Annotated in this window: 55 protein-coding genes (1 of these 55 running past the window's edge); 2 read left to right on the top strand and 53 right to left on the bottom strand. The window is 47.8% G+C overall.

Going from position 1 to position 57671, the window contains the following annotated elements:
- The 10 genes from ACO5Z0_RS00715 to ACO5Z0_RS00670 form a co-directional block, all read right to left on the bottom strand.
- Positions 1-324 carry the 5' portion of a transporter substrate-binding domain-containing diguanylate cyclase gene (locus ACO5Z0_RS00715; protein ID WP_485648794.1) on the bottom strand. The gene continues 1896 nt to the left of window position 1, outside the view, so 324 of the gene's 2220 nt are visible here — the first part of the coding sequence; the start codon lies at positions 322-324; its stop codon lies off the left edge, out of view.
- Positions 325-697: 373 nt separating this feature from the next.
- Entirely contained in the window at positions 698-1342 is a 645-nt protein-coding gene (locus tag ACO5Z0_RS00710; protein ID WP_485648793.1) for a PepSY domain-containing protein, read from the bottom strand.
- Between the two features lie 201 nt (positions 1343-1543).
- Entirely contained in the window at positions 1544-2506 is a 963-nt protein-coding gene (locus ACO5Z0_RS00705; RefSeq protein WP_485648791.1) for a hypothetical protein, read from the bottom strand.
- 179 nt (positions 2507-2685) lie between these two features.
- Positions 2686-4641, bottom strand: a complete 1956-nt coding sequence (locus ACO5Z0_RS00700; RefSeq protein WP_485648790.1) for a TonB-dependent receptor plug domain-containing protein — start codon at positions 4639-4641, stop codon at positions 2686-2688.
- A gap of 225 nt (positions 4642-4866) precedes the next feature.
- The gene (locus tag ACO5Z0_RS00695; RefSeq protein WP_485648789.1) at positions 4867-5814 is read right to left on the bottom strand and encodes an ABC transporter substrate-binding protein; all 948 of its coding nucleotides are present in this window, start codon (positions 5812-5814) and stop codon (positions 4867-4869) included.
- 319 nt (positions 5815-6133) lie between these two features.
- The gene (locus ACO5Z0_RS00690) at positions 6134-6880 is read right to left on the bottom strand and encodes an ABC transporter permease (RefSeq protein WP_442673804.1); all 747 of its coding nucleotides are present in this window, start codon (positions 6878-6880) and stop codon (positions 6134-6136) included.
- On the bottom strand, positions 6877-7623 hold the full coding sequence (locus tag ACO5Z0_RS00685; protein ID WP_485648788.1) for an ABC transporter ATP-binding protein: 747 nt from the start codon (positions 7621-7623) through the stop codon (positions 6877-6879). Before ACO5Z0_RS00685 ends, ACO5Z0_RS00690 begins: the two co-directional genes overlap by 4 nt.
- Entirely contained in the window at positions 7620-8429 is an 810-nt protein-coding gene (locus ACO5Z0_RS00680) for an ABC transporter ATP-binding protein (RefSeq protein WP_485648787.1), read from the bottom strand. Before ACO5Z0_RS00680 ends, ACO5Z0_RS00685 begins: the two co-directional genes overlap by 4 nt.
- 5 nt (positions 8430-8434) lie before the next feature.
- Complete coding sequence (locus tag ACO5Z0_RS00675; RefSeq protein WP_485648786.1) at positions 8435-9460, bottom strand: FecCD family ABC transporter permease; 1026 nt, start codon at positions 9458-9460, stop codon at positions 8435-8437.
- Between the two features lie 427 nt (positions 9461-9887).
- A complete protein-coding gene (locus tag ACO5Z0_RS00670; protein WP_485648785.1) occupies positions 9888-11900 on the bottom strand; it encodes a penicillin-binding protein in 2013 nt (670 codons plus the stop codon).
- 98 nt (positions 11901-11998) lie between these two features.
- Between ACO5Z0_RS00670 and ACO5Z0_RS00665 the strand changes: the two genes are divergently transcribed.
- Both ACO5Z0_RS00665 and ACO5Z0_RS00660 read left to right on the top strand, forming a co-directional pair.
- Positions 11999-12316, top strand: coding sequence for a type II toxin-antitoxin system RelE/ParE family toxin (locus ACO5Z0_RS00665; protein WP_485648784.1), 318 nt, complete (start codon positions 11999-12001; stop codon positions 12314-12316).
- Between the two features lie 14 nt (positions 12317-12330).
- A complete protein-coding gene (locus tag ACO5Z0_RS00660) occupies positions 12331-12621 on the top strand; it encodes a HigA family addiction module antitoxin (RefSeq protein WP_485648783.1) in 291 nt (96 codons plus the stop codon).
- A gap of 71 nt (positions 12622-12692) precedes the next feature.
- Here ACO5Z0_RS00660 and rlmH read toward each other — a convergent pair whose 3' ends face one another.
- The 43 genes from rlmH to ACO5Z0_RS00445 all read right to left on the bottom strand — a co-directional run.
- Complete coding sequence (gene rlmH / locus ACO5Z0_RS00655) at positions 12693-13172, bottom strand: 23S rRNA (pseudouridine(1915)-N(3))-methyltransferase RlmH (RefSeq protein WP_442676463.1); 480 nt, start codon at positions 13170-13172, stop codon at positions 12693-12695.
- Positions 13169-14284: a S1C family serine protease gene (locus tag ACO5Z0_RS00650; RefSeq protein ID WP_442676464.1), complete on the bottom strand. Its 1116-nt coding sequence runs from the start codon at positions 14282-14284 to the stop codon at positions 13169-13171. Before ACO5Z0_RS00650 ends, rlmH begins: the two co-directional genes overlap by 4 nt.
- A 190-nt stretch (positions 14285-14474) precedes the next feature.
- Complete coding sequence (locus ACO5Z0_RS00645; protein ID WP_485648782.1) at positions 14475-16442, bottom strand: methyl-accepting chemotaxis protein; 1968 nt, start codon at positions 16440-16442, stop codon at positions 14475-14477.
- 251 nt (positions 16443-16693) lie between these two features.
- Entirely contained in the window at positions 16694-18661 is a 1968-nt protein-coding gene (locus ACO5Z0_RS00640; protein ID WP_485648781.1) for a methyl-accepting chemotaxis protein, read from the bottom strand.
- A gap of 362 nt (positions 18662-19023) precedes the next feature.
- A complete protein-coding gene (locus tag ACO5Z0_RS00635) occupies positions 19024-19434 on the bottom strand; it encodes a hypothetical protein (protein WP_485648780.1) in 411 nt (136 codons plus the stop codon).
- 115 nt (positions 19435-19549) lie between these two features.
- Positions 19550-20308 carry a sulfite exporter TauE/SafE family protein gene (locus ACO5Z0_RS00630; RefSeq protein ID WP_485648779.1) on the bottom strand — a complete coding sequence of 253 codons (759 nt, stop codon included), beginning with the start codon at positions 20306-20308 and terminating at the stop codon, positions 19550-19552.
- Entirely contained in the window at positions 20305-22134 is a 1830-nt protein-coding gene (locus ACO5Z0_RS00625; RefSeq protein ID WP_485648778.1) for a phosphoethanolamine transferase, read from the bottom strand. The genes ACO5Z0_RS00630 and ACO5Z0_RS00625 overlap by 4 nt, the downstream gene beginning before the upstream one ends.
- Before the next feature lie 256 nt (positions 22135-22390).
- Positions 22391-23323, bottom strand: coding sequence for a hypothetical protein (locus ACO5Z0_RS00620; RefSeq protein WP_485648777.1), 933 nt, complete (start codon positions 23321-23323; stop codon positions 22391-22393).
- Between the two features lie 119 nt (positions 23324-23442).
- Positions 23443-24174: an IS110 family transposase gene (locus ACO5Z0_RS00615; protein WP_485648979.1), complete on the bottom strand. Its 732-nt coding sequence runs from the start codon at positions 24172-24174 to the stop codon at positions 23443-23445.
- Positions 24175-24251: 77 nt separating this feature from the next.
- Positions 24252-24383 carry a hypothetical protein gene (locus ACO5Z0_RS00610; protein ID WP_485648776.1) on the bottom strand — a complete coding sequence of 44 codons (132 nt, stop codon included), beginning with the start codon at positions 24381-24383 and terminating at the stop codon, positions 24252-24254.
- 110 nt (positions 24384-24493) lie between these two features.
- Entirely contained in the window at positions 24494-24976 is a 483-nt protein-coding gene (locus tag ACO5Z0_RS00605) for an RloB family protein (RefSeq protein ID WP_485648775.1), read from the bottom strand.
- Positions 24970-26247 (bottom strand): AAA family ATPase, encoded by a 1278-nt coding sequence (locus ACO5Z0_RS00600; protein WP_485648774.1) that lies wholly within the window; start codon positions 26245-26247, stop codon positions 24970-24972. Before ACO5Z0_RS00600 ends, ACO5Z0_RS00605 begins: the two co-directional genes overlap by 7 nt.
- Positions 26248-26655: 408 nt before the next feature.
- Positions 26656-26910, bottom strand: a complete 255-nt coding sequence (locus ACO5Z0_RS00595) for a hypothetical protein (protein WP_485648773.1) — start codon at positions 26908-26910, stop codon at positions 26656-26658.
- A gap of 53 nt (positions 26911-26963) precedes the next feature.
- Positions 26964-27473 carry a hypothetical protein gene (locus ACO5Z0_RS00590; RefSeq protein ID WP_485648772.1) on the bottom strand — a complete coding sequence of 170 codons (510 nt, stop codon included), beginning with the start codon at positions 27471-27473 and terminating at the stop codon, positions 26964-26966.
- A complete protein-coding gene (locus ACO5Z0_RS00585; RefSeq protein ID WP_485648771.1) occupies positions 27474-28499 on the bottom strand; it encodes an AAA family ATPase in 1026 nt (341 codons plus the stop codon).
- 191 nt (positions 28500-28690) lie between these two features.
- Positions 28691-29521, bottom strand: a complete 831-nt coding sequence (locus tag ACO5Z0_RS00580) for a hypothetical protein (protein ID WP_485648770.1) — start codon at positions 29519-29521, stop codon at positions 28691-28693.
- The gene (locus ACO5Z0_RS00575; RefSeq protein WP_485648769.1) at positions 29511-30785 is read right to left on the bottom strand and encodes an AAA family ATPase; all 1275 of its coding nucleotides are present in this window, start codon (positions 30783-30785) and stop codon (positions 29511-29513) included. Before ACO5Z0_RS00575 ends, ACO5Z0_RS00580 begins: the two co-directional genes overlap by 11 nt.
- Positions 30786-31217: 432 nt before the next feature.
- A complete protein-coding gene (locus ACO5Z0_RS00570) occupies positions 31218-32534 on the bottom strand; it encodes a sugar phosphate nucleotidyltransferase (protein WP_485648768.1) in 1317 nt (438 codons plus the stop codon).
- A gap of 21 nt (positions 32535-32555) precedes the next feature.
- Complete coding sequence (locus tag ACO5Z0_RS00565) at positions 32556-33767, bottom strand: AbiH family protein (RefSeq protein WP_485648767.1); 1212 nt, start codon at positions 33765-33767, stop codon at positions 32556-32558.
- Between the two features lie 74 nt (positions 33768-33841).
- Positions 33842-34822 (bottom strand): DegT/DnrJ/EryC1/StrS family aminotransferase, encoded by a 981-nt coding sequence (locus ACO5Z0_RS00560; protein WP_485648766.1) that lies wholly within the window; start codon positions 34820-34822, stop codon positions 33842-33844.
- Positions 34744-34941 carry a DegT/DnrJ/EryC1/StrS family aminotransferase gene (locus ACO5Z0_RS00555; protein WP_485648765.1) on the bottom strand — a complete coding sequence of 66 codons (198 nt, stop codon included), beginning with the start codon at positions 34939-34941 and terminating at the stop codon, positions 34744-34746. The genes ACO5Z0_RS00560 and ACO5Z0_RS00555 overlap by 79 nt, the downstream gene beginning before the upstream one ends.
- Before the next feature lie 122 nt (positions 34942-35063).
- Positions 35064-35567: a hypothetical protein gene (locus ACO5Z0_RS00550; RefSeq protein ID WP_485648764.1), complete on the bottom strand. Its 504-nt coding sequence runs from the start codon at positions 35565-35567 to the stop codon at positions 35064-35066.
- A gap of 23 nt (positions 35568-35590) precedes the next feature.
- Positions 35591-36856, bottom strand: a complete 1266-nt coding sequence (locus ACO5Z0_RS00545) for an HD domain-containing protein (RefSeq protein WP_485648763.1) — start codon at positions 36854-36856, stop codon at positions 35591-35593.
- A 27-nt stretch (positions 36857-36883) separates the two neighbouring features.
- On the bottom strand, positions 36884-37822 hold the full coding sequence (locus tag ACO5Z0_RS00540) for a GDP-L-fucose synthase family protein (RefSeq protein WP_485648978.1): 939 nt from the start codon (positions 37820-37822) through the stop codon (positions 36884-36886).
- Positions 37823-37868: 46 nt separating this feature from the next.
- Entirely contained in the window at positions 37869-38807 is a 939-nt protein-coding gene (locus tag ACO5Z0_RS00535; RefSeq protein WP_485648762.1) for a transketolase family protein, read from the bottom strand.
- 1 nt (position 38808) lies between these two features.
- Positions 38809-39633: a transketolase gene (locus ACO5Z0_RS00530; protein WP_485648761.1), complete on the bottom strand. Its 825-nt coding sequence runs from the start codon at positions 39631-39633 to the stop codon at positions 38809-38811.
- A gap of 32 nt (positions 39634-39665) precedes the next feature.
- Positions 39666-40547 carry an aldo/keto reductase gene (locus ACO5Z0_RS00525; protein ID WP_485648760.1) on the bottom strand — a complete coding sequence of 294 codons (882 nt, stop codon included), beginning with the start codon at positions 40545-40547 and terminating at the stop codon, positions 39666-39668.
- Positions 40535-41419, bottom strand: a complete 885-nt coding sequence (locus ACO5Z0_RS00520; protein ID WP_485648759.1) for a transketolase family protein — start codon at positions 41417-41419, stop codon at positions 40535-40537. The genes ACO5Z0_RS00525 and ACO5Z0_RS00520 overlap by 13 nt, the downstream gene beginning before the upstream one ends.
- On the bottom strand, positions 41412-42215 hold the full coding sequence (locus ACO5Z0_RS00515) for a thiamine pyrophosphate-dependent enzyme (protein ID WP_485648758.1): 804 nt from the start codon (positions 42213-42215) through the stop codon (positions 41412-41414). The genes ACO5Z0_RS00520 and ACO5Z0_RS00515 overlap by 8 nt, the downstream gene beginning before the upstream one ends.
- Positions 42216-42219: 4 nt before the next feature.
- A complete protein-coding gene (locus tag ACO5Z0_RS00510; RefSeq protein WP_485648757.1) occupies positions 42220-43227 on the bottom strand; it encodes an aldolase catalytic domain-containing protein in 1008 nt (335 codons plus the stop codon).
- Between the two features lie 36 nt (positions 43228-43263).
- Positions 43264-44292 (bottom strand): GDP-mannose 4,6-dehydratase, encoded by a 1029-nt coding sequence (gene gmd, locus ACO5Z0_RS00505; protein ID WP_485648756.1) that lies wholly within the window; start codon positions 44290-44292, stop codon positions 43264-43266.
- 35 nt (positions 44293-44327) lie between these two features.
- Positions 44328-45023: a nucleotidyltransferase family protein gene (locus tag ACO5Z0_RS00500; protein WP_485648755.1), complete on the bottom strand. Its 696-nt coding sequence runs from the start codon at positions 45021-45023 to the stop codon at positions 44328-44330.
- A 28-nt stretch (positions 45024-45051) separates the two neighbouring features.
- Positions 45052-45651: an acyltransferase gene (locus ACO5Z0_RS00495; protein ID WP_485648754.1), complete on the bottom strand. Its 600-nt coding sequence runs from the start codon at positions 45649-45651 to the stop codon at positions 45052-45054.
- Between the two features lie 19 nt (positions 45652-45670).
- Positions 45671-46891, bottom strand: a complete 1221-nt coding sequence (locus ACO5Z0_RS00490; protein ID WP_485648753.1) for a glycosyltransferase — start codon at positions 46889-46891, stop codon at positions 45671-45673.
- Positions 46892-46913: 22 nt separating this feature from the next.
- A complete protein-coding gene (locus ACO5Z0_RS00485) occupies positions 46914-48347 on the bottom strand; it encodes a hypothetical protein (RefSeq protein ID WP_485648752.1) in 1434 nt (477 codons plus the stop codon).
- A 12-nt stretch (positions 48348-48359) separates the two neighbouring features.
- Positions 48360-49523, bottom strand: coding sequence for a glycosyltransferase (locus ACO5Z0_RS00480; protein ID WP_485648751.1), 1164 nt, complete (start codon positions 49521-49523; stop codon positions 48360-48362).
- Between the two features lie 15 nt (positions 49524-49538).
- On the bottom strand, positions 49539-50549 hold the full coding sequence (locus ACO5Z0_RS00475; protein WP_485648750.1) for a GHMP family kinase ATP-binding protein: 1011 nt from the start codon (positions 50547-50549) through the stop codon (positions 49539-49541).
- A 26-nt stretch (positions 50550-50575) separates the two neighbouring features.
- Positions 50576-52078 carry a lipopolysaccharide biosynthesis protein gene (locus ACO5Z0_RS00470; RefSeq protein ID WP_485648749.1) on the bottom strand — a complete coding sequence of 501 codons (1503 nt, stop codon included), beginning with the start codon at positions 52076-52078 and terminating at the stop codon, positions 50576-50578.
- A gap of 25 nt (positions 52079-52103) precedes the next feature.
- Complete coding sequence (locus tag ACO5Z0_RS00465; RefSeq protein ID WP_485648748.1) at positions 52104-53198, bottom strand: O-fucosyltransferase family protein; 1095 nt, start codon at positions 53196-53198, stop codon at positions 52104-52106.
- Positions 53199-53218: 20 nt separating this feature from the next.
- Positions 53219-54307, bottom strand: coding sequence for a glycosyltransferase family 9 protein (locus ACO5Z0_RS00460; RefSeq protein ID WP_485648747.1), 1089 nt, complete (start codon positions 54305-54307; stop codon positions 53219-53221).
- A 51-nt stretch (positions 54308-54358) separates the two neighbouring features.
- Complete coding sequence (wbaP, locus tag ACO5Z0_RS00455) at positions 54359-55792, bottom strand: undecaprenyl-phosphate galactose phosphotransferase WbaP (RefSeq protein ID WP_485648746.1); 1434 nt, start codon at positions 55790-55792, stop codon at positions 54359-54361.
- Positions 55793-55852: 60 nt separating this feature from the next.
- The gene (locus tag ACO5Z0_RS00450; RefSeq protein ID WP_485648977.1) at positions 55853-57199 is read right to left on the bottom strand and encodes a GumC family protein; all 1347 of its coding nucleotides are present in this window, start codon (positions 57197-57199) and stop codon (positions 55853-55855) included.
- A 25-nt stretch (positions 57200-57224) separates the two neighbouring features.
- Positions 57225-57671: polysaccharide biosynthesis/export family protein (locus ACO5Z0_RS00445; RefSeq protein ID WP_485648745.1), on the bottom strand; the 447-nt coding region annotated here is incomplete at its 5' end.

Here is a 57671-nt window from a genome sequence, read left to right as displayed (position 1 = left end):
ATCCTGCTGATCGTCCTGCCTATACTCCGCCGGAAAGTACAAATCAATGCGCCCTGCCCGCAGCATCTCACGAGCGCTCACTTCATCCAGCGGCACATACTCATACTGCCAGCCCGTATTGCGTGAAATCTCATCGAGATAACGCTTCGTATAGCTGAAAAGCAGCTGCTCGGGCGAACCGTCCGGAAACGCCGACACATCGGGGCAGCCCACGCGCAGCACAGTCGTCGAGTCCGTGGCAGAAGTGCTCCTGCCCGAAACGAACATCAACAGTAAGACAAGAAAAAATACCGCACCGCAGTACATGCCTCGTTTCAATTCCAACACCTCTTTTGCGGCTCCTGGACAAACCGCCTATGACACAATTTCTTACTGACTATAGTATAGCAGATTCTTCTCGAACTTTCACTATATAGCATAAAAATATCATGAGAAGCCGCTGCCAACGCTTGAAAAGAATATCGTATGCACAAAATTTCACCGGAAATGCCTAGAAAAAGCGCCGATAAATCAAAATCCTCCGCCACAGACCATTCATCTGTCTGCAGCGGAGGATTTCCTATACTTCTGTAAGGCGTGCGGACATATATACAACGTGCTTCTTTGCGGATACCATCGCAGGAAGCAGGCGAAAAACATCTCATGCTGCTTCATGCGGCGGCTGAACATATATCCTAAAAACTTCCTATAAGCGGCTTCAGTCGAGATCGGTTTCCTTTTTGAGAATCACGCCATCGGCAGCGCGCAGCTCATATTCGTACTCCATCGTGCCGCTCTTGAACTCGATGGAATAGACAAGCTCGCTCCTCTTCGTATGCAGTTCAAGCTCATAGCGATCGAGGTCATCCATCGAAAGATCCGCGTCCTCAAGCGCGATCCCCATCGCCTCTACGTCTTCGATCACATCGTAGTCGCTGATGAGGAGCTTCGTGCGCGTGTGCTTCCACGACTTTTCCCGCACGTCGATGATCTCGCCCGTCTTGGCGTCGAAGTCGATGTCCATGCCGCCCGCATTCGTTTCAAGCTCCACACGGTAAGTCGGCATATAGCCGCGTCCATCGAATTTGATCTCATAATTCGTGAGATCGCCCTCGCGAAGTCCCGATTCGGCAATCGCCTGAACCTTGATCGTATCGTAGCTCACAAAGTCGGCTGCCGACGCCTCAGCGACGGAAAAGAGCAGCGCATCCTTTCCGTGCACAGAAGGAGCGCTGAAACCAGCCGCCTGCTGTGCGGGCGCATGAAGCGCCGTCTGCCCCTCGAAAGCGCCTACGCCGAGCGCGGCAAGTGCGCCAAAAGTCAAGACCCCCGCCACGGGAACCGCCATCTGCCATTTCTTCATTTTTATCTTCTCCTCTCATTGTGTCCGTCTGTATTCCGGCTTCAACATGCTCAGTGTACCATGCCGCGCTAAAAGGACGATAACAAACAGATAAACAAAAGCTAAACTTTCGGCGGCAAACATGCAAGGATCCGCCGCCGCGCAAATCTTCAAGACAAGCGCACAGCCAACGGGCAAAACATACCGCCGCCAAATGCAGCGTCAAATCCAATGCGGCTCCGCATACGAGGGCGCGGCAGGCGGCATGAGGAACTCCGGCAGACCACGCGCATCATCCCAGTCTCCCCAACCATCCCACTCGCTAAAATCCTCCAAAATATCTTGACCGCTCCCGCCCATACCGACGCCGTCAGATCTGTCGGCTTTCTGCTTGGCGGCACGCCACGACTTGTCCTGCCAGCCGCCCTTCAAGCGGAGCAAAAAAGGCTCCGCCTCGCTCTTGCTGTTTGAGACGATATAATCCGAGATGCCGTTCGCATCATAGACGTCCCGCTTGCCGCGCAGATACAGAACGCAGACGAGCTGCGCCTTCTTGAGATCCGTCTCGCCCGACGGCAGATAGCAAAAGGCGATATCGCGCCAAGTGCCCTGTTCGCCAAAGCGCGCCACGTCGTAGATCTGCGCGATTTCGAGGAACAGCTCCGCCGCATCCGCGAGCTGCTTCTCATCCGTCAGAAAAACGGTATCGACGTCACCCTGATAGCCGAGATTCGCCGCCTTCTCCTCGGGCGTGATGAAGCGCAGACCGCGCTTTGCCGCACGCTTCTGCACCTCATCGTTGAGCCGATCGAGGCAGCGCTCAGGATAGTCGGTATAGTAGGAGCGTCCACCCGGCAGGATAATGAAGGGGATCGACGCATTGATGGGCGCGACCTTCGCATGAGCAGTAAAGGTGAAGTCGCGCTCCTTATCGCGGAAGGCGTAGTCGACCCTTTTCCACGGCTTATCTTTCGTCGCCGTCTCACCGAGATATTCAAGCTCGATGGGGAAATCGTACGCATCTTCGATCCTCTCGCGTACCTCGTACGCCGAATAAGGCTCGCTGTTTTCATCGCAGCCGCCTGTAAAAAAGTAATATATCCCATAAATTCCCAAACCCACGAAGAGGAAAAACGCCGCAAAGCCGATCGCAATCGCCAGCTGCGCATCCTTTGGTACCTTCATATACTCCCTCCTTGCACTGTTTGCTGATGGTTTTTCTTCATTATATATTTTCTTACGGTACAGCGTCAATATATGGCTTGCACAGCGCTTGAAAATATACGATCCGTTGTCAAGAATCTGCTTTTCACAAGCACACAAAAAGCCGCCAAAGAATGCTTTGGCGACTTTTCGTATGCTTTTTAGAAGGTCATGTTTACACCGCCGCGCCAGATTCTGCCGTCGTGGGCGAATTCAACACTTTCTCTGTCAAGGATGTTGTCAATGCCAAGGTAGGCACTGAAATGATCGTTGATCTTCTTATTAACGACAAGGTTTAAAACGCTGTCGGCATAGTTCTCTTCAGACAAATAGTAGCCTGAAATCCAATCGTTCCAAAGCGTCGCATCCCAGCCGTTCTTCTCATCGTCATAACTCAACTGCAGGCTGACCTTGTGATAGGCGCCTCCATCGATTCGCTTGTCCTTTCCATCACGCGCATCAAGATACGTGTAGAGACCGCGCACAGCGAAACCGTCCCCTATCTCCTGCTTCGCTTCAAACTCAAGACCTTGCATTGTCGCTTCTTTTTTATTCACCTGAACCATTCTGTAGATTTTTTTCATCCGATCTACTTTGGGAATCGAGGTGATCAAATCATCGACCTTATTGTGGAAATATGTAATCTTGCCGAAGGTTTTTCCCTTCTCCCACTCAAAACCAAGATCGAAATTCAGCGCTGTTTCCGGCTTTAAGTCCGGATTTCCTTGCAGCCAAAATACCCATCCCGGAGGCAGCCAACCGCTTGCCGGCATACCGGCCCAATCGAGGTAAAGCTCACTCGCCGTAGGTGCACGATACGCCGTACCGATGTTTGCCTTGAAGCGCAGCTCTTTATTGATCTTATATGTCGTACCGAGTTTACCGGTCACCTTATTGCCGAAGGAGCTGCTGTGATCCCAGCGCAGCGACGGAATGAGCAGCCAGTCAGGATGCACGAGCCACTCGTCCTGCACATAAAGAGCTGCGTAGTTCACCGAGCTTTTTCCAAGCCGCTGCGTGATGCCCTCACGAGAGAGATATGATACGGATTTATTGCCCTTTATGCGCGTGCCTGCATAATCTTCCTTGCGATACTCTCCACCGAAGGTCAGCAGATGATCTTTCGTCAGCTGCATGGAGCGCTTGCCATCAAAGATGAGGGAGTCGAAGGTCATATCATCAAAGCTAAGAAGCTTCCTATTCCCTCGGTTCCTCCGATCTTGTTCCTTATGAAAGTGCGTGTAGTAGACTTGCGCCTCATAGTCGCCGCGCTTGTCGCGCCCCGCATACTTGATGCCTGTCGATACGCGCACATGGTCATAATCTGCGCTTTGCACGCGCGATTCCTTCGCATAGAGATCTTCACCCAAATAGTTTGCGAAAACATCAAGCCATTTGTCCTCTGCTACATCCATACGACCTTCGATATTAAAGAAATACTTCTTGCCGTAAATATTGCTCTTAGCATCCGTGCCGCGCTCGCGATAATCCGAGCGTTTGAAGCTCGTTGAAATATTCCATTTTCCCTGCTTGCCCGTGTCGAAACGAACGCCGGCATCGTTGCGTCGGCTCGTCCAATCCGCCGTAACGATTGTTTTTTGCTCATCCGCTTTCTTGCGAATGATATTGATGACACCGCCAAGGGCTTCCGAACCGTAGAGCGAGCTTACCGCACCACGCACGATCTCAATGCGCTCGACATCGTCCATATTGATACGATCCATCTCATAGAAATTCGTCGTAGATCCTGTATCTTCCGTGCGCACACGCCGCCCATCAATCAGAATCAACGTATGATTCGTTTTCATGCCGCGAATGGATACTTGATTGCCCACCATGCCGTTTTCCATCAAGTCCAGACCGATGGCGAGCTGCAGCGCTTGGCGCACAGACTCTGCGCCCATCTTGTCGATGTCCTCGCGCGTGATGACTTCGACGGAACTTGGCGTTTCTTTGACTTCCTGCTTCGTCCTCGATGCCGTGACGACGACGGCGCCCGTTTTGATCGCTTTTCCGTCCTCGGGCTTTTTCTCCGCCGCATAGGCGGGGACAGTCATGGCAGCGAGAACGGCTGCCGTCAACAGCAGGCTCTTCTTCTTCGTGATTCTCTTCAGCATTACTCCATCTCCTTATCCTTGTATTCCTATGAGATATATAGATGCAAAGGCTATAAGGGAGCGCAAGCTACACGCACAAACGTCCACTTTGTGGACATTGTGCGCCGCCCTTACAGAAGCCTTGCCAATCGGTCTGCGCCTTCGGCTTGACCTCTTGGGGCTTCATGGTACACCGACACGCTCCCTAAAAGCCCAGACAAACCTTGGTTCTTTCTTGCGTATATCTTACTTCTTCGGGTACATGATGTCGGCAAGTACATCGAGTGCGTCCGCTGCGCGGATGCCTGGGTTGATGGCGAACAACTCGTAGGGCAGAACGTAGACGCGCCCGTTCTTTACGGCGTCAACATCCGCCCATGCGGCATTGTCCTGCAGGTCGCGGCGCATCTTCGGCTCAAGCGTTTCCGTCGGGCCGTGTACGATCGCGAGGATGATGGAAGGGTTCTCACGCGCGACGAATTCCATAGAAAGCGGCAAATATGCGCCGTCGCCCGATGCGCGGTCAGCGATGTTGCCACCGCCGAGCAGCTCGATAAGTCCGCCCGTGAAGCATTTCGCCGTACCCATGTTGAAGCTCTCAGGCGAGCCGAATACGAGCAGCGTCTTGGGCGGCGCGCTTCCGGCAGCACGCTTTTCGACCTCGGCGAGCTTGTCCTTGATCGTCTGCACTTCTTTTTCGGCTCGTTCTTCGTCATCGGTGAGCTTGCCATAGAAGGAAAGCGCACTAAAGAGCGAGGGGACGTCGTCGAGGGCTTGGATGTAGATAGGCACGCCTGCATCACTGAGCGTATTTTCGAGGTCGATATGGAACGGTACATTCGTGCCGATGACGAGATCCGGCTGCAGCGAAAGAATCTTCTCCACATTCGGCTGATGAATGATGCCGACTTCCTCGGCGTTTGCCGTCTTTTCCACGACCGTCGGAGACAATGCCTGTGAACTGGGCTTTCCAACGACGGCTTGTGCGCCGCCCGCCGCAACGAAAAGGTCAAGATTCGAGGCGTTCAGGATGACGACACGCTTCGGATGCGCGGGCAGCGTGACTTCGCGCCCCATGCTGTCCGTCACCGTCAGTTCTTTCGGCTGAGACGCTTCCTGCGTGCGCGGCGTGAAGATCAGTACGATGACTGCCGCGAGGCAAAGAAACGCAACGCCTATACCAATTTTTCTCATAGAAACCTCCTGATCTGTAAGGAAACGCTGATAAAATGAAGTTGCCCAGATTTGCACAGATGCGCTGTGCCTATAGCGGTCAACGTCAGCCAATCATGCGGCGCGCTTCGCGCTTGCATTCTTGGGACGTTTTCGCATACGAGCCGTTGCCCAATCGCCTGCGTCCTTCGGACTTGCCTCTTGGACGGCTCAGTAAGGAGACAAACCGCAGGCGTAGCAGTGCTACGTCGAGGATTTGTCGACGACGAGAGGACAGTGCAGATGTGTGAAGATGGGCGGCTGAATTTATCAGTGGTTCCGCAAGCTCTTGATACCAAATCTAAAACTCCTGATACCGTTTCATGCGCCACACGCCCCAACTGAAGGCAATCGCTGTCAGAAGGGCAAGCAGCACGAACGATGAGAGTGCGCCGCCGTCCCAGCCGTCCGCCTGCAAAAGCGCGTTCGTGTGCGCGAGCGGCAGGAGTGCGACGAGCCGCCGCACGATCTCGGGCAGGTTCGCGATGGGGAAGAAGGAGCCGCAGAAGAACGTCATCGGGGTGATGAAGAAATTGATGATGATGGAGAACTGCTCCTGCCCACGAATGGAAAGCCCGACGGCGACGCCGAACGCCGCAAAGCAGAACGCCGTGAGGACAAGCCCGAGAAAGCCTGGCAAAGCGAGCAGCCGAATGCCGAAAAAGAGCCACGCGGCGAGAAATACCGCCGCTCCCGCGAGAATCGCACGCAGCGCACCGGCAAGCGCGATGCCGAATACGATAGACGCATCGCCGACGGGGCTCATGCGCAGCACGGAAAACGTACGGTAATAGAAGCGTGCTGCGCTGACGGAGATCGACGTTTGCTGGAAGCCGTTCATCATGACGGTGATGGCGAGCATCCCCTTCGCGAGATAGGCGATATATCCTCCCGTGACTTCAACGGCATTGCCAAGTCCCCAGCCGAATGCCAGAAGATAGATCATCGGAAAGAGCAGACCCGAAAAGAGATAGCCCAGACCGCCGATACGATGCACGAGCATCGCCATCTCACGCCGAAAGACCGGCCAGAAAGCGAATGGTATCACGGACAGCCCTCCTCATGCGAAAGGCGCAGGAACGCCTGCTCCAAATCCTTCGCATCGCCCGCCGCCGCGCGTATGCCCGCCGCCGTATCGACGGCGCGCAGCCTGCCCGCGCGTAAGAAGGCGATCTGATCGCAAAGGCTTTCGGCTTCTTCCATATAGTGCGTCGTGAGGAGCAGCGTCTTGCCCGCTTCGCGCAGCTCGCGAATCAGCGCCCAGATCTCCTGCCGAAGATCGGGATCCAGTCCCACGCTCGGCTCGTCGAGAAGCAATACGGCGGGATCGGTCATCGCAGCGCGTGCGATGACCGCGCGGCGCTTCATGCCGCCCGAGATTTCTTCGGGACGCTTATCGAGGAAGTCCGTGAGATGATACCGATTCGCCGTCTGTTGAACCGATGCTTTTGCATCTGTGATACCATACAGACGCGCATAGGCGAGCAGGCTCTCACCGACGGTCAGCTCGCTCTCCAAGGTATTCTCCTGCGGCACAAGTCCGATGAGCCGACGAAAGCGCACGCTGCGCTTCGCCGCATCCTCACCGCATACGCGAATCGTACCCGCATCGGGTCGCGCCAACCCTGCGACAAGCCGAATGAGCGTCGTCTTGCCTGCACCGTTTGGCCCCAATAGCCCCAAGACCGTGCCGGCGGCAACGTCGAGCGTCACATCTTCAAGGATCGTCTTACCCTTGCGGCTGCACGAAACGCCCAGTATCGTGATCGCCGCGCTGCTGTCCGCGCTCATACGGCAGCCGCCCTTTCTGCGACGCGCTCGGGCAGACAGAGCTTCGTTCGCCTGCCTGCGATCGTCACATCGCGCACGATGCTCTCGACGCCATACAGCTCGCGCACGAGCTCTTCGGTAAAGACTGCATCGGGGGCGCCGTCCGCGAGCACGCGCCCTTCATGAATGGCGATGATATGATGACTGTACCGCACGGCTTGATTGAGATCGTGCAGCACCATGACGACGGTCAGACCCAAAGACGCATGAAGATTTTCCACAAGCTCCATGAGCGCGAGCTGATGCCGAATGTCGAGATATGTCGTCGGCTCGTCGAGGAGCAGCACTTCCGGCTGCTGTGCAAGCGCCATAGCGAGCCGCGCACGCTGACGCTCACCGCCGGAGAGGGCAAGGATCGGACGCTGGGCGAACTTTTCCATCCCCGTGCGCGCCAGAGCCGCGCGACAGGCATCGCCATCCGCCTTGGAAAAGGAGTCCCAGAACTTTCGGTGCGGCAGCCGCCCCATGCGCACAAGCTCCATGACCGTGATGTCGCCCGGCGGCTCGGCGCTCTGCGGCAGGAACGCGACTTTTTGCGCGACGGCGCGTTCCGTCTTTTTCCACAAATCTTCTCCCAAGAACTCGACGCGCCCCGCGCTCGGCTTGAGAAGCCGCGCCAGCGCCTTCAACAGCGTCGATTTGCCCGAGCCGTTCGGCCCGATGATCGCCGTGATCTCTGCACGTCGAATGACCGCATCGACTGCATGGACGATCTCCGCTTTGCCGTAGCCGAGCGAAAGGCCGTATGCCTTTAGAACCTCCGTCATTCGCTTCACCTCCTTCGCAGTCCTTTTTTGAGCAGATAAAGGAAGAACGGCGCCCCCAAGAACGACATGAATACGCCGACCGGTATTTCAATCGGTGCAAAGGCAATGCGCGCTGCGGCATCTGCACCTGCGACAAGCACCGCACCCCAGATCGCGGCAGCGGGCAGCAGATAGTCGAAGTCCGAGCCGGTCAAGAGGCGCACCATGTGCGGCACGACAAGTCCGACGAAGCCGAGCATCCCCGCTGCGCTGACCGCCGACGCTGCCAAGAGCGCCGCCAGCAAAAGCAGCACGACACGCGCACGCGCCACATTGACGCCGAGGCTCCTCGCTGTCTCTTCGCCAAGCTGCAGGGCGTTGAGCCAGCGGCTGCCCAGGAGCGTGCCGGCGATGCCGACGAGGGTGTAGGGCAAGACCATTTCCACATGATGCCAACTGCGCCCTGCAAAGCCGCCCGCCATCCAATTCACCGTTCCCTGCACGCGGTCGGAGTAAAAGACCATCAGCGCTGTCATCGCACCGCCGAAGAACGCCGCGATAGCGACGCCTGCAAGAACCATGCGCATGGGATCGACACCGTTCTCCCACGACAGTGCAAAGACGAGCGCGACGGCGATCATCGCGCCGACAAACGCGCCGAGCGGCACAAACTTGACCTCTGCAGGGAAAAGAATCATGATGCACATGGCGGTCAGCCCTGCGCCCGCCGACACGCCGATGATGCCGGGATCGGCAAGCGGGTTCTTCAAGATCCCCTGCAGGATACAGCCCGCAAGTGCGAGATTGATGCCCGTCAGCGCACCCGTAATGATGCGTGGCAGACGAATGTGATAGAGAATACGATAGTCCTCGGGTGCACCGTTGCCCATGAGCGTCGGCACGATTGTCTCAGGCGCGATATGCACCGCCCCTGCCGAAGCGCTGACGATGAGCGCAAGGACGAGTGCGGCAAGTCCAAGGATGATCGCAAGCCGTCGCTTGTGCGCACGCGGATGTACCTCTGTTGGAAGAATTTCCTCTGATGCTTCCATTACGTCACTCCATTCATATATATTATTATTCTCATTTATTTCAGAAAAGAAAAGGAAGCCGTAAAACGAACTTCCTATTTAATATTTTCATATTTAATAATTATTATCATTTATCGTTAGTATTCTACTACATGAAAGTTTTCCTTGTCAATGCCTTTTTTTATGAGAAATTTCTTTGTTTTAGGAAAGCACCGGATGAGAAGCCAAAAGGGGCTATCGCACATAAATCATGCGCCCCAGCCCCTTTTCATACACAAAAAATGCCTCCGCCCCAGCAAAAGCGCATCGAAGGCGTTTATAACGGATATCGTACGCCATTCGAAGCGAGATATCCGACATAAGGTGATCGGACACTCGTGTTACCAAAACGCTTGGCCACAACATCCAATCTCTTCTGCGGTTTCACCGGAAACTTTGCCGAAGCATATCACGGCGAAAAAACGACCGTGACGGTCTCGCCCGGATCGATGACGCTGTAGGCAGGAGCGCTCTGGTAGCTCGCTCTGCCGGATCCTTCGGCTTCGAGCGTCACGCCGATCGCCGCGAGTTTTTCCGCCGCCTCGCGAATCGTCAGCCCGTCGAGATCGGGCATGACGACCTTGCCGCTCGGCACGACGTCGGGCAGTCGCGGCTTTTTCTTCGGCGGCGCCTGCGCTTCCTTCTGCGCACGCTTTTCATCCATCTCGATGAAAGGATCGCTCGACGGCTCGATGTGCATATAGCGGAACACCTGCGAGAAAATCGCCCCCGCAACGGGCGCTGCGATCTGTCCGCCGTAGAAATTGCCGCCCGTCGGATCGTCCAAGATGACGAGTACGACGAGCTTCGGATCGTCGATGGGCGCGAAGCCGCAGAACGATGCGATGTAGTGTCCATCCATATAGCCTGCGCCATTCGGACGAATCTTCTGCGCCGTGCCCGTCTTACCGCCGATGCGATAGCCTTTGACCTGCGCTTTTTGTCCGCCGCCCGCTGTGACTACCTGCTCCAAAAGCCCGACGAGCGTTTTCGTCGTCGCCGACTGCAGGACGCGGCGCACCTCATCGCGCTTCGTCTGAAGATAGAGCGAGCCGTCGGCGTTATGAATCTCCTTGACGATGTGCGGCTTCAAGAGAATGCCGTCGTTGGCGATCGCCGCCATCGCCGCCACGAGCTGCAGCGGCGTCACGGCGATGCTCTGTCCGATCGCCATCGTCGCCATATCTGAATCGCGCATGTTCTCCGGCTCAAAGAGGATGCCGCTCTCCTCTGCCGGCAGCTCGACGCCCGTCGGCTCGCCGAAGCCGAAGAGCTTCGCGTACTTCGTAAGTCTCTCGGCGCCGAGATCGAGACCGACGAGAGCGAATCCTGTATTGAGAGAGTTCTTGACAACATCGGTGAACGTCACCGTGCCGAAGCTCTCACCGTTCCAGTTCTGTATGCGCCGGCCCGAGACCATGACATGCCCGGGATCGACGAAGATCTGATTCGGCGTGACGATATTCTCTTCGAGCGCCGCACCTGCCACGATGGATTTGAACGTCGAGCCAGGCTCATATATCGAGGAAACGGCGAGATTTTTCCATGTCTCACTCGAATACTTGTCAAACTCGTTCGGGTTGTACGAGGGGCGCATGGCGAGCGCAAGGATATTGCCCGTCTTGGGATCCATGACGATCGCCGTCGCGTGCTGCGGCGCGTTCTCTGCCATCGCACGGTCAAGCTCCTGCTCCACAATGAACTGGATGTTGCTGTCGAGCGTCAGCGTCACCGTCTTGCAGCGGTCGCCTGTGTAAGTATCCTGCCGGAAGAGCGAGCTTAGAATCGGTCGGCTCTTCATATCCGTCAAGATGAAATTTTCCTCTTCCACACCTTTTATCATGCTGTCAAACTGCTGCTCGATACCGTCAAGCCCCTTATCGTCCGTACCGACGAAGCCAAGGACGTTCGCGGCGAGTACGTCGTTCGGATAGTAGCGCTTCGCCTCATCGCGAAAACCTAAGCAGTCGCTGTAAGACTTCTCCCGAATGAGAACCTTCACAGCGTCCGACATCTCCGGCTCCATGCGCCGCTTGACCCAGACGAAGCCGCCGCCCTGCGCAATATCTTCGAGGATGTCGCTCTCACTCAAGCCGATGATCGGCGCAAGGTCAGCGGCAAGCGCCGCTGCGTCCCCCACATGGCTCGGGTCGACGAAAAGCGACTTCGTCATCATCGAGACGGCAAGCTCTCTGCCGTTTGCATCGAGAATCCTGCCGCGCGGCGACTGCGCCACGCGCTCTTCGCCCGACTGTATGCGCACGCGCTCCGCCATCTCCGCGCCCTTGACGATCTGCACCCAGCCGTAGCGGCAAAGCGTCAGAAAGAACACGCCGAGCACGAGGAGCACCGTGATCTGCACGTTGTCACGCACACGCCGCCTGCGCTTTTCGACGCGCTCCGCCTTATTTTTCACGTTCAAGCTGAAAACCCCTTGTCGTTTTTTTCTATTATAGCATACGAGATAAGGTTTTAGGACATATACGGAGAAGAAAGACTCTTTTTATATACCTGTTTGACATGTATACGAAAAACAGCTATACTATTCGTATGATAAAAAATTTTGCCAGTAAGGAAACAGAAAAAATATATCATCAGCGCTTTTCTGCAAAGCTCCCGCAAAGCATTCAGAAAATTGCCCTTCGCAAATTGATCATGCTCGATAATGCCTCCTGTCTGGAAGATCTGCGTGTTCCTCCCGCCAATCGTTTGGAGCAGCTTGGCGGCGATCGACAGGGACAATACAGCATTCGTATCAATCAACAATATCGTATCTGCTTCCGCTTGGAAGGCAAAGACTCTATATCTGATGTCGAAATCGTAGATTACCATACCTGAACGGAGGAATAGAAATGCGTCTTATCGATACGCCAAAAATCAGTGAGATTCTCACCGAAGAGTTTATGGAGCCGTTGGGGATTTCCGCCTATCGCCTTGCCAAGGATATACACGTTCCCGTTTCACGGATTCAAGAAATTATCAAAGACAAGCGAGCGATCTCTGTGGATACATCATTGCGTCTCAGCAAATATTTCGGCGTTTCCGAACGCTACTTCCTTGACTTGCAAAACGACATCGCTGTACGGGAAACAAAAATCCGTCTGCAAAACGAACTTGAAACCATCCCTCGCCGACTCGCATGATGCCGCAAAAAGGGATGCACCTGCATCAGAATCGACGCAGGTGCATCCCTTTCTTTATGCGCTTCCCCAAATCACCAATGATACTTCTCGCCGCGGTTGATCTTGAAGGCGCGATAGACTTGCTCATAGAGCAGAAGCCGCACCATCTGATGCGTGAAGGTCATCGGCGAAAACGAGAGTCGAAGGTCGGCGCGCTTTCGCACCGCCGCGGAAATACCGAACGCGCCGCCGATGAGAAATGTGAGGTCGCTCTTCCCTTGAAGCGCGAGAGCGGCGATCTTTTCTGCAAGCGCTTCTGAGGAAAGAAGCTCCCCGCTCACATCGAGCACGATGAGAAAGCTCTTTTCCGGCACGAGGCGCAAGAGGTTCGCGCCTTCTTTTTTCAGCGCATCCTCTTTTTCTGCCTCGGACGGGCTTTCCGGCATACGCTCCTCGCGCGTTTCGATCAGCTCTACGGAAGCGAAGGGGGAAAGACGCTTCTCATACTCCGCGACGCCTTGGAGCAGATACTTTTCCTTGAGCTTGCCGACCGCCAGAATGCGTATCTTCATCGGTTCGACTGCGGCACCTCCTTGAGCGTCGCCGTCAGCGTTTGCTGCTTGCCGTTTCGCTCAATGACGAGTTTGACTTTATCGCCGACTTTATGCTCCGCGACAGCCGCCCGAAGTTCCGCGACCGTATTCGTCTCTGTATTGTCAACCTTCAAGATCAGATCGCCGCGCTCGACGCCCGCCTGATGCGCCGGTCCGCCGAGTTCAAGATGCTCGACGTAGACGCCCTTTTCCGCGTTCAGCGTGTAGCCGGCGCGCGACGCCGTCTCCTTGTCGAAGATGCCCACGCCGAGGTAGGGGCGCACGACGTAGCCGTTCGTCAGAAGCTGATCGATGATCTCCTGCACCGTGTTGATCGGGATGGAAAAACCGATGCCTTCGACGCCGTTCGCTGAGATCTTCGCACTGTTGATGCCGACGACTTCGCCGTCCGCGTTGACGAGTGCGCCGCCCGAGTTGCCGGGGCTGATCGCCGCATCCGTCTGGATGAGCTTCAGGCGGCGCTCACTGATGTCGAGCGTGCGGTTCAGCGCACTGATGACGCCCGCCGTCACCGTGCCTTGGAACTCAAGCCCCATCGGGTTGCCGATGGCGATGGCAGGCTCGCCGACGACGAGATCATCCGAATTGCCGAACTTCGCCGTCGGCAGCCCCGTCGCATCGACCTTCACGACGGCGATGTCCGTAAGCTCGTCGGCACCCACAAGTGTCCCCTTGAACGTGCGTCCGTCCGGAAGCGATACGGTGATCTCCTTCGCTCCTTGAATGACGTGATTGTTCGTGACGATGTAGCCGTCGCTCCTGAAAATGACGCCCGAACCGACGCCCTCCGTCTCAACCGGCATATTGAACCAATCGCGCACGATCGTCTTATTCGTAATGCCGACGACGGCGGGGCCTACCGAGCGAGCCGCACGCACCGCAGGCGTATTGCGCGCATCCGACAGCGGCTTCTGACTCGCCGCCTGCTCGATGGCGATATCGCCCGAGACGGAATTGTCCTTGCTCTTCGCCGTGCTGTCCGAGCAGCCGGCAAAGAGTACGGCGCCGACGACAAAGACGCCGATCATACCCGCGAGCGGCTTCTTCTTTCGATTCCAAAAACATGTCATGCAAATTCCTCCTCCATTCCCGAGGTTCTGCGGCGCATCTTTTCTTCGCGCCGCTGTAAAGCCATTATAGCACGGATTACACGTTTCGCAAGGGTATCGCGCGAGTTTCAGCAAACTGTAACATAGCCGCCGAAGCAAAGAGAAAACGCCCGCCAAAAGCGAGCGTTTTCCTTTTGCCTGCGATCGGATCTCAAAGCTTAAATTTCGCAACGCCTTCCTGAAGATCCTGCGCAAGATCGGCGAGCGTGTGGCTCGCGGCGGCGATTTCTTCGGCGGACGCCGCCTGCTCCTCGGAGACGGCGGATACGTCCGTCGCCTTCTGCTGCACCGCCTGCGAGAGCTCGCTGACCTGCTGCACCGTATCGACCGTGCTCTTGCAGTCCTTTTCGAGCATCCCTGTGATCGTCGTGACCTTGCCGACCTGCTCAATCAGCGCACGAATCGACTCCGCAATGCTTGCAAACTTCTCATCCGCAGCCTGCACATCGCCGACATTCGCCTTGACTTCGCTCGCCTGCGTTTTCGTCAGTGAGAACGCGCTCTCGATCTGCGCGGCGTTCTTGCCGATGACCGTGCTGATCTCCTGCGCCGCCTGCTCGCTCTGCTCGGCGAGCTTTCTGACTTCGTCGGCGACCACAGCGAAGCCCTTTCCCTGCTCGCCCGCACGCGCCGCTTCGATCGCCGCATTCAAGGCGAGCAGCTTCGTCTGACCGGAGATGTTCGTGATGACCTCATTGATCTCCGCGATATTCTTCGAACCGTCGTAAAGATTCTGCACGGCATCGCCGACCTTGACAGAGTTCGCTGCAAGATTTTCTACGCCGGCGACCGCCTTTTCAAGCGCCACCCGACCTTCCTGCGTCGCCTTTTCCGTCGTCTGTGCCACTCGCGTCGAGGCATCGACGACCTTGGCAATACTCTGCGTCTGTTCTCCCATATTGTGCGCGACTTCGTTCGCCATCTCCACGATGTCGTTTTGATGCGCCGCACGCTCGGCGATGTCGATGACGGCTTCCGCCGCCGCCTGTGACGCATTCGCCGTCTGCGTCGAGCTTGCCGTCAGCTCCTCCGACGAGGCAAGCACCTGCTCGGCAGCCTTCGATGTATCCTCGACCATCTTGCGAAGCGTCGCAAGCATCTCGCTTGAGCTGTTTTGCAGAACGCCGATCTCATCGACGCGGCCGCTCTTCACCAGCTTGTGCGTGAGATCTCCCTTGGCGATGAAGCTCATCGCTTCGGACAGGATCTCGATCGGAGAAATCATGCCGGAAAGGAAATAATAGGTGATGCCGCCCAAAAGCGCCAGGGCAGCCAGGCTGATGACAAAAATCGCATACGACATCCGCGTAACCGCCGCAAAAGCCTCGTCTTTCGGCACCTCAATGACGATGTGCCAATCCGTCGAAGGAATCGGCATCGCCTGATAGAACTTCGATACGCCGCCAAACTCCGCCTCGAACGCCTGCGGCTCCTTCGCGGTAAATTTCGCCGCCAGATCCTTATGCGCACCGCCGTCCATCTCATTGAGCGGCGGATCGTCAAACGTGAACTTCTTATGATAGATGAACTCGCTTGACGGACCCAGCACGAAGAGCGTCCCATGCTCGCCGACCTTTACATCCTGTAAGATGCTCGTCATATCATCGACGGAAACATCCATGCCGATGACGGCGACGACCGCGCCGTTCTTGCGGATCGCCTTGCTGACCGTCATGACCCGCGTCTTACCCAGATCCGACTGATAGACCTCGGAAAGCACCGCCTCATTGGAATCGACGGCTTGCTTATACCACGGACGTGTGCGCGGATCAAAGCCGTCCGAAGAAGCGTCCTTCGCTACGAAACTTCCGTCAGGAAATCCCACATAGAAATCAAACACGTCCTCGCGTGCCGAGAGGTCATAAACCACCTGCTGCAGCTGCTCTCCCTGCGGCATACCGTCCTCCCAGTCTTGCACGATGGTTTCTACCATAGCGCGCTTTTCCTGGACGCTGCCGCTAAGCTCCGCTGCATAGCGAGCCGCACGCTGTTCCATAGCGACCTCCAGCGACTCCTTCAAGCCGGAACTTGCCATAAAATAAATGATTGTACCCATGAGAACAAAAATGACGATGAGCGGTATGCCTATGCTCAAGAGCATCTTCGGTTTGAGCTTCATTTCTTCTTCCTCCCTGCTGCTTATGTCCGTGCATGTCTCCTGCACGCGGAAAGGAACCGCAACGGCGATTCCTCTCCCTCTTCTAGCCTATCGTCAAATCTCCTGCAAGGCCGTCAAATTCTCATCCATTTTTCATTTATCTTAGTACTATGTCCAAAAATCAGACATTTCTACATGGGCGTAAAAGTAACTCATGCCTCTCTGCGTGACGGCTGAACATATGTCCTGAAAGTTTACCTATCCGCTTTCCCTCAAAGCCGGAACTTCGCAACGCCCGCTTGCAGCTCCTGCGCAAGATCCGCAAGCGTATGACTTGCGGCGGCGATCTCCTCGGCGGACGCCGCCTGCTCTTCGGAGACGGCGGACACATCCGTCGCTTTTTGCTGCACCGCATGTGACAGTTCGCTGACCTTTTCCACCGTATCGACCGTACTTTTGCAGTCCTTTTCGAGCGCTCCCGTGATCGTCGTGACTTTGCTGACCTGCTCGATCAATGCGCGGATGGCTTCCGCGATACTCGCGAACTTCTCATCAGCGGCGCCGACTTCCTCCACACTCTCCCGGACTTCTTCATCCTGCGCTTTCGTCAGCGAGAACGCACTCTCGATCTGCGCAGAGTTCTTGGCGATGACCGCACTGATCTCCTGCGCCGCCTGCTCGCTCTGCTCGGCAAGCTTTCTGACTTCGTCGGCGACCACGGCGAAGCCCTTGCCCTGCTCGCCCGCACGCGCCGCTTCGATCGCCGCATTCAAGGCGAGCAGTTTCGTCTGACCTGCAATGCTCGTGATAAGCTCGTTGATCTCCGCGATGTTTTTCGAGCCGTCGTAGAGGTTCTGCACAGCGTCGCCGACCTCACGGGAGTTCGCCGCGAGACTGTCGACGCCGGCGACCGCCTTTTCGAGCACTTTGCGGCCTTCGCGCGTCGCCTCGGCTGTCGTCTCTGCGACCTTCGTCGAGTTGTCCACAGCCGCTGCAATCTCCTGCGTCTGTTTGCCCATATTGTGCGCGACCTCGTTCGCCATCTCCACGATGTCGTTCTGCTCTGCAGCGCGTTCGGCGATGTCGATGACAGCTTCTGCCGCCGCCTGCGAGGCGTTCGCCGTCTGCGTCGAGCTTGCCGTCAGCGCCTCCGACGATGCAAGCACCTGATCGGCGGCTTTCGAGGTATCCGCGACCATCTTCCGCAGCGTCGAAAGCATCTCGCCCGCACTTTCCTGCAAGACGCCGATCTCATCGGCACGGTCGCTTTTCGGCACCTTATGCGTAAGATCCCCCTTGGCGATGAAGCTCATCGTCTCAGACAACACCTCGATGGGAGAGATCATGCCCGTCAGGAAATAGTAGGTAATGCCGCACAAAAGGGCAAGCGCCAACAAACAAATAACAATCGTCGCATAGAGCATTTTCGTCGCCGAAGCAAACGCTTCCGACTGCGGCACCTCAATGACGACATGCCAGCCCGTCGAGGCGATCGGCACCGTCTGATAAAACTTCTGCACACCTTCGAACTCTGCCTCGATCATTTGCGGCTTATCCGACATGAACTTAGCCGCCAGCTCCTTATACTTGCCGCCGCCCATCTCCGCAAGCGGCGCGTCATCAAGCTGAAACTTCTTATGATAGATGAACTCACTCGCGGGACCTAAGACAGCGATCGAGCCATGTTCACCGACCTTGACGTCCTTGAGCATTCCCGTCAGAGATTCCACCGAAACATCCGTGCCGATGACGGCGATAAGCTCTCCGTTGTGACGCACTGCCTTGCTCAGTGTCACGATGATCGCGCCGTCCGCAGCATTCTTATAGACATCGGAAAACACCACACCGTCTGCTGCAGCAGCGCTCTTGTACCAATCGCGCGTACGCGGATCCCATGTAGGCGGATACTCTTGGCTCGTCACATGAGAGCCGTCGGGACGTCCGATAAGGAAGCCGTAGACGCCGTTGCAGCGACCCAGATCATCGACCGTCCCCTGCAATGCCGCATTGTCGGGCATACCGTCCGCCCAGCTCTTGCCAAGAGCCGTCAGAAAAGCCGCCTGTTCTCGAATATTGCCGTCAATCTCCTCGGCGTAGTGATCCGCACGCTGCTCCATGCTGACCTCGGTCGCCGCTTTGAGACCCGTGCTCGCCATCATATCAATGACAGCGCCCATGACGATAAAAACAATGAGCAGCGGGATACCGATACCCATCAGCATCTTAGGTTTAAGTTTCATCTTCATATCCTCCTTATCGAATAGCAAAAACCTCATATCAGCCACTTAATCGCCGGAAAAAGGGACATGCAGCTGTTTATCTCTTATATTTTTCTACTCTTTTATCGTATTTTTCACATTTTCCCCTAAGAAATTCCCTTTATTTTTACTATGAACCCCCAAGAAGTCAAGCCCGAAGGGCGCAGACTGATTGGCTAGGTTTCTGTAAGGCATGCGGACATATATCCCGAAAGGTTCCTCTGTGTTCTTCCTTTATTTTGGCAAAATGAAACGACCGCACACCAGCCCGCTCCGGCTTGTGTACGGTCGTTTCATGTGTCGCCATGCTGCATATCCGCCGCAATCAAAATTGCCGACAACACTCAATGAAGGACGTCTCTCCCGCCGCTCTCTTTCAAAAACAGGTGCTTCTGCGGTATCAGCTCGGCAGCCAGAGCCGCCATCTCAAGCGCCTCCAGTCGCGCGTCGATATACGCCGTACCTCGCCGCATCTCCTGCGTCATGCGACAGGCTTTCTGCGTCTCCTTCTCCAGCGCAGAGATCTGCCCGCGCATCTCTTCGTAGTGCGCATTGAACGCCGCAAAACGCGCATCGAGGTCAGCAAACCGACGGTCAAGCGCCGCAAAATGTGCATCAAACTCTGCAAGTTTCTCATCCATCGCAGCAAGCTTCTGTGCGCCGTTTGCAAGACGCACACTCACACAGCGAACATCCCCGTCAAGCTCCTCTATACCATCCTGTGTACATTCGTGCATTTTTTCTCTTGCTTTCATTCTTTTCCCTCCGACACCATTATACCACGACTTTTCTCCCTAGTCCATGATGTTTTCGGCGGAAATAAGAAAAAAACCACCATTTTCTCCAATAATGAGAACAAATAGCAGTTTTTCAATGGAAAATCAGCATAATCAAGCCGCCGACCGTCGGCATCGCCACGATGGCAGCCTTCAAAAGCGGACGCGGAGCGAGATGTGTGCATTTTGCTCCGACGAAAGCCCCTATCATTAGGCCCAAAAGCGTCTGCATGAAAATATTGAAGTCGAGCCTCCCGTTCAGCATATAGCCCAGCCCGCCCGCTGCCGAAATCGGCAGAATGACCATCATACAAGTGCCGATCGACTGCAGAAGCGGCACGCCAAACACACAGAGCAGCGTGAGCTGGATAAACGCCGCCGCACCGATGCCGAACGCCCCCGACAAGAAGCCGTTGATGAAGCCGAGCAAAACCCCATAGATGACGAGCTTCTTCCCCGCAAGCATCGACTCGCGCACATGGAAAAAGCGATCGAGGAAATCGGCGCGATAGACCTTCATATAGAGGGTGAACGCCGACAGAAGCAGCATCAGCGCCGTCATGAAGCCAAGCTCTTCGGACGGCATCACGTTCGACACCTCCGCGCCCAAAAGTGCGCCTAAGACGCCGCCCGCGCCAAGCGCCGCGCCCGTCTTTACAACGACCTCGCCCTCGCGGAAGTGGCTGACCGCGCCCGAAATCATCGTGAACACCATCGAAGCGAGCGCGACGCCGAGCGCCGTATGAATCGGCACGCCAAAGCCAACGGTCAAGAGCGTGATGACGACGCCCGCGCCGCCCGCGCCGACGAAGCCGATAAGCGCTCCCAAAAACAGCATCGAGAGGAAGATCATCGTCCTTCCTCCACATCCTCCGTCAACGGATGCTGCCCGAGCATCGTCGTCAAATTATCACGCGTGAAACGATATGCAGGCGACGAAAAGTCCTGCGTCGCATCGTAGTGGTTCGACTGCGCACACAAGATCCCGGCGACAGTATCGTAAATCATGTCGTTCGTGAAATACTGACTCTCATGGTTTCGAAGCGTCTCCAAGACCTGCGGCTCCGCCGCCTGATACGCAGGCGAGAGGTAGACGAACATCGGGATGCGCACCATGTGGAAGTTGAACACATCGGGATTATGCGAGATCTCAAGATCCTCGCCATGATCGGAGAAATAAACCATCGCCTGCAAATTCAGATGATCGCGCGCATACTCAAAGACGCGGCGCAAATTGTCGTCCGTATAGAGAATACTGTTCGCATACGACTCAGCATTCGTAGCCGCGCCGCCCGCCTCGTTGACCCAGCGGCTGAACGACGCCGGATAGCGGTTGTTGTAGTAGATGTGGCTGCCCATGATATGCAGTACGATGAAGTTGTTCCTCGTCGGATCGATTTGCGGCAGATACGCCAGAAGATTTTCATCATACTTCTCCGTGAAGAGGTACGAGTCGTCAACCCACTCCGCACGATCCGCCGTCTTTGCAACGAGCGTGATCGCGCTGTCGTACTGCCCGTAGCGGCCTTGGTTGCTGAACCAGTATGTATCGTAGCCCGCCTTCTTCGCCACGTCAATGAGCGACGTCGAGTTGTAAAACTCCTTGTCGTTGTACTGACTCTGTTCCGTCAGCGCACGCTGCAAGACAGGCACCGTCTGCGACCAGCAGGAATACACATGGCGAAACACGACGAAATCGGGATCTTTCATGCGTGCATCGAGCCACGGCGTATCATCGTAAGGAAAGCTCGGCGTGTACGCCTTCATAAACGTGCGCGACGCCGACTCGCCAATGACGACGATCACCGTGCCCGGAGCCTTGGCAGAAAGCACATTCTCGGGCGCATCGAGCCTGAGATCAGCAAACCGCTCATCATGGTGCGCACCATATTCCTGCGTCTCGGCGACATATGCAGAGACTTCCTTCCAACTCAAAACAATCGAAGTCTCCGGGAACACGAAAAACGGAATGTAGACAGCCAGAACGAGCGTGAGCAACGAAAGCGCCGCCCGCTTGCCCGCCGTCAGAGGCTGCGCCGCCAGATGACGCGCCTGACGCATATTGCCGCGATAACAGAGCCACAAAAACAGCAAAAAGGCGAACACAATGCCGACCATCGCCGGAATGCCAAGCATTGCCTCCATGAAATCGACACTCTCGTCGGGATTCGTCAAATAAAGCGCCATAAGAGAAGCCGGCGTCAAACAATGCTGGTAGATGGAAAAATAAACGACCTGCACAAAAGGAATTGCCAGACACAAAAAATCAAGCGCCGCAAAAAGCGCCGCGACAAAGCGCACCAGCTTTTTCCCGTCAAACGCCAAAGACTGCAAAGAAGAAAGCAAAAGAAAAATCCCCGTGCCGCAGAGAAAATCGAGCCGTATGAGAGAAACATACCACGGCGTATCATACGACCACGAATACAGCAGCGGAAACGTCACACACCACGCCACACCCGCAAAGAGATGCGGCGCATGGTTCAGCGAAAAAAGCCGCACACGCGCACCGTACTGAAAAAGCACGAGCGCACCGATCACCGGCAGAAACCACGGCAGATAATTCGCCGGCGTCATATCCTCGCCGATATTGATGTAGAACGAAATGAGCACAAAATAAAAAACGACAGCTCCTGCGACATATCGCACGCCCTCGTTCTTCTCCCCTATGGAAAACCGCATGAAGACCGCATCCTTTATCTATTGTGGTAAGTTTCAGAAAAGGAAAGCCCGCCGCACTTCGCAGAAGAAAAGCAGACTCCCCCTAGCTTCCCTTCAGTATAAAAAAATCCCCCGCTTTCGTCAAGTGGATTTTCCCTTGCGGCTTTGATGTTGCATAAAGGAAGCACTGCTAAAATGAAGATACATAGTTGAATATATCCGTGCTTCTTATACCATAGCTCATGCCTACAGGCAAGACACAGAGCCTAACGCCTCTTCACCTCCTGGCCACATTCCTCTTCATGCCGCGAAGCGCCGCCTTCGCCCAAAAGAAGAACGCATGCTCATCCTCGTAAGCGTAGGCATGATCCGTAAAGATCAGGAGCAGCTCCTCCATGGTGTTCGGTCGATACGCATAAGGCAGCGCCTGCGATATATACGATTCCATTTTGCTCGTACCATAGCCGGAAAAAAATTTCTTTGTGTCCTTATTATTATCGAGCAGCATCTGCAAATACTGACGCGCCTCCACCTCTTTGCCGATCTTATAAAAAAGAAGCGCCATAGCAAGAGGAAACCGCATTCCCCATTCCTCTCCGCACTTCTTGAAAAATTTCTGTGCCGCCTTTTCCTCTTCCAAACGCACATAAATATGAATGAGCGTATAGCGAATGCCAAGATTGTCGCTCGTGCAAAGGCGAAGCATCGACTCGCACTCCTTAGCGGCAAGGCGCATCTTGCGATTCACCAATAAAACCATGACATACGAATGGCAGACCCGCATATACGGGCGCGTCTCCACAAGCCCCCAGAAACCCCCGATATCATCCTTCGTGAAAAACCCCTGCTCCCGCAGCTGCTTTTCTGCTTTCTGCTGCAGCTCGAAAAGACGCTGCTCCTGCTCACATGGGTTCTTCGCCGTCATCTCGATCTCCGCCAACGCCGCATCCACATGCTCAGGCTCCATCTCACGCGCCTTCCGAATCCACTTCAATCGCTCCTTCCGACTGCCCGCCTCCTGCGCACGATCCAAACACACATCCGCCGACTCTTCCTCCGCCATCGTCTCGAGACTCACATCTCCCGCATTGAGCATCGTCACATACTGCTGCAGCAGAGCATCCATCTCCGCCTCATTCGATTCCTCATGCCCCGTCTCCGCTAGAAATCGCCGGAAACCCTCATAGAACTTCTCACTATCGCTCTTCACTATTCCCGCCCCACTTCACTTGTATCTTCACATCACAACGATACCTTTTACGACTATTTCGACATAACCAAGGCAATTTCCTTGCAACTGGTAGAAAATTCAAAATTTCTCCCGCATGACTATCTATCTTCGCGGTGCTGCTTGAGGAACTCATCCATCTGACCGATCCGCTTCGTTATGTCATCGATATGGTCTGCGACTTGCAAAATCAACTGCTTTTGCAAAGGCGTGAGAAATCCCTCCGTCGCCGGCAGGGCATCCTCTACTCTGTCGCGAAGCACCTTCGGGAAATAACGTTCCATTTCATCCACCGGTACGGGCATATCCCTGTCCAACATCTTCAGTAAGAGGTCATACGAACTTTTTCCATCGTTGCCGAACACGACACTGACCAACTTAATATTGCCGCCTTCCAGCATCTCTTGCAGATAATTAAGCTCACGCGCACGTTCGCCGAACAAGATTCTCCGATATCGAAAAACTCCTCCCCGATCACGCTGCTCACGCTTCTGAACATGCTTCACCTTCAACACGCCATACTGCAGCAAATCCGCCATCCACTCAGCATCCTTCAAGCCCGGATTTCTTCCGAGAACATACTTCATGTGCCGAGAATCGACGAGCATGATCGGCACATGCGAAAACTCACAAGCGTTGTAGAGCGGCTTCGCATAAGCACTCCTGCCCTCCACGGCAACCATCTGGCATTCTGCCTCCAAGAGCCATCTCACCAACGTACGAATCTCCTCGCTCGTCGTGCCACACGAGCGAACTTCATACGTATTGCCACATTTGAGACAAGCAACGGTAGTCCGTTTGTGCACATCGATCCCACAGCAACGCTCGTACATGATCTCCATGAAGATTCCCCTCCATCCATCTCATCGGCTCAAACTTCCCAATGTACCTTTTTAGAGGAAGACTCCTCTCATCCAGCGCCACATAGCAGCTTCACCAATCGATCCACATCGGTCATAGGATTCTGCTCAGATAGTTTTACTGTGTCATTATCTTCATGGTATCTACGCAACTGTTCGGCACGGGAAATAGCCTTTTCCATATTTCCTTGTAAACTACACGCACAAACGTCCACTTTGTGGACATTATGCGCCGCCCTTACAGAAACCTAGCCAATCGGTCTGCGCCCTTCGAGCTTGACCTCTTGGGGTTTCATGGTAAAACCTCGAACATATCCCTGCTCTTTTCATAATCAGGAACATATTGCTTTAATTTGTCGATGACTTTATCGCTAGAATCATACGGCGCTCTGCCGTCTTCAAAATGCAAGACAAACCAAACCTCAAAGCAGGGATTGGATAAAATCACCTTGATCTCCTGCTTCTCAGCATAATTGATTGCCTGTTGAATCTGCTTGCCTCGCGTTCCCCAAAGATCAGCATCAAAAACAGCAAAGGCTAAATCATCAGCCCTAAAGTCCAGACCGTCCTTGCTCCTTTTTATGTCCTCCACTATCCCCATAGAATCGGTCGAATTGCCCGAAGAAAAGCGGACACGAAAATTCTTCTGTATTCGGTTGAATTCGTTGAAATAACCTATCTCCGTCTTATTCTTTCCTTCTGTTCCAATCAATATAAAGCGTTTTGTCGAACGTTCATTTCTTCCACGTTGCTTTTGTGCACTTGGTTTCACCATATTGTTTCCCCCAGCGAAATAATAGGAATCGCTCCATATCGTCCTTGGAGATAACTGTCCCGAACATTGTCTTTTCTTACAGGTGACGGAGAAAAATCGTCTAGGGAATACAGAGTAGAAGTGCCTACAGAATTATCTTTCTCCACAAAATAGATCTGGTCTTTACGGAACAACTCCAAACTCAAGAAACTTATATCGTGCGTGCTAAAGATAAGTTGCGCATTCGTTTTATTGAGTTCCTTATCATAGAACATTTTTATAATCGCTTGCAACAGAAGCGGATGCAAGCCCGCAGAAAGTTCATCGATAATGATGGTTTTTTCCGATTCCATCGCCCGCTTAATCAATGCTGCACAAAAAAACATCTGCTCTGTTCCAGAAGATTCTTCTTGCAAAGGTAACTCAAAATGCCTGCTTCCAGCTTTTGTTTTTATCACGTGCCTTGCCGCAATCTTATATCTTTTCCCTTCCCCTTCCGTTGCCTGCCTCCGCAGCAATTCTGCAATCGCGTCAGGCATACCGCTCTGTTTAAGATCCTCTACCATTACAGGCATAACCTCAAAGGTATACCCCGTAATATTGAAATCAGAATCTTTTAGAGTCTTCAGAAGGAACTCTTTCAAGCCTTGATCCGCCTCTTCTATAATGCCGAGTCCTTCCGAGCGGATTTGCTCAAAATCATATACATCAATCGCCTCCGCAAACCACATATAGGGCTCTTTCGTTTCCGCACAATTCCATGATGTCGCCGTTGCAAGGAATAATTTGTTGGGCGTATTTTTTTCTGCATATTCATTAAATCTTTTCTCCTTACCTGCGGGAAAAGAATATTGATTCATATCCTGTCGCTCAAATATCTTAGTAGGTTTCGACGCTTCATATACATACAAATACTCCTCGATAATCATACGTCTATCGGCTGCGAAACCATATTGATATTTCTTCCCTTTATATACAAAAATAAAATCAAATCGAGTTGGCTGCGTATGCATTTCCTCGTCAAACAAAAACGGGGCAATCTCAGGCAAAGTATTATTGATCCCCCGTAAATCAGAGTAACGGATAAGTTTGATTGCCACTGCCATCGCATTCAATATATTGCTTTTCCCTGCTGCATTCGCTCCATATATCGCTGCTACCGAAAGCAAATTTTCACCGCCAGCCCTGCAGAGCCAGTCTTCATGCTCTTTTACCTCCGAATTCGCCACCATACTTAAGGTCACTTCATCCTTAATCGATCTAAAATTCGATGTACTAAATTGCAATAACATCCTATTCCCTCCCCTATGGGGTCTGATCTATCATCCACAAAGTGGTCGCTTGTACTGCAGGGTGTCTCTCTCAGGTAGATACAGTGCATTTGTAAAAACTTGCCAGTCACATTCCGTGTCCACTGGCCTTAATGAAAGTTACCCATCCTTTATTGCACCACGACAAAAGCTATTTCCGGTCTACCTATTTACAGGTAAAACAAAAGAAATGCCCGCTTCTGTCAACAAAAATCGGATGAAATTCTGATTGGATGTGCCGTAGCCGTGACAGATAGAATCCATCCAGTGTCTTATGCAAGAGAAAGGGTTCCCTTCTCAGGAAGCGGTTGTATGCAACCAGCAAGGTTCGCCTTCTTCGATGCAAAGGCGCAGGACGTCCATGCGATCCTTGACAGAAAACGCATGGGTTTACAGCAGATGCAGAAGTTTCTGACTCAGCACATGCTGTACGAGTCTTGCCTGTAATATGCTGCGCGGTTTCCTTTCCAGGAGCGGCAGATAATGCGCCAGTTCCGAAATCTCCTTCCCGTGCTCATAGGCGCGGACATGTTCGGCGACTGCCTCCCCGTCCACATAGATGCGGATGTTCTCCACTCCCGCCTTCAAGACAGTTTCCTGCCCCGCAGGTTGAGCGCAGCTGTAGACAAGGTAAGCACAGAACACACGAATATGGGGAACATTCGTTTTTAACCACCCATATCAACCAGCGCGGAGGCTTACGCTATGATAGAATGCGCCCTTGCCATTTCCTCCGAAAGTACAAGAACCTCTGCTTTCCAAATACGTAGGATGTCTTTTAATGCTACAGCAAGCGTATCTTTCATTTGCACACACCAAGCCGTTTCATACTCCTTTACCACAAGAACAAGACATATCCTTTGCGGCTCAGACAAAACGGCAGCTAACGCATTTCCAATCTTCTCCATAGAAGATTGCCGCTTATGAAGAATTGCATAACATAGCTGAATCGAGTGGAGATATTTACGACGCATGCTTTGCAAAAATCTTTCCAAATTTTCCCTATTGGGCCCATTAGGATTCGGTGTACTCGTCTTAGCCTCTAGAAATACAAGTATCTCCTCTTTCCCAACAGTCTTTGTAAATACACATTCGACAGATGAAATGCCATAGGGACTCAGCTCACGATAAGCCTCTGCCGTCTCAATACGAAAACACCTATTCGCAGGGAACGAAAACCGCATGGAGGATTCTATGAATTCTATCATTTATATCTCCCCCAGAGCCATATTTACTTCATCTTGATATAGATCGACAGACTCCTGTATAATGCTATTTTCAGGCATTCCATCCTGCATATTCATATATCGAGGGGAATCTTCTCCGTCAAAGGAAAGCACCGGAACGGACCCTCCCTCTCTTTTTGCAAGCAAATATATTTTTTTGATAACGAAATAAGAATGCGTTGCCATAAATATCTGCATCCCACCTTGAGCCAGTTTATAAAGAATCTCCATAAACTGCGAAATAGCCTTAGGGTGTAAGGACGCTTCCGGTTCATCAATGAATATGATAGATGAATTTCTCAAATAACGATTCGCAAGTAACCGATTGAAAATCGCCAGTTTTTTTATCCCCTCGGAAGTTATTGTAATCGCAAACTTCTTGTTTCCCTCCCAAAAGTACCACTGTCCCGTCTTTTCATCAAAATCAACAACCCCGCGAAGCAACTCACTTAAACGTGTTCTCCCTTCTGCAAACGCTTGGAAGTTTTTCCCCTTTTTAGAAGGAATCTCTAAAGCACGAACAAGATCCAGGTACGTATCGTCAAAGCCAAAAAGATTCTCCTGCTCCCGTGTCGTTAATATGATCTTTGATAACGTAAGTACCTCTTTCGCAGGAATAAAGATACAAGAGTTATCCCAAGACGATGTAAAATCTGAGGCATATTTTACAATTTTCGTCTGCGTTCCCTCTCCAAATTCAAACTCACATTTTTTTTGATCAAGTATCAAATTTACGGCAAGTGATGATTTTTCCCCTTTAGTGACGAGTTCCCCCAGCCGTTCTACCTGAAACGTCCAATAAAGTTTTAAAGCAAGTATGTCGTTGAAGGCTCTCGGCTCTCTCCCCTGCTTATAGGTCTCAAGGGATTTAAGAACGGCATAGAGCATCTTTAAGACAGACGTTTTACCGGTACCATTGGTACCGATCAAGAGATTCATAGAAGAAAGGTTCTCCCATAACACCAATTTATTCCTGCCCAAATTTCGAATCGAAAATTGATCAATCACGAAAACACCACTCCTCTCAAGCGTGCATTCACACAGCACGATCGAGTCTCAAAAATTCTTCTACCTTGCAACGTCTCCCTTTATTGTACCACGAAGGACGCCTTCGTTCATCGTGTTGCCCCTAGGCGTGATGGTTTACACAGACTATTATACGCTCCTCTACTCAACGGCTCCCTAACAGAGACACTTTCCTAAGACTCCCATAAATCAAGCGTATGATCAATGCAATATTGGTTAGTACGCCGATATAAATTTGTTGAGAAGAAGCAACTTTTATTAAATGATGTCCTTAAAGAAGATGATATTTCTTTATCGGCTGCATTACCACTGCTGTATTCTTTATCACAAAGTGCTTTAAAAAAGGAGATAAAATCATGACCATTAGTAATTTCAAGATAATCAGATTTCTTTCCTTTTTCAGATTTCACAAGCTCATTTAGAAAGCAAATATCTTTTTTAGGATTTAGCTGTTTAAGTTTTTTTATGAAAATATCTGCTTCAAGTTTATATTCCTTATTGATTATCGTATTATATCTCAACCCTCTAAAATTGATATCTAACCCCTTTTCCTCGTTATATTTCCTAACTCTACTTACTTTATGTAATTGTTCAAAAATCAACGCCTTTAATTGCGTCGGATTCAGCCTACCATTATAGAATTCAGAATATATACTTTGAAATGTCTCATCAAAGCTCAATATCATCATTTCCATACAACATTTATCATAGAAAAATATCCTCTCATTTCCTTCGCAACTACAATAATCTCTGTCTCTTATCCCAATGACTCTATAATCATCAATAACGCTTGAAGCAATTATTTCTTCAAGCCCTTTTTTACCTGAAAAAGATTCATAAATTATAATATCAGTTCCGCAAAATTTCCGTAACATCTTAATATCATCTTCACCTTCAACAACAAGACATACTCTTCTTTTTTCTATATCTGCCCCCAAAGCTAACTTAATTTCTGATATAATAGTGTCTTTATTTAAGTTTTTCCTTATAGAATTAATCCCCATACATTTCACCTAAATCTATTTGTATATCCCAATGATTATTTATTATCTGAGGAGAATGTGTCGCAACCGTAACTTTAAAATTCTTATATTTAGCTATTCTCAATAAGTCATCCATAAATTTCAATTGCCATTCAATATGCAAAGATATCTCTGGCTCATCTATTAATAAATGAATGTTTTTCTCGCTTTCAAAAATCAATTCATAAAACAATATTATCTCTTGCTTTTCACCTGAAGAAAGTTGTCCTAAACTCAATTTCTCATCGTGACCAGATGACTTGTACACAACTATACCATCATCTCTAGAAATTCTAACCTTTTTAAATTTCAACCTAGAATTAATAATCTCTGTGAATAAATCTAATTGTTTTATAAAATCCTCGAAAACATTGTATTTTTTTTCAAAATCCTCAAAGTATACTTTCAAGGCTTTTGAATGTTCCGGCAGAAATTCAACACGATTTCCCAGGCCTTTTATATCCGATATATTATATTCATTTAATTTCTCAAACTTTTCATTCATAGACTTTAGACTATCTAAATACTCCTCTTTCGTAATCCCGTTTTGTGTTTCAAAGAGTCTCTCAGGATATGAACTATCTAAATTATTCGCTTCAGCTGAATATCTACTCGATACTTGATTCATTTTATCTTTAAATTGACCAGGTAATCCCTCTATAACATTGATTGTCTTTTTTTCAAATCTCCCACCAATATGTTTTTCTTTTAATAATCTTTGTTCTTTGATGAATTTAGTTTCGCCAGAATATGCTTTTGCTTTTTCCTTGAACTTAGCAAATCTCTTATTGCCAAATTCAATCTCATCTTCTATATCATTATCCCTAATAAAATCTTGAATTAATTCATCTTTACTAATCACCTCATCGGTTCGTCTATCAATCCATCTATTTTCATCCAACCTATAATAGTAAGATCGTCTGCTTTTCTTAAAAATTTCATCTTGCAATCTTCCAACATTAATCTGGAACTCGCCTATAATAAGCTCATTACCTCTTTTTTCAATACAAATTGGAACCAAGAAATCATTTGAAAAAAATAATATTTTTTCAAAATCAAGTTTATTAAAAAAAATAATATCAAATGAATAAAACGCATCTATTGATTTTAAAATTGTCGACTTACCAAAACCATTCGGTCCCGTTAAAATTGTAACACCACCTTCCTTTAAGTCAATCTCATAATTAAATATTCCAAATAATTTTTTATATATTATCTTTTTTAACATAGCACTCAACCTTTCCATATTTTTTTACTAATCAACGGTACACTTAGTAACTGCGCACTTATCAAGAACCCTTAGACACGAAAATTTAAAAATTAATCATAAGGAATCAACAGATTCTCGCCATTTATTATGGGACATTCAAAAGGCCAGCTATTTGACGAATTCCAACTAGATGTGCACGAGCAAACGAGATTGAATTCTTTCAACAGCTTGTTCAAGAGAAAATATCCCTGCCCCATCGGTATTATCACATCTTTCTTATCTGGCATCGTATTCTATAATCCGTTATCTATATCCCTTTTCCCAGAATCTATCCAATCTTCCTTTCAGCGCATTTTAACATACTACCATACAACCACGAGAGTAAATCACATTCTCATCATAGCACTCTACAAAACATTTATCCAACATCTTCGATTCAAAGCTCATAAAATCATGCAAACAAAGCCTTCAATCATTCTCCCACACAATCTTATCCTCCACATCAATATCCTCCCCCGTCTGAATCTCCATCACCTTCAAAAGCGTCTCAGCGCGTATCGTATGAAAAGATCCTCTTGGAATACGCACCGTCTGTCCCTCAGCGACGGCAAACTCGTTGCCATCGAGTTTCACCCAGCCACGCCCCTCAATCACCGTCCACGTCTCATCGCGACGTTCGTGCATATGGTAGGTAAGTGAACGTCCGGCACTAAGCGTGATCTTGATGGTGAGACTCTCCGTTTCTGCGTCAATAATACGGAACTCCCCCCATGATTTTTCTGTATACATCACAGGCGTATGTAGTCGTTCTGCATAGGGTTTCATCGCACTTGAGCGCTGCTTGTCTGAAACGAGAATCCCTTCGGGACTCGCAGCAACGACAACATCTTTCAGCCCCATACAAAGTACAGGCATGGGGAGTGTATTCACCACATGAACATTATTGCACGTCTCATCCATGGTCACGCGACCAATCGAGTGCTCCGGCATCACTTCGGCAAGCGTGTTCCATGTACCAATGTCAAGCCATGTTCCACTGTAGCGCTGAACTGCTATGTTTTCCTCTTTCTCAACCACAGCATAATCAAAGCTGATTTTAGAAAGTTCCTCATAGCGACCAAAGAGTTCTTCATAGCCTGTGTAGTTGAGTAGCTCACGCGCCTTATCGAGTGCATATCCGAGTTTAAATGCAAAAACTCCACTGTTCCACAGCGCGCCCTGCGCAATGTACTTCTCAGCGGCTTGCTTATCCGGTTTTTCTTTGAACGATCGTACCATGCTTTGCGTTTCTTGAGACGCAGGAATAATATAACCATACTTTTCACTCGGATACGTCGGCTCAATTCCCATCAAAACAAGATTCGCAGAACCTTCCCGTTCCGCCTCCTCAAGCAGCCGAAGAACCGCACAAAAATAATCCTCATCGACATAGGGATCCGCAGGACAAATTGCAACAGCCTCATCACTGGGGACGCCACGCACCTCGTGCAGGTAGGCAGAGACCAGCGCAATCGCGGGGAACGTATCACGTCTACATGGCTCGATGGAGATATTCACACCCGCCCCAAGCTGCCGCCGAATGAGCGAAACCTGTTCCCGTCCCGTAGCAACTGTGATTGGTATGTTCGGCGCAGCACTCTGCACCTGACAACAGACACGCTGAATCATCGACTCATGTGTGCCATCCGCCCTCTTCAATAGACGAAGAAATTGCTTCGAATAAAGATCATTGGACAGGGGCCATAGTCGCTTGCCAGCGCCTCCTGAGAGTAATACAATTTGCATACTATATACTTTCCCTCTTCTTCATCCCACGATGCTCTGAACTTTATTCTTAAATTCACTTTGAGGAACAAACTCAATTTTGGGGTTTGCACCACAAACCAAATCGTTGAGAGCGTCCTGGCCTAAAATTTGAACTAAATTTACAACTTGTTGCTCCAATGTATGCTGACTATAATAACAAATATAAGACTTTTTTATATAACTTCTAGCACTTTGGACAGATTGAGTTACAAACTCAGAACAAGGAAGCAAATTGATAAGAATTTCCTTATCAGAAAATGACAAAGAATGTCCAAAAAACCATGTATTAACGGGGAAGTCTCTGCTATTTACTTGTTTTCTATAGGAAAAATCACAATGTTTAACAATACGCTGGTAATATTTTCTATAACTAATAAACTCTATATCTTTATTTTTTTGATTTTCCCCTAGGAACTCTTCAATTCCAAGAACGACGTTGCTTTTTTCTTTATCTCGTTTATATATGGCTTTCCCATGTATAAAATCTGTGGGAAGACAGGGATCATAAAGTTTATGATATGTTTGTGTATAATTAAAGTTTATAAGTCGATCAAATTTAATTCCATCAAAAATCTCGCCCTTACTCACTTTTGTGAAGTCAATGAAATAATCCAGATAGATTTCTAAGGATCGAATAGTGCGTACAAAATCTGAACGTAATATCGCCTGCAATTTTTTCCAATATTTTATTTGTTGCTGTTTCTTGACCGTTTGTCCACACTTACCTTCTAAAAGACGATTCATGACATGCGATAAAATATTTTCATCCATATTATCGTTTTTTAGTATTCCGATTTCGCTTTGATCAAAGGTTATTCCCGTGATTGGGTCACGCTCTTGTGTCATCATTTGTATTGCATATAAAATCTCTGATTCAATATCTACCCAATTACGCTCCCCTTCATATCGTGACGTTCGATCAGAAAAAAACTTCATCCATGTATTATTTTTTATCATTTGATAGAACTCTACAAAAACAGGATCTATCGTGTTTTTGATATCCCATAGTCCAAAAATATCCTCATATATATTGGATATTTGTTTTAACTTGCCTTCATAAAAATTTTTTCGCTCATTCTTATCAAGTTTTTCAATTGTTTGTCTATACTCATAAATGCTCTTAAAGATTCCAACAAAATCTAAAAAATTCTTATAGCTACTCGGTATACCATGTGCAATATCAAAACCATTCCCTATAACAAGGATATTCATCACTGTCTCTCCCACAATATACGTTATGGAATACGGGAAACCTCCATCACAGAAGCCTCCCGCATTCCATATTTTTACGCTTTATCTCGCAAGAACTCTTTAATTGTCGCCACAATCTTATCCAGCTGCTCCTTGCTCAGTCCATGATGACAGCCCACATAAAGTCCATAATGATCCAGCCACTCGGCAACGGGGTAATCGCTCTCGATCTCGCCAAACAACTCCCTATAGACAGGCTGATTCAGCAGCGGGAGCATGGGGCGGGTCTCGATATTATTCTTCTCCAAGAAGTGCGTAAACTCATCCCGCGTGAATGGGGCATCTTTCCTTATGACAATTGGATACATCATAAAGGAATGATCAACATAATCCGGATACTCAGGCAGCTGCAAATATTTCTCTGTTCCCTGCAGCCCCTCACTAAGATAATGCGCGTTCTCCTTACGCGTATTCATAATGAGGTCGCGATTTTCCAGCTGACCAAGTCCCAGAGCGCCTTCCAACTCTCCAATACGGTAACTATAGCCCATACGCACCATCATAAAGCGCTTATCCATCTCGGTCTGCATCCGCAGCTTGCACACCTGTCTCGGATCAGATGCCAAGCAAGTCTCGCAAGTGCAGGCACGTCCATGTGCGATGAGCGAACGGGAAATCTCCGTCAGAGTAAGATCATTCGTCGTGATAACGCCCCCGATGCCTGTGGTGATCGTATGCGCAACATAGGTGCTGAATGCAGCCATATCACCAAAGCTACCGATCTTCTTATCTTTATAGGTGGCAAAATGAGCTTCCGCACAGTCCTCCAAAATACGCAGACCATGCTTTTCTGCTACAGCCATGATTGCATCCATCTCACACGGCTGTCCAAATGTATGCACCGGAATTGCCGCAACGGTCTTATCCGTGATGCGCTCCTCCATTTTGGAGGCATCCATGTTATACGAGATTGGATCCACATCGACAAAAACAGGTTTCAGCCCTGCATGAATGCACGCATTCGAGGTTGCGATGAACGTAATCGCAGGAACAAGAACTTCACTGCCATCTTCCACCTGTACACTTCTTTCATTGCCTCTAGGCAAACATGCAGGGCAGACGTTCCACTATTACAGGCAACTCCATATTTCTGATCATGAAGCCGCGCAAACTCTTTCTCAAATTTATGAACCATCTTCCCTTACGAAAGATGTCCTGCATCCAATGCCTCATTGACATAGCATTTCTCAGCATCACTGACATATGCACACCCTACACCAATCTTTTCCATACTCGTGCTCTCCTCCTGAAATACAATTATGCAGGAAGATATTCTTGCTCAATCAGAACATCATACTCTTTCTCTAGCTCCTGAGAAGAAAATTTCTTTCCCTTTATTATCTTCACCTGTTTAATTACATCATCTCGCGTAGCTGTACCATCCAACAAAGTAGTGGCTACATAGTCGATTGTTGTCAACGCTTCAAGTTCCATAGGGGATTTGTCATAAAAAGCTTTACGCACCATATCGACGAGAGCCGCCTCCCCCGCCTCCAACGGCTCACTCATCGGTTCTTCCATAATAATTCGATGTGTCTGTCTGGATGTGTCAATTTCCAAACGGCCTTCATTTTCAAGGATATGGATTGCCTGATCAAGTCTTGAACTATATGGTCCAAAAAAATGAATAGAATATCTTAAATCCAGCTGAACCCCTTTTCGTTCAATTAAATACATGATCTTCTGGAGCTTTTTCTTTCCAGTCTTTTTGTCCGCACATATATCTCCAATAAGGAGTGCATACTTATCAAGTAAGTTCATTGTAACCCCTCCTGCCTTATATACTATCTATTATAATTCCGCACAAAATCCCGCGCCGACTCAGCAATATCAGGATGTGCGTACAAACGCCTTATTCCAATTTTATTAGCAAGAGCCTTAATAATATATGATTCATCGGAAATAGACACACGCTTGCCCATTCGTTTATTTAATAAGACAACAGCTTTTTCATGCTCAACATCACATTGTACAGGAATTTTATGTGGCAGCTTATCAGAAGTATCTGCTATAAAGCGTGTTTTTCCGAACTTTTCATAGAGCAGACTTTGCATAAGCTCATATAAATCCACAGAGTCTCTCGTCGCATGTGTAGAGGTTTCATAAACACATGGATACACTTTTCTTTCTATGATAGAGGAGCAATATTGACTTTGTTTCATCTTCTTGCGGCATTCTTGCAATACGCGTAGATCATCCCATCTCAAATAAGATTCAACATCTTGTGGATACATTCCTTTAGGCAAAATCTTCTCAAGCGCTTTTCCTAAAACAAAATCAAAATAGCGTCTTGTTCGATGGAAATAAACTTCCGTAAACATAAAGTACCGCGCAAGCACAAATTCTTCAAAGACCTTAAGTCCACCATAATCTATTGCAAGTCTTGGAACATCATCGTTGACATCAATCGTCAGAGAACACAAAAGTCTATCGATATCATACTTCCCATAATTAACACCACAGTAAAGAGAATCACGTAAAAGATAATCCATCTTATCACAGTCGAGTTCCCCATCCATAAAGCTTTTAAGGAAGGTAAACTCTGATTTCTCACCAGGATCTCTTCCTCGATAAATGTCACAAATCAAATCTGGTGTTATATCGTACTTTTCATCCTTCGTTTTAAATTCTTTTCCAATTGCATGGATGTACTCTGCAATCTCCGTTTCTTTGATAATTTTCTCAGTAAAATCCTCATGCTCAATATCATCAGGAAAAACAGATTCTGACGCATGGGAAAATGGCGCATGTCCAATATCGTGTGTCAGAGCAATTAGTCGAAGAATCTGTTCATACCACTCTATTTTCTTCCGCGAAAATTTATACTCATTACCAGCATTTTCAACAGCCATACGAAAGGCCTTCGTCACCAAGTGCATCACACCAAGGGAATGACCAAAACGCGTATGCTCCGCACCATGAAACACAAGGTGCGTCATAGCAAGCTGCTTGATGTGGCGGAGGCGCTGAAACGGAGCAGAATCGATAATCTTTTTCTCCAACGGCCGTACCTCAATAAAGCCATGAACAGGATCCCGATACCGCTCCATATACTGCACCACCTTCACAAAAAATGCTTACAGATCTATACAATTATTTAGGAAATAACGATACGAACGATCTATTCCCTCATGCAGTGTTACTTTGTATCTCCACCCCATGTTTTGCATTTTATTCGTATCTAAAAGCTTACGGGGAGTTCCGTCTGGTTTATCTGTATCAAAGACCAGATCACCTTCAAACCCAACAACAACCTTCACCATCTCCGCAAGTTCCTTAATAGACACTTCCTCACCACTGCCGATATTGATATGTCCCTCCTCATCATAATTCTCCATAAGGAAAACACAAGCATCTGCAAGGTCATCCACATAGAGGAATTCACGCAAAGGGCTTCCCGTCCCCCAGAGTGTGACAGAATCCGCGCCTTCTGCTTTTGCCGTATGGAACTTGCGAATCATTGCAGGGATAACATGTGACCCCTGTAAATCAAAGTTGTCATTCTCACCATAGATATTCGTCGGCATACAGCTGATAAATGGATCATTGTATTGACGGTGGAAGAATTTCACCAATTCCAACGCCGAAATCTTCGCAATGGCATACCCCTCATTCGTCGGCTCGGGCTTACCGTCCAACAAGGCATTCTCATGGATTGGCTGCTCGGCAAACTTCGGATAGATACAGGAACTCCCCAGCGCTAAAAGTTTCTTTACGCCAACCTCATGTGCGGCATGGATGATATTCGCATTGATCATCATATTGACGTATAAAAAATCCGCAGGATAATCATTGTTCGCTTGGATGCCGCCTACCTTAGCCGCCCCAATAAAGACATAGTCCGGCTTTTCCGCTTGTAAAAACTCCAATGTTTGAGCCTGATTCGTAAGATCAAGCTCCCCGTGTGTGCGGCTAATAATCCGCTCATACCCACGATCACGCAGTGCGCGTACAATCGCCGAGCCGACCATGCCGGTATGCCCTGCGACATAAATTTTATCTGTTTTATTCACGATATCTTCTCTTTCTCAAAAGTACATACATGATATTAACTTTTTATTTTCATGAGTTCCTCATGATTCCTTCGCTGAACGCATTTTTTAAGGATTCAAAATCCAAACCATAGTTCCTCATGTGCCACTCTCTACTGCCATACTCTGATGGATACCCCTCCGACATATCAACACCAAACCGCCGTACCGGAATCATCACATCTGTATCCGAGAGCATTTCCAAAACGGCGCTACCAAGCCCCCCTTGCAGTATCATCTCTTCTACTGTAATTAACCTGCGGTAAGACTGCACAGCTGCCGTAAGCGCTACCGCATCAAAAGGAAATGCAAATACATCAATCACAGATATCTCAATTGATAAGTCCTCAAGCATCTTCATGCATTCGGACGACATAATCCCCGTTGATAAGATACATACATCCTCGATTCCCGTATCCTGTAAATAACGGAACCCTTGTTTAAACTCTTTTTCTGTTAAATCATAAGAATTCTGCACCAATTTATCGAACCTTAGATAATATGGCCTTTCAGCATCTAATGTCTTCCCTGCCATATATTGAGCCAATGTCAAGTCAGATATATTGATACTCTGAATATTAGCGCATGTGCGCAACAAGTTAATATCCTCTAAAGAAAAATGTGTTGCTCCATACTCCGGAATACTAAATCCTGCACCCACGCCGACAATCGTCATGGGTAAATTCATCAGACCAATACAATTACGAATCTGATCAAATGCTCGGAACACCAAAAAAGGATTAGATGTATACGCAACTACCTTTTTTTTGCTCATCGCAATACCGGAAGCAACAGTGACAAGATTCTGCTCTGCAATCCCCACAGGAACATATCGTTCCGGATATTTTTCTCGGAAATCGTCCAAACAAGGCGCTGCTAAATCTGCCGTTACCAAATATATATCTTCTCCTCGATCGACAGCCTGAATTATTTGTTCTAAATAGATATTACGACTTGCATGCGCCGCCATTTTAACCTCTCCTTACCTGATGAAATGCCTTTTCTGCCCACTCGCCCTTTGGTGCTACCCCATGCATAAATAGTTTGTCTTCCATGAAATCAATACCATGTCCTTTATGTGTGTCACAAATAATACAAATCGGTTTATTCTCTTTATTATCGGATATGGCTTCCTGAGCCATATCACACAAGGCTCTTATATCATGTCCATGAACACGCTTCACATGCCAGCCAAAGGACGTCCACTTATCGGCAAACGGCTCTTCTATCAACATCTTTTCGGTATAGTCCGTTACACAAAGTCCGTTTCTGTCCAGAAATACAACTAAATTCGATAACTTGTTATGCGCCGCAAACATAGCGCTCTCCCAAATTGCCCCTTCATAGCATTCCCCATCTCCAACAACAGCATATGTCATCCACTTTTCATTACCTGATTTTGCAGCATATGCAAAGCCGCAAGCAACTCCTAAGCCTATACCAAGCGATCCCCCCGAAAAATCTACTCCGGGGATCTCCATTTTAGAGTGACTGCCTAGCATGCTTCCATTGGCAAGAAATGAATTTAGTGCGGATTCTTCAATCCAACCAAAATCTGCAAAAACCGGATATAAAATAACACTGGCATGATTTTTACTCATCACAAATCGGTCACGATTATCCCATCTCGGATTTTTCCTATCAATATTCATGAGTTCATAATAAAGTACAGTAACAATTTCTGCACACGAAAATGCGCTTGTCACATGCCCCGTTCCTGCTTGAACACACATTTCCAATGCTTTATATTTTATTTCTCGGCACTTATGTTCTAGCTCTTCAAGTTTATGACGCATCTTAGCTCCTCCTTGTTCCTAGTTATAAAGGATTAAAAATTTAGCTGCCGTTTATAATTCCAATAGGCAGCATGTCCATCTACAGAATCCATACTATGAAGAATTATTCTATCTTCTTCTTCAAAAACAATCGGAGGAATCTCCTGATTTTCACATATTCGTTTGATAGAGGAAGCTTTCGGAATCGGTAGTATATTTCTTTGGGTAAGCCATGCCAACACAAGCTGTGCAGGTGACACATAATATTTATGTGCCATTTCTTCTAATTTTCTTGATTGCATTACTGCGCCATGATTTAACGGCCCCCAAGCCTCCACAAGGATATCGTGCTCTTGACACCAACGCACAGTTTCTGTCTGTTGATACCAAGGGTGAATCTCCAATTGATTAACCATAGGGGGAATATCTGCATGGCGCAAAATATTTTCTATATGCCGCGGCAAAAAATTGCAAACACCAATAGCTTTGACCTTGCCTTGTTGATACAATTCTTCCATTGCTTTCCATGAAGAAACATTCAATTCACGATAATCTTCCTCATGTCCTTTAGGAATCGGCCAATGAATAAGATACACATCTATATACTCGACTCCCAAGCATTCCCTTGAATCTTCAAACGCCTGTAGCGTCGAATGATAGCCTTGAGCCTCATTGGATAATTTTGTAGAGATGATTACATCCTCTCTATCTATAACATTGTTTGCAATAGCCTTTGCGAGCCCTCGCCCAATCACCTCTTCAGTTCCATATACGGGCGCTGTATCAAAGAGTTTGCATCCGTTTTTACAGGCCTCAACGATCAATTCCTCTATCTCAGAGGCAGTTCTTCGCTCTAACAACTCCGCCGTGCCTAACCCGACTCTGGGTAAAACCATTTGATTTCTCAACGTATACATTATATTCACTCCAAACATATGAAATGAGTCAGCGTCTCTTTTACACTTACCGCAGTCAGACCCAAATTTTTATCTTTATCTTGCTTCTTCCCATATTTACGATAGATTTCACGCGGCATCCCCAGAACTTGGAGCATAATACTTCGATTGGGCAGTGCCGCATATACTTCATACGCAAGTGCCCCCATATAATGTGGTTCACACAAAAGAACTCTTCCCGACGGGCAATTGTCTGCAAGTGTTTCACAATCAAATGGCAGCAATGTTGTGTAATACAGCACCGTCACATCTTCATCCCTACACGCCTCCATAACTGCGTCGAGCATCGTTCCCACTGCAATGACTGTCGCTTTGGTTCCTTTTTGAATCACTGACGCTTTCCCAAAGGTAACGGGAATATCTTCGCGATTGCAATGGTCCGTCAACCGGTAATATGTCGGCTTTCCATCATTCCAAGCTATGTCAAAGAGCGCCGCAAACTCTCGCGGCGTCCCCGGCGCAATTAGTTCCATGCCGGGCAGCGTTTTCACAAGATCGACATCTTCTTGACAATAATGCGAATACCCGAGCGTTGAAAAATCATATGCCGCTCCGGTCGCAATGAAGTTCCCCCCAACACCTTGATAGCAAAAATCTAGCTTTAGCTGTTCATAGGCTCGCCCCAAAATAAAGGGGGAAATTCCATAAACAAATGGTGTGATCCCGGAAAGCGCAAGCCCCGCCGCAACGCTAACCATGCCGTCTTCAAAAACACCTATATTAAAGGCGCGCTCCGGAAATTCCTTTAGAATGTCCCGAAACCCCCATACACCAATATCAACTAACAATAAGCTCGTATTTTCATGGGTGCGAAGAACCCCGGAGACCGAATCCATCATCTGCTTACGCAAACTCATCCACCTCCCTTAGCAATGTATTTAACTCCTCGGCGCTCGGTGCACAGTGAAACCATGCCGGATTTTCCATCAATGTTTTTGCTCCATAGCCGCGTATTGTTTTCGCTATAATACAGGCAGGCTTTTTCTTTTGACGCGCCTCATCTACCGCAAGTCTTATCGTATCTGTCAACGCCTCCGTATCGTGTCCATCGCATTCGTGAGTAACGAACTCAAACGCCTCTAATTTTGTCTGTAAGGAGCCGAAATCCAACATCGCTCCCAACGATTGATTGTCGTCTATAATAAGGCACAAATTGTCCAGATGGTGTGCCGACGCCAACGCCGCAGCTTCCCACATGGTTCCCTCGTTCATCTCCCCGTCTCCGGCTAACACATATACATGAGCCGCAGATTGTTGTATCTTCCGTGCCATCGCCATTCCTACGGCAATCGGGAATCCATGCCCAAGCGACCCTGCCGAGACTTCAATTCCACCTTCCGGAAATTTCGTTCGATCTGCCTGCATACTAAAGCGAGAGTCATATTGACAGAATCCCATAACTTCTTCTTTTGAGAATAGTCCTAGATGCATCAAAAGGACGTGCAGCGCCAAGGTAGATTGTCCTTTGCTCAGCACAAAGATATCTCGCCCCGGAACTGTCGCACTGTCCACAGACCAGTTCATGATTCGTCTATAAAGTGTCCATAAAATTTCAATAGACGAAAATCCACTCTGCAAATTTCCATCTTGTCCCGCATGAGATACGCGCAGACAGTCCTTACGCAGTTCCTTTAATTCCGCTCGCATCCTCTCACCTCTGCCTCATCGTATCAATCAACGAGTCTACAACAGTTTTCCGCAGTGTATAACGCTCCTCATACGGAAGCGCACGCAAAATATCCCGTATGGACTGAAAATCGGTAATCCCCTTATTCTTTAAATACCAGATATACGCAGAGTTCACCTCATATTTAGCCGCCAACGCATATTCCCATGTATATCCCCAATAATCTTTATTGTAGATATCCGAAAGTTCTTCCTGCCAGATTTGCAAAACCGATTCCATATCATATGTTGTATGATAATGTGTATTCAGATATTGCAGTAACAGTTCCAAATTCACATTACCGGCGCCGCGCCCCATCCCATAGATTGAGGAGTCTACACAAAGCAACCGAGACGTATCTTTTGCCGCGTCCATAAATGTAATTACGTTGCTGAGCGCTAACTGTTGATTATTATGCGCGTGAAATCCGAGCCCAATTTCCGGTACGAGAGCCTTGTGAATCAACGAAAACATATGCGCCACGTCATCTGCATACATAACGCCGAAACTATCGACCATGCAGAAAAAATACGGCCTCACTTCGTTGACCTTATGAATCATGCGCACAAGTTCTTCATCGGTATAGAGGAACGTTGCCATCGCCTGCAAAAAGACCAAATAACCCTTTGCTTGAAGCTCTCGTGCCATCTCCAAAGCGACGTCCATTTCCGGTTTGAAATAGGCGAGCCGAATTGCATCAACGCCTCCTTCCCGTCGCTCGGAAATAGGAATGTCCTTAGCCTCTCCATAGGTAACCATAACGGCAAACAAAGATTTGCTTCCTGCTATACGTGCAATCGGTGGAATCACATCCATACCGGAAAACTTTGTTTTAAAGTGTCCGTCGTTATGTTTTCCAATTAACCCTAACTCTATAAAATCTATATCCGTTTTCTGTAGACCTTCTACAATCCGGTCATAGGATGCACGAGTAAAATCCCAATCGTTTACATATCCTCCGTCTCGGAGCGTACAGTCTAAGACTTTAATCATATATATCCTCATTTCATAGTAAATACAAGTATCATTTTAGCGAAACTTTTCTAAATCCGCCTGCACCATCATTTGAACCAGATCTCTAAAGGCGACCTTGCGTTTCCAACCTAGCTCACGCTCTGCCTTCGCGGAATCCCCCCAGAGAAGTTCAACCTCTGCAGGGCGATAGAACTGCTCTGCCACATCAACAAGAAGCTTCCCTGTCTTGGCATCATAGCCCTTCTCATTGATCCCCTCGCCTTCCCAGCGGATCAGAACACCCGTCTCAGCAAAAGCTCTCTCAGCAAACTCACGCACCGTATGCGTCTCATTCGTGGCAAGTACATAGTCCTCGGGCTGATCCTGCTGGAGTATGCGCCACATTCCCTCTACATAATCTCCCGCAAAGCCCCAGTCGCGCTTTGCCTCAAGATTGCCTAGCGTCAGCTTCTCCTGCAATCCCTTGGCAATCCGAGCGACTGCAAGCGTTATTTTGCGCGTCACAAAAGTCTCGCCGCGCCGTGGCGACTCATGATTGAAGAGAATTCCGTTGCAGGCAAACATCCCATAGGATTCACGATAATTTTTCGTAATCCAGAAAGAGTAGAGTTTCGCCGCCCCATAAGGACTCTTCGGATAAAACGGCGTCGCCTCACTCTGCGGAGCCGTCTCAGGCAGACCGCCAAAAAGCTCCGAGGTTGACGCTTGATAAAAGCGAATCGGCAAACCGCTCTGCCGCACTGCTTCCAAAAGACGAATCGTCCCTACGCCCGTCGCCTCCGCCGTATACTCCGGCACCTCGAACGATACGGCTACATGCGACTGCGCTGCAAGATTGTAGACCTCATCCGGCTGAATTGCTTGAATCAATCCATGCGCATTGCTGGAATCCGTCAAATCGCCATAATGCAAAAAAACACGCTTGGCAAATGCCGAATCATTCAAGATATGGTCGATTCTCTCCGTATTCTGACTGCTCTGCCTCCGGATGATTCCATGAATCTCATACCCTTTTTCCAGCAACAGTTCCGTAAGATAGGAACCGTCCTGTCCTGTGATTCCTGTAATCAATGCCTTTCTCATTTTAATCCTCCATTCTGCGCGTTACAGACTCATATTCATACAAATCCACTATTTTCATATCTATCTCTAGCCTGAAAGTAATCCTCAGGAATGCCAATATCGATAAAAAATCCATCCGAAAGGTATGCTATGATTTCCAACTTTTGGACATGGGTTTCCAAATATTTTTCAAAGGAAAACTTATCCTCCGCCTCATTCAGCAGACCCCTTCGAATGCAGTAGATACCTCCATTGATCCAACCAGAAGATTGCTGCTCCTTTTCACGAAAAGCGCGAACGTGTTTCCCTTTCAGAACCACAGTTCCATACCGATCAAAATCCTTCATTTCTTTAACGGCAATGGAGACATCCGCCTTGGATTCTACAAAAGTCCTTTTCATTTGAGAAAAATCTACATCAAAGTATGTGTCTCCATTCAACACAAAGACATTTTCTTCATCGCACAAAGCGAGTGCTTTCTTGATTGCGCCACCCGTGAAGAGAGGCGTCTTCTCCTCTGAATAAATCAAATGGACGCCCTTATAGGTATCACCAAAATAGCCCTCAATCTTATCGTGCATATACCCCGTCGACAGAATAATTTTTCTAAAACCATAGCGAAGCAGTTTATCCAGCAAAACAGACAAGAAAGGCGTCTGTGCATCATCCATGGGAGCCATGGGTTTTGGCACATCTGAGACAATATGCTGCAATCGAGTGCCAAATCCACCGGCTAAAATAATTGCTTCCATAACAGCCCCCCAAAAAAAGATTCAGCCCTTACAAGAACCATCCTCTGTATGTCAAGTCATAAGTCAGATCCTTCTGCCGTGTCCCAATCACTTTCCCCGGCACACCACCCACAAGGCTGAATGGTGGCACGGATTGTGTGACGACAGCTCCAGGAAGAATGACTGCACCTTCCCCAATGGTAACCCCGGGCATAATCATCGCCCGCGTGCCGATCCACACGCGATCCTCAATACGAACCGGCGCGGAGTAATAGGCAAAATCTGTTGAGTTGATTCGATGACCACCAGTATAAATAGCTACTTCTGCCGAGATGTTTACATTGTTTCCAATATATACATCATCGCGCCAGTCAAGAATAACATTTCGATTAATTACCGTATTTTTCCCGATCAAGATTCTTTTGAATGTGGGAGGATATATATATAGCCCCATATAGATATATACAGAATACTCCATTTTTATTTTTATAATATAGCGATAATAAAGCCACCGAATCAACACGCAAGGTATATGCGCCACAACATGGTTTGCAATATATCCACGAAAAAAATCATTCGAGGCTAACATCCCTCTTTTTATGAGAGGTGCTTTATTAATAAAATACATCCATCTGCCATCCTTTTCCAACGATCCACGTCCTCTCACATCAATACTCAATCCCTAAAATCGTCGCCCATTTTTTTCTGTTCTTCGGCGAAACAAATGTATCATAAAAAAATTCAACTGCCGCACTAGATAAGCAGTTCCTCGCTTCTGCCGATTCTGTCAAACAACTCATGTGTTCAAAATACTCCTCAGTTCTCGATGCGACAAGATACGGTTTTTCGCATTCTGTCGTAAAAGGAACCCCTGCAAAGCAATGCTCTGATGCTACAATTGGAATTCCCATCGAAAGACCTTCAATCAATTTCAATTTCGTTCCAGAACCAATGATAATCGGCGAAACCATAAAACAGCAAGAACATAGCAACTCATGCAAACGTTCCTCACTGACAAAGCCAGTAAATTCAATATTCGCATGAGAAAACTCTTTGCGTACAGAATCCTTTACACCACCTGTAATAAGCAACTTCATCTCTGGGTGGTGTTTTACATACTTCGGAAAAACAGTTTTACAAAACTCCCTCATACTATAGTAGTTTACATAAGAATTCAATGAACCATTAAAAATGATATACTTTGAAGCCGCTTCTTTCCATCGAATATCCGACATCTCCATTGGAATCGGCAAAAAGACCACATTCGTCAATCCAAATTCACGTTCCAAAAGTTCTTGATCGGTAGGCGACACAGTAACAACCATATCCGCCTGCGGCAAAATATTCCTTTCATACTTCTTCATGCGACTAATTTCCAGCCAAGCTAGGCATCCATATTTAGACAATGCTTCCTGTTCATAAATATATTCCACATTATGCTCAACAAGAACAATCCGTATTCCCTTTTCTTTCACAATTTCGAAATCAACATACTCCGCCGTAAATGGCAATTCAAGAATAATTGTATCGATATTATGCTCCTCAATGTAGTCCATCACATATTTCTTATTTTCTCTTGACTCAAGAACCTGAGCGCGTCTTGGCTTACCAGACAAAAGCCATTCCAATAGTGCCTTCAGCGGTTGTTTACCAACCTGCGGATGACAGCGCCGAAGAATCAAAAGATCTTCGAATTCCGGCATATACTCACGCCAATCCTCACAGGCATCATCAACATTACTCATAACACCATAGAGCTTGACCCCCATCTGATGCAACATACGATGGTGCACCCTAAGCCCCTGCAACCCTCCATCAACAGCAGGATAGACTTTCAACGGCATAAGTACAAGGATATTCATATATTTCACCTCCATTGCAAACTCCATTCGATTTACAGAATCTACGGCATCACGTCTGCCTCATTGCATAAAGTCTTGTACATTCAAAAAGCACCAAAGTATATAACTCTACATAAAGTGTCGCTGCTCCAAAAAAAACACCCCAAACAACGACAAAAAGACTCAAAAACATAAGATCATATTGTTGTTGAACACCTCTTTCCGAGACAACCAATACACGAAACCAAAGGATAAGTCCCAACAGACCTAAATCTGACAACATGGTCGGCAGTGCAGCCAAGGCAAACTGAAAACCAATTCCAAGCCCCAGAAACGGGCGATCAATAAAGCTTGCCGTAACATCAAAGATACTCGTCAATCGGGAGAACGTCGAAAGCTCTCCCTCTGTCCCGATCGCCGCCAATGTACCACTTGTTGCAAGAACATTTATCGTATAGAAAACATCCTCCGTGCGTGCAATCGCATATTCCATTTCTTCCCCGAAGAAAAACAGGATACCTCCAACAACCGAAAAGACAATCATCAGTGTCAAAATGATGTAGGGAATACTCTCACGCAAAGTTTTTTTATAAATATCATACCGCAGAGAAAAGTAGACCAAGAACAAAATAAAGAGACACCACCATGCGGAAAATCCGCCGGAAAGAATCATCAAGATAATCAAAAGAAGTAAATAAACATGATAAACAGAAATTCCCGATTTATTAAATCGAACTGCTTGAATTTTATTCCAGATAAGAATACTCAATGCAATAACAAACATGGAAAGGATAAAATGCGATGCCTCTTTTGTCACCCCTTGCAGAACATAGAGAGCTCCACCTTTTGTAAATGCATGTGTAAAGGTGCTTTCACCTACACCAAAAATAATTTCATTAATGTCATACGTCAGGGTTAAATTCCCAAGTATATTTTTCTCAACAAACTCAAATATGCCGTAGTATGCCAATGGTTGAGAATATATGATCACCTTTTTCAATGCAACTATAAGATCATCATCATTACAGATGATTTTAACACTGGCAACAACCCCCAAAAACATCACTACGCCCAAATAGAGACGGAACGCATTCCCTACTTCAAGAGGAGCGACAACCTTGGTGCATTGCCCCATTGTATAAAGATCCCATGAATAATCAGGAAGTGGCGGTATAATCGGCTCTGTATAAGGATAAACAAGTGCCACAAGAATACCTGCCATAAGGCTTGCCAGAAGCAGCCCGGTACGAAATACTAATTTTTGCGGCAACTGCATCCTATGGATCAAAATATAATATAAACCGTACAGAAAGCACATAAGTCCGGATAATTTTCTAAGGCTAGAAATCTCTGTATCGCCGATCTTCAACAAATATCCCTGCGGCATTGCAATGGCCATAATGGTTGCCAGTGCCAAAAAGGAGAGATATTTTTCCTTTGAAGAGCCTCCCGCCAACAAAATGTATCCCATATAGATCAACAATAAAACTGAAGCGATTGGCACTCATATCCCCCCTTACAATGATAGCAAATAAGCAGACAGTTTTTCCTTTTGATTGTAATTTTCTCTCAAATATGCCTGTGCACGGTTGACAAAATTTCGGCGCACAGAAACATCTCCCAAAAGCTCTGTGATATACCTGCAAAGAGCTTTTGGGTCGTCATCCACAAGGATTTGCTCTCCATGGATAAGCCCTGTTCCCTCGTTGCCGATTGTGGTAGCGACAACAGGAAGCCCGTTTACAATGGCGTTCACCGTCTTTAATTTTACGCCGGCGCCATATCGCATGGGATTGACAAAAACACTGGATCGTGCATAGAGCTCATCCAATTTCTCCGGTGTATCATGGATCTCTACATTGTTATAATCACTTGTCAGCTTCTCAATCCACGCAATTCCTTGTTTCCTGCTGTTCCCGGCAATAATCAGACGATACCCCTCGACATCCCGCGTCAGATGCGGATGCACTTTCTGCAAATAAAAGCGAACAGCGTCCTGATTGTTAATCATGAACAACGACCCTATCAGCAAGACCGTCTTCGAATCCAGTGCCTGTTCCCTGTATTCCGTCTCAATTGCCACAGGCAAAAATGTCGCATGAATTTGGGGATATGCTCTTTTGTAGCGAAGCATTTCATCATAAGAAACAAAAGCGATATTCGGAAGGGAACGAACGACAGCCGCATCTATTTGCTTATACTTGAATGCATCCAGAAGATAGTACAATTTTTTCCAAAGGATGCCCTCACTGCTCGCAAGCCCTTTGAAATAAACATAGTTGTCATTGTTCATATGCAGCATCGCTTTATCATAAAAGAGCCTCGGATTCTGCAGAATAAGCATAGCGGCAGTATCGTCAACGATCAAATAATCATATTTTCCCTCCAAGCCCACATGTTTTAACTGTTCTCTTGATTTTAACTGTAACGGAAGGGGAGAAAATATATCGACAATGCGATTCTTGCGTGGACAAAGAAACAAATTTCGCACATATTTTTTTACTTCATCTACGTATTCCTGTTTTGGCGATTCTTTTACGGTGCAGATCAAATCGACGATACAGCCCATATCCCGCAGACATTTGATGCGGTTCCATGAATCCACCCGATCCCCATGATCCGGAGGATAGACAAAATCGCAATTTACCATCAGCACAGACTTGCCTTCAAATCCACCCAAAACCTTCACCCTTATCTACTTGAGATATTTTCCCGGAACATCGTAATCTTCCGCTTTGAAATAGATGACCTGTGTTCCTTCATTTTCAAAGCAAAACGGAACATAAAGCAACTCTTCCAATTCGCTCAAAACATTCTCTTGTTTATCCTTTTCCACATAGAAAAGCAAAAAGCCACCACCACCAGCGCCCAATAATTTCCCGCCCGTCGCACCTGCTTTCATCGCCCTCTGGTAAATATGGTCGATGGAAGCCGTGGAAACAGCAGACGATATGCCTCTCTTCAATTTCCACGTATAGTCGAGGAGTTTCCCGAACTCGTTCAAATCTCCTTTGGACGTCAGAATCTCTTCAGCTTCATCAACCAAATCTTTCATTTCGATCAGACTCTTGACCTTATTCGCGATATTCTTTCCTGTTTCCTTCTGTATCTCCGAAGAAAAGCGAGAGAACCCTGTAAAAAACATCATAAGGCTGTCATTAAACTCTTTTTTCCGTTGATTGGATATGATAACGGGTGTGACTGTATATCCGTTTCGATCCATGTTGATGCGATTCAAGCCACCAAACGCCGCTGCAATCTGATCCTGAATCCCACCTGCTTCGCGGCAAAGCACACGCTCCACATAGATGGCTTCATCCGCTAATCGACGTTTATCCACGCGTTTGCCTTTCAAGCCATAAAAGGCATACAGCATACCAACAGCAAACGAAGAGGATGTCCCAAGCCCCGTCCTTGCAGGCAGATCCGCTTCGTAGGAGAGACGAATCTCGTGCATATCCTTGAACTTCATAAGATTGCGAATCAACGGATGCTCAATTTCATCAATAGTTTTAACGCGCTCAATATTCGTATAGGCAAATTCACTGGAATAATCAAAGAACGGTGGAAGATGACGTGCCGTCACATAGCAATACTTATCAAACGTCGTCGAAAGCACACTCCCACCATACTGCTCATAAAACTCTGCCATATCAGTTCCGCCGCCAAAAAATGACATGCGAAATGGAGTTTTTGTTATAATCATTTACGCCACCTCATCATAGTCCCTCTTCAATTTGTTTCCTTATGCAGCTTATTGTTGATAATTTCTTTCACTGTTTTTATATAACTGCAAATATCCTTGAACTCCTGCGTTCGATGGAAGAGCAAAACCTGCATCATTCCCATTAAAACTGCAATCAGCAGGCATTTTATAACAACATGCCAATACGTATCAGGAAATGCCAACCAATCAAAAATGACGCGTATCATCAAAATTTCAGCTACAACAAGCAAGCTCCAAACAAAATGACGCCACAGATAAAGCTTCATACTCCGTCTGAATATGACCCGAAAAACGAATTGCACACGTCCATAAACAATGCACAAGAGACCTGCAATCGTCCCAATCATGACCCCCACGATACCATAAACTTGCACAAGGGCTATGGATAAAATAAGATTCACTACAGCGGATGCAATCATATAGCTACGATCATTATCAAATGTCCCGTGCGTACTGCGAAAGTTATATGCATTTTCAAATTGTATTCCCAGCAATGTGTTAACAGCAAGCGCTACGACATATGCTTCCGGCAACAAAAAAACTTCACCGAAAAACAGTTGCATAAAAGGCTGGAGTACAAGTGCATAGATGCATGCGATGAAAGCGCCCCAGAAAAAGTACATCATATCCAGCATGCGGTAAATCTTGTAGCTCTTCTCTTCGTCTTCTGCGTAAATCAGGTTTCCCACACTCGGAATAATTCCCTGCAGGATCTTATACATGATGGAATTCACACCAGTATATATCAATACATAATTCGAGAGCAACCCTGCCATGCGAAGCCCTAAAACAGTAGACACGATAACAGCGTCTGTCCCAAAATAAATAACGTAAGAGAGTTTATGCAACAAGAAGTTCCCAACGTCCGAAAAAAATTTACGAGCACGCATATCTGCAATCGTCACTTTGATCGAATGGAGGAAAGGGTACATCTTTCCTGCCTTATGGTGCAAATAAATATTTGCAATGATATTGAAAACAAGACCCGTTGCCGCATAAAGGAAATAGTTTTGCCATACAATAATCGCCCAAAACTTAACAAGATTTGAACTAAGAGTACAGGCAATATCCGCTCTGGAACAAATAAAATCTTTTTGGTTCGCTGTAAAAAGAGTTCTGCGATATGCCAAAAAATAAGAGCTTAGCACGGTTCCTATCTGTATTACATAGACAAATTCAACGTAATACCACGAAATATTGTCGTCCTGCACAATCCAAGGAAGAAAAAAGAATAATATGAAGCCAACCAGAAAAACAAACGCACCGATGACGAGATAGATATAACGATATATGCTCATCAGCATATTGATTTCTTTTTCATTGCCATTGGCAAATTCACGATAAAGGCCGTAGCTGATGACCGTACTGACGCCGAGCTCTGCCAAGGATAATATCGTGAGAAGATTGGAAAACAAGCCTTCCAACCCAAGCAATTCGATCGGCATATACCGCGTAAACGCCTGCCGCAGAAAAATGCCTAAAACTGCTGCAAGCATATAGAACACCATCGAATACGCACTGTTCCTCAGGACATTAAAAACTCGCATTACTCCGATACAACCCCTTGTCCAAGATCTTCATATATTCAAAAGGTCCATGATCTGCCAAGCGTCGAATGCGCGCTGAAATAGAAATCTGAGAAAGCCCTGCAATCAACCCATCACATGCCGCCAGAGTGTACATGTCGCGTAATGCCTCAAGACCATCCAGATAATGCGTATTTTCCCGATCCAGCTCATCCAACATCGCAAAACGAACACCTTCCCCCCGGTGCACATCTTCATAATAGGACAGCCGTTCTCCATAGCGTTCCTTGAACGCCTCAAGTCTCGTATTGTCATCGGTTGCAAGGAAAATATGGTCGAATCCTCCGCCTTTGCCCAAAACTTCATCGATTGCAGAAAAAAAATCTTCCACTGTCACCATGTTGGGATGTCCCTCCCAGTGGAGCGCAAAATCTGTCCCACGGACATGAACACCCAAGATTTTTTTTTCAGACTCACTTTGCGGGAAAAGCTTACGAAAGCTAGTTTCAAAATTTTTTTTTGTTTTTGGATTCAAATGAAGATACTTACGCGCAATCTCTGCCAACGTCGCCAAATACGCTTCATCCACAACATAACCAGCAGGAGAATCTGGATTCAGATTTCCCAAGTCATATTCAATCCGAGCTAAATGCGGCAATTCGAGCGGGAAAACACGTTTACTTTCATACATTTCGGAAAGGGTAATCTCTGCAGGCTGCGAAAAATAGTATTCAAACACATTATTTGTTCCATCGATGGGGTGCTCTTCCTGATAAAAACATCTGTTATGAAATTTAAGAACCGGAACAAATCCTAACCGTTCTGCCTCCCACAGTGCATAGAGCATATAACGGTACATTGCTCCCATAGCACCATTGACCTCAATAAAAAAGATGTTCTTATCCGGATTTTTTTCTCCATAGGACTGCAAATGAAGGCAATTTGGATTATGACCTATCGTCATGACATTCTTCACAAAGGTCGCATCATTACAATGACGTAAAACTCTCTGCAGATAATTCACTTTGGGATGTTTCTTTAGGAATGTCTTTATATTCTCGCTGATACGATACTTCCAATATGCTCTTTGCTGAAAGTTCATTTCTAACAAGTACCTCCCTATCAATCCTTATGTATTACAATATGCGCTTTCTCCAACACCATGTCTACCGTTATGTTTTCCATACATACGGGATCTGTGCATTTCGACTCAAAACCAAGGCTGATACACGGTTGACATGATTCGCCTGACTTCACAACAGTCGAAGTATCTCCAAGAGGACCCCAACGTAATTCTGAAGTGGCTCCGTGCAGAGCTACCAAGGGTGCACGAACAGCAGCGGCAAGATGCATAATCCCGGTATTTACCGAAACAACCAATCGAGCTTTTGCAAGAATCGCAACCATGTCACTTAAAGAGCATTTTCCGGCTATATTTTCAACAGGAACACCAACTTGCCGAAGAAGCTGCGCCGTGTGCTCTGCCGCCTCCGCATCCATATTCGCACCGCTCAGCAGAATGCGGATATGATACATTTGATAGAGCCTTTTCCCCAACTCCACCCAGCACACCTCTGACCATTTGCGCTGATTCTCCATAGAACCGCTCGGATATTGATGAAAAACAACATAAGGCGTCTCCGGTGTAAGATCATTACTTGATGGTATGAAGGAAGGCAAAAGATCTGCGGGCTGAATCCCTGCCCCCCTTAGGATGTTTCGATAATTGTCAATCTCGTGTACCGAATCAAGATGTTCCACCCACTTATCGTAAACATAGTGGCGATACATATGGGCACGCTTAAATCCAACTTTATAATCCACATGAACCATCCATGAAATCACGGCGTTGATTCTTGGCCATGGACCAAAATCCAACAACAAGTCAAAATGCCCCAAGCCTCTCAGCGCAAGAAATGATTGAAGCGGTCTCTTCATCTCGAAAACAAAAATATCATCCACCCCACGAATGAGTTTTACCATTGATAAATTATTATTGGAGCAAATCACAGTAATGCTGCTTCGAGGATATTGACGTTTTATCTCATCAACCATTGCACTCAAGACAATCGTATCACCGATTGCAGCAGTCTTAATCATGGCAATTTTGGGTGTATCTATCGTATTGAGATCAATCGCTTTTCTGTTATGATGGAATATACCTAACACAAATAAAAGGGGACAACCAATCCATTTATCCAGACGTTTCATCCATGGATTATTTCGCTCTTTCATAATACACCTTTTTCATTCCAAAAGGTGCTAATATGCACCTTTTCCCGTAAACACCGTTTTTACCGTCTTAAACAAATACATCAAATCCAGCCAGATCGACCAATTCCTCACATACCACGTATCCATAGCGACACGTCCTGCAAAGCTCACATCATTGCGACCACTGGTCTGCCAAAAACCGGTGATTCCTGGGACAGTAAGCGTAATCGTCGAGAGATACTCGCCGATTTCTTCTTTTTCACGCGGAAGATATGGGCGCGGTCCCACCAAACTCATATCGCCATTGATGACATTAAGAATCTGAGGAAGTTCATCCAAGCTATACTTACGAATCCATTTGCCGATCCTCGTAACGCGCGGATCATAATCACGCAGTTTAGCAAACGTATCCCACTCTCTCTTTGCTTCAGGATATCTTGCAAGATACTCTTCTAAAATCCTCTGAGAGTTAAGATGCATGGATCGAAATTTATAACAAGTAAACGTCTTCCCCTTTTTTCCAATACGCTGCGCATTAAAAAATACCGATCCTTTTGAATCAAGTTTGATGCATAGAGAAATCACAGCAATGATAGGAATAAGCGGGATGCACAATATGCTCCCAACAATAACATCAAAAAATCGCTTAATAATCCTGTTCCTTCGTCTAGTAAGATTATTGCACAACGAAAGCATCATAATCTGTTCATTGAACAGAGTCTGCGCTTCTACATTGTAAAGAGGAATTCCGACGAGGTCAGGTACAAAGATGATATCTCTTACATAAGGCTGTATATCTTCCAAAAGGCGCTTAAGTCGGTTCTTCTCCATACCTGGAACCGTAATCACGACCGTCTTTACCTCAGATTTATGTATAATTTCTGATGCTTTTTCTAAAGTTCCAAGCAAAAGAAACTTCCGAGGCAACTCATCTGAAACAGGCGCATCATCGAGAATTCCGACCACTCTATAGCGATAGCCCAAATCCTGTTCAAAAGAACGCAATACCTGTTCTGCGGTTTTCCCTGCACCGATTAAAATGATGGGTCTTGTCAGCATATTTGTCATCTTAAGAATCTTCAACCATACATAGCGAACAGCATATACGTTGAACAAGACCAGACAGCCAAACAGAACGGCATAAAGTCTCGATGCCAAAAGACTCGCCTGCATGAAATAAAGCACGATGATGCATGTAACAAGCGCATAGAGAACGGCATAGAAAATCTGCCGCACCGTCTCAAGGATTGGCTGCATCTTCGTATACGTCTGTGCCATGCCAAGGAACGCGATAAACAGTAAAGGTATCCAAAAGAATACATAGGCATTTGCAATATGATAAGAATCCCCTACAAAGAGACCATAGAGATCATGCAGACCAAAAGCAACCTTCTCCGCAAGCAAGATGGCGATATAGTCAAAAATTACAAAAAGAAGAGGGGCGCATATTCGTCGAACAGTTGCTGGCAATTGATATCGCATACTCGTCGACCCCCCTCTTCATTTCTATCAGCAGATTGCCACGTAAGCCTCCACTTAAAACTATGCCGTCCGTCTGTAAGCAAGCAGTCCATACCCCATAGACAAAAGCACACCGATTACAAAACCAATCGCAACAATCAATTTCTTTCGCGGAGCAACAGGCTTATCTTCATCGGGCAAGTCCGCCGGATCGACTATCTGGATATCCATGCTGTCCATCGCTTCTTGAATCTTGCTCTGCTCGCTCTGCTTGACGAGGTTCAGGTAAACCTCGCCCTTGATCTTTACTTCACGTTCGAGACGCATGTATTCCAGCACATCATCCGGCAACTGTCCGATCTCACGCTCTTTTTCATCGCGCTGCTCCTTGAGTTTCTTTTCTCCCGCCTCAGCAACAGCTAAGTTGACAGCTGCCAGTGCTTGACTCTTCAAGATTTCTGAATGTGCAGGATTCAAAGTCGCCGCATTTGAGTCAACGCTTGCTACAACTTCGATATTGAGGCTTTCCTGCAATTGGCGCAGTTCATTTTTTGCCTGCTGAACACTCGGATGTTTATCCGTATAGCGCTCTTCCAGCCCTACGATTTCCACTTGTTTGGCAACAATCTGATCGCGAATTTTCTGCACAACAGCGTTGTCCGAAATGCGGTATGCCTTGCTTTTCACCTTTTGCTCCAGAAGCTTCGCCTCAGCCGTATCCAGCTCTGCCTGTGCAGACTTTTCCTGAACCTCAGCTTCGCTGATCGCCTTATCAAAAACGGCCAGTTGCTCAATTGCCGCTTTCACTTGTTCGTCGGGACTGTATATCTTATGCTCCTTGCTGAAAGTCGCCAGCTTCTGCTCCGCCTCTTCCGATTCCTGTTTGCTTTCCGCTATGCGTTTATCGAGGAATTTCACGAGCAAAGACTGTGTTTCCTGGTTCATATCCGTCTGCATAATGAGGAAGTTATCAACGACCGTCTGCGAGATCATCCGCGCTTCCTCCGGCGTTTTACCGCGCGCAATCACCTCGATCAAGTTCGTTCCTTTTGTATTCTTGATATCAAGATACTTTTTTGCGAACTTTTTTACATTCGGTTTCTCATCCTGCGGGAAATTCAGTGCTTCTATAATCGGCTCAAGCACGGTACGTGCTTTCATCAGTTCAATGTAGTTCATCGTCGGCGACGATACAGAACCGCCGCCCACGCCCAACAGAGCCATCGCAGCGGCAGCGCCGGAGACATCGATTTTTCCTGCGTTGCGCGTCTGCACCAATGTCGTGGATTCATACTCCTTCGGCAATACAAACGCAACTACCAAAGCCAGCAATGTGCAGGTGAGTATAAGCGTCACCACCACCTTCCAGCGTACAGCCATAATTTGAAAAAGTTTCGAGAGGTCGATCGTACCCTCATTCTGTTCCATCACAACTTCTCCCCTATCCACACGATCAATCTGTCAGAGATTTATACATCGCCCATGCGTTGACATACGGCAAAATGTCTTCAGCGATCTTGATGCCGTTCGATTCCGGTACATAAATGATATCGCCGTCTTCCAAGACGACGTTTTGTGTAAGGTCATGCTTCTTGATATAGTCCTTCATGTTGAGCGTACGATAGTACATTACATCATCCCGCACGCGTATGATCTGGATGCGGGTGCTTCTGGCTCGATTTGTCCAGCTGCCGGCGCTTGCCAAAGCGGCGTAAGCGTTCATGCTGTCGATATCAAGTGCATGAACGCCTGGAGCGGCGACGGTGCCCATGACGTAGACTTTGCGCGGTCCATAGCCGGTGATGAGAAGCGACATATCCGGAATGCGCAGATACGCGCCGAGCGATTCCATGAGGACTGCCTTGGCTTCATCAAGTGTCAGTCCTTCCAGCTTGACGCT

This window comes from Selenomonas sp., assembly GCF_057272215.1.
The sequence above is the reverse complement of the archived record's forward strand: the minus strand, read 5'-3'. Positions and strand labels throughout refer to the sequence as shown.

What these genes read in the sequence shown, in the direction of transcription:
- ACO5Z0_RS00590 (WP_485648772.1), bottom strand. Translation starts at nt 27,473, where the DNA reads ATGATAGAATTCATAGAATCCTCCATGCGGTTTTCGTTCCCTGCGAAT.
- ACO5Z0_RS00630 (WP_485648779.1), bottom strand. Translation starts at nt 20,308, where the DNA reads ATGATCTTCCTCTCGATGCTGTTTTTGGGAGCGCTTATCGGCTTCGTC.
- ACO5Z0_RS00605 (WP_485648775.1), bottom strand. Translation starts at nt 24,976, where the DNA reads ATGGTGAAACCAAGTGCACAAAAGCAACGTGGAAGAAATGAACGTTCG.
- ACO5Z0_RS00500 (WP_485648755.1), bottom strand. Translation starts at nt 45,023, where the DNA reads ATGGAAGCAATTATTTTAGCCGGTGGATTTGGCACTCGATTGCAGCAT.
- ACO5Z0_RS00570 (WP_485648768.1), bottom strand. Translation starts at nt 32,534, where the DNA reads ATGCAAATTGTATTACTCTCAGGAGGCGCTGGCAAGCGACTATGGCCC.
- ACO5Z0_RS00710 (WP_485648793.1), bottom strand. Translation starts at nt 1,342, where the DNA reads ATGAAGAAATGGCAGATGGCGGTTCCCGTGGCGGGGGTCTTGACTTTT.
- ACO5Z0_RS00545 (WP_485648763.1), bottom strand. Translation starts at nt 36,856, where the DNA reads ATGGAGCGGTATCGGGATCCTGTTCATGGCTTTATTGAGGTACGGCCG.
- ACO5Z0_RS00460 (WP_485648747.1), bottom strand. Translation starts at nt 54,307, where the DNA reads ATGAAACGTCTGGATAAATGGATTGGTTGTCCCCTTTTATTTGTGTTA.
- ACO5Z0_RS00645 (WP_485648782.1), bottom strand. Translation starts at nt 16,442, where the DNA reads ATGAAGCTCAAACCGAAGATGCTCTTGAGCATAGGCATACCGCTCATC.
- ACO5Z0_RS00580 (WP_485648770.1), bottom strand. Translation starts at nt 29,521, where the DNA reads ATGGGGATTAATTCTATAAGGAAAAACTTAAATAAAGACACTATTATA.
- ACO5Z0_RS00555 (WP_485648765.1), bottom strand. Translation starts at nt 34,941, where the DNA reads ATGGTTCATAAATTTGAGAAAGAGTTTGCGCGGCTTCATGATCAGAAA.
- ACO5Z0_RS00705 (WP_485648791.1), bottom strand. Translation starts at nt 2,506, where the DNA reads ATGAAGGTACCAAAGGATGCGCAGCTGGCGATTGCGATCGGCTTTGCG.
- ACO5Z0_RS00450 (WP_485648977.1), bottom strand. Translation starts at nt 57,199, where the DNA reads ATGGAACAGAATGAGGGTACGATCGACCTCTCGAAACTTTTTCAAATT.
- ACO5Z0_RS00535 (WP_485648762.1), bottom strand. Translation starts at nt 38,807, where the DNA reads ATGGCGGCGCATGCAAGTCGTAATATCTATTTAGAACAAATAATTCAG.
- ACO5Z0_RS00525 (WP_485648760.1), bottom strand. Translation starts at nt 40,547, where the DNA reads ATGTTTGGAGTGAATATAATGTATACGTTGAGAAATCAAATGGTTTTA.
- ACO5Z0_RS00465 (WP_485648748.1), bottom strand. Translation starts at nt 53,198, where the DNA reads ATGAACTTTCAGCAAAGAGCATATTGGAAGTATCGTATCAGCGAGAAT.
- ACO5Z0_RS00550 (WP_485648764.1), bottom strand. Translation starts at nt 35,567, where the DNA reads ATGAACTTACTTGATAAGTATGCACTCCTTATTGGAGATATATGTGCG.
- ACO5Z0_RS00610 (WP_485648776.1), bottom strand. Translation starts at nt 24,383, where the DNA reads ATGGAAAAGGCTATTTCCCGTGCCGAACAGTTGCGTAGATACCATGAA.
- rlmH (WP_442676463.1), bottom strand. Translation starts at nt 13,172, where the DNA reads ATGAAGATACGCATTCTGGCGGTCGGCAAGCTCAAGGAAAAGTATCTG.
- ACO5Z0_RS00490 (WP_485648753.1), bottom strand. Translation starts at nt 46,891, where the DNA reads ATGGAGTTTGCAATGGAGGTGAAATATATGAATATCCTTGTACTTATG.
- ACO5Z0_RS00625 (WP_485648778.1), bottom strand. Translation starts at nt 22,134, where the DNA reads ATGCGGTTTTCCATAGGGGAGAAGAACGAGGGCGTGCGATATGTCGCA.
- ACO5Z0_RS00600 (WP_485648774.1), bottom strand. Translation starts at nt 26,247, where the DNA reads ATGTTATTGCAATTTAGTACATCGAATTTTAGATCGATTAAGGATGAA.
- wbaP (WP_485648746.1), bottom strand. Translation starts at nt 55,792, where the DNA reads ATGCGATATCAATTGCCAGCAACTGTTCGACGAATATGCGCCCCTCTT.
- ACO5Z0_RS00660 (WP_485648783.1), top strand. Translation starts at nt 12,331, where the DNA reads ATGCGTCTTATCGATACGCCAAAAATCAGTGAGATTCTCACCGAAGAG.
- ACO5Z0_RS00665 (WP_485648784.1), top strand. Translation starts at nt 11,999, where the DNA reads ATGTATACGAAAAACAGCTATACTATTCGTATGATAAAAAATTTTGCC.
- ACO5Z0_RS00575 (WP_485648769.1), bottom strand. Translation starts at nt 30,785, where the DNA reads ATGGAAAGGTTGAGTGCTATGTTAAAAAAGATAATATATAAAAAATTA.
- ACO5Z0_RS00695 (WP_485648789.1), bottom strand. Translation starts at nt 5,814, where the DNA reads ATGAGAAAAATTGGTATAGGCGTTGCGTTTCTTTGCCTCGCGGCAGTC.
- gmd (WP_485648756.1), bottom strand. Translation starts at nt 44,292, where the DNA reads ATGAGAAAGGCATTGATTACAGGAATCACAGGACAGGACGGTTCCTAT.
- ACO5Z0_RS00700 (WP_485648790.1), bottom strand. Translation starts at nt 4,641, where the DNA reads ATGCTGAAGAGAATCACGAAGAAGAAGAGCCTGCTGTTGACGGCAGCC.
- ACO5Z0_RS00510 (WP_485648757.1), bottom strand. Translation starts at nt 43,227, where the DNA reads ATGATTAAAGTCTTAGACTGTACGCTCCGAGACGGAGGATATGTAAAC.
- ACO5Z0_RS00475 (WP_485648750.1), bottom strand. Translation starts at nt 50,549, where the DNA reads ATGATTATAACAAAAACTCCATTTCGCATGTCATTTTTTGGCGGCGGA.
- ACO5Z0_RS00650 (WP_442676464.1), bottom strand. Translation starts at nt 14,284, where the DNA reads ATGACATGTTTTTGGAATCGAAAGAAGAAGCCGCTCGCGGGTATGATC.
- ACO5Z0_RS00640 (WP_485648781.1), bottom strand. Translation starts at nt 18,661, where the DNA reads ATGAAACTTAAACCTAAGATGCTGATGGGTATCGGTATCCCGCTGCTC.
- ACO5Z0_RS00565 (WP_485648767.1), bottom strand. Translation starts at nt 33,767, where the DNA reads ATGAATATCCTTGTTATAGGGAATGGTTTTGATATTGCACATGGTATA.
- ACO5Z0_RS00685 (WP_485648788.1), bottom strand. Translation starts at nt 7,623, where the DNA reads ATGAGCGCGGACAGCAGCGCGGCGATCACGATACTGGGCGTTTCGTGC.
- ACO5Z0_RS00515 (WP_485648758.1), bottom strand. Translation starts at nt 42,215, where the DNA reads ATGCGAGCGGAATTAAAGGAACTGCGTAAGGACTGTCTGCGCGTATCT.
- ACO5Z0_RS00615 (WP_485648979.1), bottom strand. Translation starts at nt 24,174, where the DNA reads ATGTACGAGCGTTGCTGTGGGATCGATGTGCACAAACGGACTACCGTT.
- ACO5Z0_RS00675 (WP_485648786.1), bottom strand. Translation starts at nt 9,460, where the DNA reads ATGGAAGCATCAGAGGAAATTCTTCCAACAGAGGTACATCCGCGTGCG.
- ACO5Z0_RS00470 (WP_485648749.1), bottom strand. Translation starts at nt 52,078, where the DNA reads ATGGTGTTCTATATGCTTGCAGCAGTTTTAGGCATTTTTCTGCGGCAG.
- ACO5Z0_RS00635 (WP_485648780.1), bottom strand. Translation starts at nt 19,434, where the DNA reads ATGAAAGCAAGAGAAAAAATGCACGAATGTACACAGGATGGTATAGAG.
- ACO5Z0_RS00530 (WP_485648761.1), bottom strand. Translation starts at nt 39,633, where the DNA reads ATGCGTCATAAACTTGAAGAGCTAGAACATAAGTGCCGAGAAATAAAA.
- ACO5Z0_RS00680 (WP_485648787.1), bottom strand. Translation starts at nt 8,429, where the DNA reads ATGACGGAGGTTCTAAAGGCATACGGCCTTTCGCTCGGCTACGGCAAA.